The organism is Streptomyces sp. CMB-StM0423, assembly GCF_002847285.1.
In the GTDB taxonomy this organism is placed as follows: Bacteria; Actinomycetota; Actinomycetes; order Streptomycetales; family Streptomycetaceae; genus Streptomyces.
The window spans coordinates 1,977,337-2,034,097 of record NZ_CP025407.1 but is presented as its reverse complement, the minus strand read 5'-3'; the positions used below and the strand labels follow the sequence as shown (position 1 = coordinate 2,034,097).

Below are 56,761 nucleotides of genomic sequence, written 5' to 3'. Positions count from 1 at the left end.
GCCACCGACCGGTGGCGGGCGCGGGGCTTTGCGCGCCGGTGCGTTGGCATGCCGACGGGCGACAACTCACCGCAGATGACACAATCGGCGCATGGATCCCGACGGCCAACTCGCGCTCTACGAGGCCGTCGCCGCCGGGCTGAAGGAGGCCCACCGCCAGGTGCGCGAGGTGGCCGCGACGGACGCCGAACGGGCAGAGCTGACAAGGCGCCTGCTCGCCATCACGGGTGCCGCGAAGCACGATCTGGCCGGAGCCGCAAGGCGGCTGGAGCGGCTGCGGCGGGAGCTGGACGCGCGCTCGTAGCGGTAGTCCGTTGCGACACAAGGGTGATGAGAGACGTTTTGCCTTTGATTTGCGGTATATATCTGCCTAACGTGCGAAAAAGCTTGAACATTTCGTTCCGGCAATCAATGCCTCAGAAGGGGAAGACGTGAACAAGGCCCAGCTCGTTGAAGCTATTACCGACAAGATGGGTGGCCGCCAGCAGGCCTCCGACGCCGTGGACGCCGTCCTCGACGCGATCATTCGTGCGGTCGTCTCCGGCGAGCGCGTATCGGTCACGGGCTTCGGCTCTTTCGAGAAGGTGGAGCGTCCGGCGCGCTACGCCCGCAACCCGCAGACCGGCGAGCGCGTCCGGGTCAAGAAGACCTCCGTGCCCCGGTTCCGGGCGGGCCAGGGCTTCAAGGACCTCGTCTCGGGCACCAAGCGGCTGCCGAAGAACGACACGGCCGTGAAGAAGGCCCCGAAGGGCAGCCTGTCCGGCGGCACCAAGACCACCGCCAAGGCCGCTGCCAAGAAGGCCGTGAAGAAGGCCACCGCGAAGAAGGCCACCGCGAAGAAGACCACGGCCAAGAAGGCGCCGGCGAAGAGGACCACCGCCAAGAAGTCCTCGGCGAAGAAGACGACGGCCAAGAAGTCGTCGGCGAAGAAGGCCACCGCGAAGAAGACGGCCGCCAAGAAGTCGGCCAAGAAGGCCCCGGCGAAGAAGGCGACCGCCAAGAAGGCGCCGGCCCGCAAGGCCGCCGGCCGGCGGACCACCGCGAAGAAGACCACTGCCAGGAAGCGGTGACGGACCCGGCGCAGGGTCCGCAAGCGGGGCCGGCTCCCCTCGGGGAGACCGGCCCGCGGCATGTCCTGGCCCGGCCGCGCCCCGCCGTACGGGCCGGAGCCCGGGCCCCGGCCCCCGCCCCGGTCCGAAACCGGGTCCCCGGGCCGTTCCCCAGCCCGTTTCGCGGCCCGCCCCGCAGTCCGGGCCGCCGCCTCAGAAAGTCTGCAGCGTCACCAGGACGATCCTGCGCGCCTCGCCCGCGCCCTCCGTCTCGATCCGCACCCGCTGTCCCGGCCTGAGCAGCCGCAGGCCGCCCGCCGCGAATGCGGCGCCGTCGAAGGGCAGCGGCGTGCCGTCGTCGAGGAGCACGCTGCCGCTGCGGGTCTGCGGGTCGTACGTGAACGCTGTGGCCTGCATGCGCCGCAGGCTACCGGCCGGCGCTCAGCCGCACACGCCGTCGGACGCCGCCCGGGTACCCGGGGCGTGCCCCGGGAACGGGCACCGGGCCGCCTCGCCGTCCCGGTCGCCGGCCTTCCGCCCGCACGCCGCCAGGCGGTCCAGCGCCGCCGCCGTGTGCCGCCCCACCCCCAGCGCCAGCGCCGCCCGCAGGTCGGCGCCCGTATCGACGTCCTGCCGCACCGAGTCCACCCCGCGCAGCCCGATCTCCCGCGCCCCCGACGCCAGATGCCGGGCCCGCGACGCGACCCCGAACCCCGGCGCCAGCGCCGCTCCCGCAGCCGCCGCCAGCAGCGTCGTGCCCACCCCCGGGGCGTCGGCCAGGAACGACCGGCCGCGGCCGCCCGCCGCCGCGAGCACCCGGGCCAGCTCCGCGGGGCGCAGCGCCGGCAGATCCGCGTTCAGCGCCGCGACGGCGGCGCCGGGCTCAGCCGTCCGTACCCAGTGCTCCCCGTGCGCCAGCGCGGCGTTCAGGCCCGCCCGCGGGGCGTCCGGTACGACCCGTGCCCCCGCCGCCGCCAGTTGCCCCGCCGCCTCGGCGTCGTCGGTGACGACCGTGACGGAGGCCACGGCCGGGCAGTCGAGCGCCGCGCCCACCGTGTCGAGCGCGAACGCCAGCGCCAGCCGGCCCCGTCCCGGCTCGCCCGCCGCCGGGCCCAGCCGGGACTTCGCCAGCGCCAGCGGCTTCAGCGGTACGACGACATGCCACAGCCGCCGGTCCGGTCGGCCGGGGAGTTCCGTCTGCGCTGGTGCCGTGCGTTTCGTCATCGTCGTTACGCCCCATTGTCACCTGACCGTGCCGCGCGCGGCGGGGCGGGCCGGTCACATGGGCGTACGGTGTTCTCGACAGACGTGAGACCCGGGGCGAGACCGTTTCGCCCACGAAACGCGCACCGAGGAAAATCCGGGAAGGTGAAAAGGACCGTGTCACGGCGGAGGATCGGCTTCTGGTACCGGCTGGTCGCGGCCATCTGCAAGCCGCCGCTGCGGCTGCTCGTCAAGCGGGACTGGCGTGGCGCGGAGCACATACCGGCCGACGGCGGATTCATCACCGCCGTCAACCACAACTCGTATCTCGACCCGTTCTTCTATGCCCACTTCCAGTACAACACCGGCCGTGTGCCGCGGTTCCTGGCGAAGGACGCACTGTTCAAGAAGGGCGTCGTCGGCACCGTGATGCGCGGCACCGGGCAGATTCCCGTCTACCGCGAGTCGACCGACGCCTCCAAAGCATTCCGGGCCGCGGTCAAAGCCGTCGAGGACGGCGAGTGCGTCGCGTTCTACCCCGAGGGGACGCTCACCCGCGACCCCGCCCAGTGGCCGATGAAGGGCAAGACAGGCGCCGCCCGGGTCGCGCTCGTCACCAGGGCGCCCGTCATCCCCGTCGCCCACTGGGGCGCCAACGAGCTGCTGCCGCCGTACGGCAAGCCCCGGCCCTTCCCGCGCAAGACCTTCCACCTCCTCGCCGGCCCGCCGGTGGACCTGTCGGAGTTCTACGGCAAGGAGCCCACCCCGCAGGTGCTCGCGGAGGTCACCGAGGTCATCATGGACGCCGTCACCCGCCTGCTGGAGGAGCTGCGCGGCGAGCAGGCGCCCGCGGAGCGCTTCGATCCGAAGACCGTACGCGCCGAACAGCGCCGCCGCTCCGCGGACCGTAAGGAGAACTCGTGACGCGCTGCGCCGTCTTCGGCACCGGGTCGTGGGGCACGGCCTTCTCGATGGTGCTGGCCGACGCCGGCTGCCGGGTGACGATGTGGGGCCGCAGAGCCGCGCTCGTCGACACCCTCAACGCCACCCGCGAGAACCCCGACTACCTCCCGGGCGTGCGCCTCCCCGACACGGTCACCGCGACCGCGGACCCCGCCGAGGCCGCCGGGGGCGCCGAGTTCACCGTGCTCGCCGTGCCGTCGCAGACCCTCCGGGGCAACCTGGAGCGCTGGGCGCCGCTGCTCGACCGGGGCACCGTGCTCGTCAGCCTGATGAAGGGCGTCGAGCTGGGCACCGCCAAGCGCATGAGCGAGGTCATCGAGGAGGTCGTCGCCAAGGAGGGCGCAGGCGCGGGCCCCGCGGGCGGTCCCGACGGCGTCCGCGGCCGGGTCGCCGTGCTCACGGGACCGAACCTCGCCCGCGAGATCGCCGCCCGGCAGCCCGCCGCCGCCGTCGTCGCCTGCGCCGACGAGGAGGTGGCCCGCCGGCTGCAGACCGCCTGCCACACCCCGTACTTCCGCCCGTACACCAACACCGACGTCGTCGGCTGCGAACTCGGCGGCGCCGTCAAGAACGTCATCGGGCTGGCCGTCGGCATCGCCGACGGCATGGGCCTCGGCGACAACGCCAAGGCGTCGCTCATCACCCGCGGCCTCGCCGAGACCGCCCGCCTGGGCAGCGTGCTCGGCGCCGACCCGCGCACCTTCGCGGGCCTGGCCGGCATGGGCGACCTGGTCGCCACCTGCTCCTCGCCGCTCTCCCGCAACCACACCTTCGGCACCAACCTCGGCCGCGGCATGACGCTCGCCGAGACCATCGCCGCCACCAAGCAGACCGCCGAGGGCGTCAAGTCCTGTGAGTCGGTGCTCGATCTGGCCCGCAGACACGCCGTCGACATGCCCATCACGGAGACCGTGGTGAGCATCGTGCACGACGGGAAGCCGCCGCTCGTGGCGCTGAAGGAGCTGATGTCGCGCAGCGCCAAGGCGGAGGGACACTGACGTCGCCCGACGCAGCGGGTAGTGTGCGAGCGATGAGCAGCGAGCACTCCTACGAAAGCCAGGGCCGCAAGCCGCGCGTCGCCGTCGTTTTCGGCGGGCGCAGCTCCGAGCACGGCATCTCCGTCGTCACCGCGGGCGCCGTCATGGCCGCCATCGACCGGAACATGTACGAGGTGCTGCCCATCGGCATCACCGCCGACGGCCGCTGGGCCCTCACCGCGGACGACCCCGCGCGGATGGCCATCGCCGACCGCCAGGTGCCGAGCGTGGAGGAACTGGTCGACGAGGAGGCCGAGGACGGCGCCGTCGTGCTCTCCGCCGACCCCGGCAGCCGCGAGGTCGTCTACGCCGAGCCGGGGCAGGTGCCCAAGGCGCTCGGCGAGGTGGACGTCGTCTTCCCGATGCTGCACGGCCCGTACGGCGAGGACGGCACGCTGCAGGGCATGCTCGACCTGTCCGGCGTGCCGTATGTGGGCTCCGGCGTGCTGGCCTCCGCGGTCGGCATGGACAAGGAGTACATGAAGCGGGTCTTCGTCTCGTACGGGCTGCCGGTCGGCCCGTACGTCGTGATCCGGCCGCGCGAGTGGGACCAGGGCGCCCCCGGGCAGGAGGGCGCGGCGGCCCGCAAGAAGATCGTGGACTTCGCCGCCGACCACGGCTGGCCGGTGTTCGTGAAGCCCGCGCGGGCCGGTTCTTCCATCGGCATCACGAAGGTCGGCGAACTCGGCGCGCTGGAGGACGCGATCGCCGAGGCGCGCCGGCACGACCCGAAGATCATCGTGGAGGCGGCGGTCGACGGGCGCGAGATCGAGTGCGGCGTGCTGGAGTTCGAGGACGGGCCGCGGGCCAGCGTGCCCGCCGAGATCCCGCCGACCACCAGCCACGACTTCTACGACTTCGAGGCCAAGTACATCGACTCCGCCGCCGGGATCGTGCCGGCGCCGCTGACCGCGGAGGAGACCGCCGAGGTGCAGCGGCTGGCGGTGGCCGCGTTCGAGGCGTGCTCCTGCGAGGGGCTGGTGCGGGCGGACTTCTTCCGCACCGACGACGGCGGGTTCGTGATCAACGAGATCAACACGATGCCCGGCTTCACGCCCATCTCGATGTACCCGCGGATGTGGCAGGAGTCCGGCGTGAGTTACCCGGAGCTGGTCGACCGGCTCATCCAGGCGGCGCTGCGCCGCTCGACGGGGCTGCGCTAGCGGCCCCCCGCGGCCCGCGGTCCGTTGCCTGCGACCGGTCCCGGGCCCGCGCGGGCGTCAGAGCGTGCCGGGCACGGCCTTGTCGACCGCTTCCGCCAGGTCCGTCAGCGCGTTCACCTCGGGCGCGTACGCGCCGGGCACGGTGACCTCCACGAACGCCCTGCGCCGGGTGGTGGTGAAGCGGGCCCCGTCGTCCAGTTCCTCGTACAGCCAGTCGACGCCGTTCACGCTCACCGCGTCGCTGGTGGGGTTGTAGTGTTCACTCCCGGGCGTGAGCACCTCCGGCCTGGGCACGCCGCAGCGCAGCTCGACGGCCGGGTCACCCCACCCGGCGGTCAGCGCCGAGACCGGATCGGTCTCGCGGCGCTTCTGGCCGTCGACGGTGCCGGGCAGCCGGTCGGCGAGCGCGCGGCAGTGGTCCACGGCCTTCCCCTGCGGGGTCGGCACGGCCACCTGCGGCGCGCCGCCGCCGCCACCGGAACAGGCGAGCGGGGCGGCGAGCAGCAGCAGTGCGGCGGGCAGGCGGAGAGCGGAGCGGTATGGCCGGGTGGGGCGGAAATGCAGGGTGGGGCGTTCGCTCCGTGCGCTGCGGTGCGTGGCGCCGGGGCGCCGGGGGGTGCGGGGCGGCCGGGACGGTGTGCTCATCACCGGCCGAGCATACGGGGGGCCTAGAGATGGACGACCGGGCAGGTCAGGGTCCGGGTGATCCCCGACACCTGCTGGACTCTGGCGACCACGAGCCGGCCCAGTTCGTCGACGGTGTCCGCCTGTGCGCGCACGATCACGTCGTAAGGACCGGTCACGTCCTCGGCCTGGATCACTCCGGGGATCTCGGCGATGACTTCGGCTACGGCCGACGCCTTGCCGACCTCGGTCTGGATCAGGATGTAAGCCTGTACCACGGAACCTCCAGGGGCGGCTTCGAGGATCATGGGGGGAGAGACGCAACCGTATCGCGTAGTCCGGCCGGCGCGGGAGGGTCGGGAGCGGCCGTGACGGGCGAGACCGCGGGCGCCGGGTTGACGGAAGGAGCGATCCGATGAGGGGCCACGGGCAGGGCCAGGGCACCGTGGGGGAGCTGGGCGAGTTCGGGCTCATCCGGGAGCTGACCTCCCGGCTGACCACGACGCCCGCCGTACGGATCGGGCCCGGGGACGACGCCGCGGTCGTCAGCGCCCCCGACCGCCGGGTCGTGGCCAGCACGGACGTGCTCATCGAGGGCCGGCACTTCCGCCGCGATTGGTCGACGGCGTACGACGTGGGCCGCAAGTCGGCCGCCCAGAACCTCGCCGACATTGCCGCCATGGGTGCCGTTCCCACCGCCCTCCTCCTCGGCCTCGTCGTCCCCGCCGACCTGCTCGTCACCTGGCCCGCGGAGCTGATGGACGGGCTGCGCGACGAGTGCCAGGTCGCCGGCGCCGCCGTTGTCGGCGGCGATGTCGTACGGGGCGACGCCATCACCCTCGCGATCACCGCGCTCGGCGACATGCAGGGCCACGAGCCGGTCACCCGCGCCGGCGCCCGCCCCGGCGACGTGGTGGCGGTGACCGGCTGGCTCGGCTGGTCCGCCGCCGGCCACGCCGTGCTGGCCCGCGGCTTCCGCTCGCCCCGCGCCTTCGTCGAGGCCCACCGCCGCCCGGAACCGCCCTACCAGGCGGGCCCGGCGGCGGCCGCGCTCGGCGCCACGTCGATGACGGACGTCAGTGACGGGCTGCTGGCCGACCTCGGGCACGTCGCGGCGGCGGGGAAGGTCCGTATCGACATCCGCACGGCGGCCCTCGACGTGCCGGGACAGATGGCGGACATCGGCAAGGCGGTGGGCGTGGACCCGCTGCAGTGGGTGCTGACGGGCGGCGAGGACCACGCGATCGTGGCGACGTTCCCGCCGCAGGTGAAGCTGCCCGCGCGGTGGCGGGTCGTGGGCGAGGTGCAGGCGCCGTCCGCGGTGGCGCAGGTGACGGTGGACGGCAAGGCGTGGCGGGGCGCGGCCGGCTGGGACCACTTCGGTGGCTGAGCCGGCGGGCGCCGGGGGCGGCGCGAGCGCGCCGCCGCGGGTGCTGACCGTCGCCGGCTCCGACTCCGGCGGCGGCGCGGGCATCCAGGCCGACCTGAAGACGATGCTCGCGCTCGGCGTGCACGGCATGAGTGTCGTCACCGCCGTGACCGCGCAGAACTCGCTCGGGGTGCAGGACAGTTGGACGCTGCCCGTTGCCGCGGTGCGCGGCCAGTTCCGCAGCGTCGTCGACGACATCGGGGTCCAGGCCGTCAAGACCGGCATGCTCGCGGGCGCCGAGACGGTGGCGGCGGTCGCGGAGCTGCTGGCGGGGACGCCCGCGCCGGTGGTGGTCGACCCCGTGGGGGTCTCGACCCACGGCGACCGGCTGCTGGCGGCCGAGGCGCTGGACACGGTACGGACGCGGCTGCTGCCCGTCGCGACCGTCGTCACCCCGAACCTGGCCGAGGTGGCGTGGCTGACCGGGATCCGGGTGGCCGGCAAGGCGGACATTCGGCGGGCGGCGGCGGCGCTGCTCGCGTACGGGCCGCGCTGGGCGCTGGTCAAGGGCGGCCATCTGCCGGCGGACGAGGGCGCCGTGGACCTGCTGACGGACGGCACCGAGGAGCACTGGCTGCGCGCGCCCCGGATTCCCGTGCGGCACACCCACGGCACGGGCTGCACGCTCGCGAGCGCCGCCGCCGCGTATCTGGCGCGGGGGCGGGCGGTGCCGGAGGCGGTGGCAGCGGCGAAGGAGTACGTCACGGGGGCGATCGCCGCGGGGTTCCCGCTGGGGGAGGGGACGGGTCCCGTGGACCACGGGTGGCGGTGGCGCGGGGCGTAGGACTTCTTTGCGTACGGGGCCGGGGGCGTGCCGCGTACGGGCGGGAACTCCCTTCTCCGTACGGCCCGATGGACCCCGCGCCCGCCCCGCGCACACGAGAGAGCCGGCCCACCCTGCGGTGGACCGGCTCGCTGTGCGTGGGCGGCTGCGCTACGTCAGCGCGAGACCTTGCCCGCCTTGATGCACGAGGTGCAGGCGTTGAGGCGCTTCGGCGTCCCCCCGACCACGGCGCGCACCCGCTGGATGTTGGGGTTCCAGCGGCGGCGGGTGCGGCGGTGCGAGTGGGAGATGTTGTTGCCGAAGCCCGGCCCCTTGCCACAGACGTCGCAGTTGGCAGCCACGGGTCACTCCAAGCTTCTGATGCACGTACGGTCGGATCCCGGCAGCGCGCCCTTCTCCTGGGAAGGAGCAGGTCGGCCGTGCCGGGGGAGGAAGGCCCGGTACGGGACCGGGCAACCTGTGCAGCATACTACGGCGCTTCCCGGCGGAGGAAATCGCCGGTCCAGCGGCTACGCTGCCGCTACACCGTACCCGGCCGTGCCGTCGTCCGTTCCGAGGGGGTTGTGCAGATGCTCGACGCCTCTTCCGTGCGGGCCTGGTGCGCCCTGGCCCTGGAGGCACTGGGGCGCGGCCGGGAGGAGATCGACGCGGTCAACGTCTTCCCCGTCGCCGACGGCGACACCGGGACGAACCTGTACCTGACGGTGGAGTCGGCGGCGCAGGCGGTGGACGCGGTGTACGGCGCGTTCGCGGCGGACGGAGCGGGCAGCGGCGCGGTCGTGGAGCCGGCGGTGGCGGACGTGCTGCGGGCGATGGCGCACGGGGCGCTGATCGGGGCGCGGGGCAACTCGGGGACGATCCTGGCGGAGCTGCTGCGGGGGCTGACGGGCGCGGTGGTGGCGGATCCGGCCTCCGGCGCCGGGGAACTGCTGGCCATTGCGCTGCGGCGGGGAGCGGACGCGGCGCGGGCAGCGGTGGAGCACCCGGTCGAGGGCACCATGCTGACGGTCGCCGACGCCGCCGCGGCCGCGGCCGGGCGGTCCGGTGCGGGCGACGCGGCGCGGGTGGCGAGGGCCGCGTACGACGGCGCCCGGGAGGCGCTGGCCGCGACGACCGGGCAGTTGGACGTGCTGCGCCGGGCGGGCGTCGTGGACGCCGGGGGTCTTGGCCTGGTGGCGGTGCTGGGCACGCTGGCCGACGCGCTGAGCGGCGCGGCGCGCCCCACCGAGCTGCGGCTCGAAGGCCCGGCGGGCCGCGGTACGGGCGCCCGCAGGACGGCCGCCCGCCACGACGACGGCGGCGACGTCGCCTGTCCGGTGCCGGGCGGGGGCGGGCCCGCGTACGAGGTGATCTACCTGCTGGAGGCCGGCGACGACGCCGTCACCCGGCTCCGGCCGCGGCTCGACGCGCTCGGCGACTCCCTCGTCGTCGTCGGCGGCGACGGGCTGTGGCGGGTGCACGTGCACGTCGACGACGCCGGTGCCGCCGTCGAGGCGGGCGTCGAGGCCGGCCGCCCGTACCGCATCCAGATCACCCACCTCCCGGCCGGCGACGCCGCCGCGGCCCCGCGCGGCGACTCCGGCGGCGGGCCCGAGGGCCGGGCCGTCGTCGCCGTCGTGCCGGGCGACGGGCTGGCGGCGCTGTGCGCGGAGGCGGGTGCGGGCGTGGTGACCGTACGGGAGGGGGAGCCGCCCGCGAGCGGGGAACTGGCGGAGGCGATGCGGCGGACGGGCGCGCGGGAGGTCGTACTGCTGCCGAACGACGCGGAGTTGCGGCACACCGCGGCCGTGGCGGTGGAGGAGGCGCGGGCGTCCGGCGTGCGCGCGGCGCTCATCCCCACGCGCGCGGCGGTCCAGGGCCTGGCGGCGCTCGCGGTGCACGACCCGGGGCGGCGGTTCGACGAGGACGTGGTCTCGATGACGGCCGCCGCGGGTGCCACGCGGCACGCGGAGCTGGCGGTCGCGGAGCAGGACGCGTGGACGACGGCGGGCATCTGCCGCCCCGGCGACGTGCTCGGGGTGGTGGAGGGCGACGTGGCGGTGGTCGGCACCGACCTCGCGGAGACCGCGGAGGCGGTGCTCGACCGGATGCTGGCGGGCGGCGGCGAGCTGGTGACGCTGGTGCTGGGCCCGGACCTGCCCCCCGGCTTCGGCGCCCGCTTGGAGGCGCACGTACGCAGCGGGCACCTGGCGGTGGACACGGTGGTGTACGAGGGCGGCAGCCAGTCGGCACCGCTGCTGATCGGGGTGGAGTAGCGGGAGCGCCGGGCGCTGCGCGGCCGGCGGGGCGCCGCAGCGCCCGGCCGCACGCGCCGGGTGGCGGCGGTGCGGCGCGCGGGGTGCCGCGGCGATCAGGACCCGGCGGCCTCGGTCCCGGCGTAGTTCAGCAGCGCCTGGGCCTCGTCGCGGCGGGACTCCGAGGTCTCGGTGGCCGTGTCGTCGTCGGCGTACGCGGCGAGCACCGCGCGGGCGCGCCGCGCCGCCGCCCCGGGGCGGCCGAGGTCGGCCTCCAGCCAGGCGGCGAGCAGTTGGGCCCCGGTGTACTCGTCGCGGCAGTCGGGGCCCAGCTCGGCGAAGCCGGTCACGGCGCGTACGACGTGGGCCAGGCCCTCCTCGTACGCGGTACGGGCGGCCCCGGCCGCGGACTCGTCCGGGTCGTGCGGCGTGCTGCCGACGGCGGCGGTGATCAGGTCGCCGGTCTGCCGGTGCGTGGCGGCGAGTTCGGCGAGCAGGACGTCGCGGCGCCCCCCGCGGACCTGGGTGCCGCCGGGCTCGGCCGTGTCCTGGCCGCCGGATCCCGCCGTCGTCGCCAGGGCCGCGGTCAGCTCCCGTTCCGCCTCCGCCATCAGCGCCCGGCCCGCCGCCGTGCCCGCCTGCTCCGGCCGGAGCGCCAGCCAGGCGCGCGCCCGGAGCGTGCGGATCACTGCCGGGACGTCGCCCAGGTCCCGCCACAGCGCGCCGGCGCGCTCGTACGCGCGGGCCGCCTGGGTGTCGAGTTCCCCCGCGCTCAGCGACTGCGCGGCCAGCGTCGCCAGCATCGCGTGGTCGCGGGCGCCGTCGCGGGGCCAGTGCGCGGCGATCCCCGCGGCCAGCACGTACTGCTCGGCCGCCTGCTTGTGCTCCCCGAGCCGCCCCAGGGCGTCGCCCAGCCACCAGCGCGTCTGCACCACGGCGCCTTCGCCGTGCTGGTCCGCGCTCAGGTCCGCGAGCGCGTCCTCCAGCACCGCCGCCGCCTCCGCCGCGCGGCCGAGGCGGAGCAGGGCGCCGCCGAGGTGGTGGCGGGCCCAGGCGCCGGTGTCGGCGGAGTCGCCGGCCTCGTCGGCCCAGAGGGCGGCTTCGAGCAGGTGCTCGGCGCCCTCGCCGTCGCGGCCGGTGTTGCAGAGGACGTCGGCCAGTTGCAGGTGCAGGCCCGCCTGTCCGGCGGGCTGGGCGTGCACGGCACTGTGCTCCAGCGCTCCGCGCACGGCGCGCTCCGCGGTCCCGCGGTCGCCGAGCCGGGACGCGATGCCGCCCAGCGCGGACTGGGCCCGTACCGCGTACCAGGGCACGCCCGCGGCGGCGTAGCCGTCGACCGCCTGCTCGTAGAGTGCCGCGGCGGCTTCCCTCTCGCCGCGGCGGGCGGCGAGTTCCGCCTGGAGCTCGTACGCCTCGGCGATCCGGCCGGCGACGCGCGGATCGTCCGCGTACGGCGCGGCGAAGTCCGCCACCGCCGCCACCGCCTCGGCGGAGTCCGCCGTGCCGGAAGCGCCGTCGCCGCGCATCGTGTGGATACGGGCCCGGCAGATCAGCGCCGTCGCCGCCTCGGCCGCCGTGGCGCGGCCCTCCGCATGCAGCGCCAGCGCCCGCGCGCAGGGCTCCGCGACCGCCGCCAGGGCGTCGTCCGTACGGCCCTCGCGGGCGAGGGCGAACGCCGCGCGGGCGCGCGCCACCTCGGCCTGGCCCGGGTCGCCCGCCGTCTCGAACAGCCCGGCCGCCGTACCGAAGAGGGCCGCGACCTCGCCGTCCGCCGTGTCCGGGTGCATCGCGCGGTGGGCGGCGACCTCGGCGCGGTCACGTACGGGCAGCTCGGTGCCCGCCTGTACCGCCGCGCGCGCCGCGTCCGCCCAGGCCCGTACCGCGTCGGGGCGGCGGGCCTCCGTCAGCTCCCTGGCCGACGCCAGCAGCTCCGCCACCCCGGGCCGTGCCGCCGGCGCCCCCGCGGCGGGCGGCGCCGCGGCGCCGGCCGCGGGAGCCGCAGGAGGCGCGGACCGCCGCACCGGCCGGCCCACGCGCAGCCCCAGCGGCAGCCGCTCCGCCAGCGGCTCCCGCGCCATCCGCTCGCGTACGCCCGCGGAGACCGCCGCCGTGCCGTTGCGCGCGTCGAAGCGGCCCGCGAGCGCCAGTGCCTCGCGCTCCGCGTACGCCCCCAGCTCCGCGACCGTCCACTCCCGGCCCGCACCGCCGGCCTCCGGCGGGCCCACCACCGGCTCCGCGCCCAGGCCGAGGCCCGCCAGCCGCCGCGTCAGCAGCGCCGTCACCGCGAGGTACGCCATGAGGCTCGACGGCTCGCCCCGGTCCGCCAGATACGCGGGCCGCTCCGCCAGCAGCTCCAGACCCCGCGCCTCGTTGCCCGTCAGCGCGCAGAACTCCACGTGCCGCGCGAACGCGAACCGCATGCTCTCCATCCGCCGCACCATCCGGTGCCCGCGCAGATGGTTGGACCGCGCCTCGTCGACGCGGCCCAGCCGCAGCAGCGGCAGCAGCGACTCCGCGAGCGTGGCGTGCGGCTCGTGCGCGCAGGTGTGCACGCCGCCGAGCACCGGTGCCCACAGCTCCAGCGCGGCGTCGTCGTCCCCGTGCCCCGCCTCCCAACTGCCCTGGCCGCGCAGCTCGCAGGCGTGGCAGTCGCTCGTGGCGTCGCGCTCAGCGGCGCGCCAGGCGGCGTAGGCGCGGGCGGCGCGCGCGTCGTCGCCGACGTGCTCGGCGATGTGGTACTCCGCCTGCCGCACGGCGCGTTCGCTGTGGCCCGCGAGGCGGTAGCGGCGCTCCATCTCGCCGAGCCACTTCTCCATCGCCGCCAGCGGGATGTGCGGCTGGTCGGTCATCCCGGAGGAGACCCACTTGAACATCCAGAACAGGCGGTGGGTGTCCTCCTCGTCGAAGTCCTCCGGACGCTCGTCCCACATGCGCAGCAGCCGCGCGAAGGGGACGAACATCTTGTCCTGCTCGGAGCTGAAGTTGTACGTCTGCAGCAGGTGGATCAGGCCCTCGACGACGAACGCGGCCTCGCCCGACCGCTCCGCCTCGGCGAGCAGCCGCTCCGCGCCCGCGTTGCGGCCGGGGCCCTCCGGCTCCTGCGCGTTGTCGTGCATCGCCTGGCGGAAGGCGAAGATGTCGGCGGGCGGCCCGGCGGGGGAGGGGGCGGGAGCATCCGTGCTCATCGGCCGTCCTCCTCGCCGGCGCCGGGGGCGCCGGCCGCGGGGTCCGCGGCCCCCTGCGGGTGCGTCGCCCACTCCAGCAGGCCGGCGAACGCCCGGTTCAGCAGCGCCGAGTCGGCGGGCCGCAGCGGGCGCTGCGCCATCAGCAGCGCCTGCCCGTACAGCGCCTCGACCGCGCTGCCGACCAGCTCGGAGGCGCCCAGCGTGCTGATCCGGCGCACCAGCGGGCTGCGGTGGTTGAGGACGAGCCGGGCGCGCGGGGCGCCGCCGCGCAGGCTGCCGAGGATGTCCGCCCACAGCTCGTCGGCCTGCTCCTCCTCGTCCGCGCGGGCCCGTTCGTGCCGGGCGGCGCGGTCGTCGAGGTGGAGCGCGGGCACGGTCAGCGGGTGGAAGGCGCGGAGCACGACGTCGCAGGCGAGCGGGTCGAGGCGGGCGCGGGCGACGCCGAGGAAGCCGGACAGGGCCAGCTCCTCGGCCGGCTCGACGCCGTCCAGGTGGGCGGTCACGGTGTCCGGGTCCAGCTCGGCGACCGCGGTCCCGGGGCGTACCCGCGGCAGCAGCTCGACCAGCTCCGCGTCGTAGGTGTAACCGCCGTTGACGACGCCGATGCCCTGCGCGGAGGCGATCGGCGCGACCTGCCGGAACTCCTCGACGCTGCGGGTGAAGTGCACCACCGGGTGGCGCTGCGCGAACTCCGCCAGCGACACCTGCCCGTCGGTCGTCTCGAACGGCAGCCACGGCAGCATCGTGCGCAGCATCTCCTCGTCGTGCCGGGCCAGCGACTTCACGCCCAGGTGGTGCACGGAGAGGAACTGCGTGAGCCGCTCCGGGTCGCCGGTGGCCAGCGAGGTCAGCCAGTCGCGCACGGCGCCGCCGAGCGCCTCCCGTACGGCCAGGAGCGTCTCGTCCTCGTACAGCGCCTCCCGCGAGGCGGTCGGGCGCAGGCTGTCGGTGTCGACGACGCAGCGGACGAAGAACGCCCAGTCGGGCAGCAGCCCTTCGGCGCGCGCGGTGAGCAGCATCCCCTTCAGATGCACCCGGTGCCCGGCGCGCTGGGCGGGGCTGACGGCGGACGGCAGCACGTACGCGACCCCGCGCACGCCCGCGAGCGGCACGTCCAGCTCGACGGCGTCGAGCGGGGTGAAGCCGAAGAGGTCCCGGCAGTGCGCCGCGAGTGCCACCCGGCGGGCGGCCGGGCTCGGGTACGGGCGGTCCCAGACCGCGGGCAGCTCGGTGACCGGCAGCTCGCCGACGCGCACGTCGTACGGCAGCAGCGAGCCGAAGTCGCGGGCGAGTTCGGCGACGCGGGCCGGCCCGAACCACTCGGCGCAGCCGGGCCGCGGCGTCAGGTGCACGGTGGTGCCGGGCTCGGGGCGGGCGGCCGGGGGGAGGGTCCGTACCGTGTACGAACCGTCGTCGGCGGCCGTCCACTCCACCGGCGGCGCCCCGGGCTCCCGCGCCGACCTGCTGACCACCCGGATCCGCTCCGCGACCAGGAAGCAGGCCAGCAGCCCGATGCCGAACCGGCCCAGGAACCCGGCCCGCACGGACTCCAGGCCCCCGGCGCGCTTGGAGCTGCGGCCGATGGTGGCGAGCAGCTCGTGCACCTCCGCCTCGGTGAGTCCCACCCCGCTGTCCTCGACCCGGAGCCCGGCGCCGTCGCCGCCGCCGGGCTCCGGGTACAGCCGGATGCGGTCCGGCGCGCCGGGGTCGTCCGCGCGCCGGGCGGTGACCGCGTCGACGGCGTTCTGCAGCAGTTCGCGCAGATAGACCCGCGGGCTGGAGTAGAGGTGGTGGGAGAGCAGGTCCACCAGACCGCGCAGGTCGACCTGGAAGGTGTGGGAAGAGGCGGGCGCAGCGTTCTCAGATGTCATCACGGGAGCGCCGGCGGGGGGTGGAGGTGGCGGCGCGGGTCGGGCGATCCCGATCGGCGTCGGTGATCGCGAAGGGGAGTTCGAGGCGGACCATCGTAGGACCGCGCGGGCCCGGGTTACCAGGGGTTTCCACGCTCTGTCGGCCCGATGGTGTGCAATGGACGCGTGTCCGTGCTGGAAGAGCCCCTGAAGACGTCCGTCGGCGACCGGACCGCCAAGGCCATGGCGGAGCACCTGGATCTGCACACGGTCGGAGACCTGCTGCACCACTACCCCCGGCGGTACGCCGAGCGCGGCGAGCTGACGCGGCTGGCCGACCTGGAGACCGACGAGCACGTCACGGTCGTCGCGCAGGTGGAGAAGGCCGCCATGCTCGGTACGGGCCGGGGGCGCCGGCTCGAAGTGGTCATCACCGACGGCAGCGGCCGGCTCACCCTCGTCTTCTTCGGGCGCGGCGCGTACCACCCGCAGAAGGAGCTGCTGCCCGGCCGGCGCGCCCTCTTCGCCGGCAAGGTCACCGTCTTCAACCGCAAGCGCCAGCTCGCCCACCCCGACTACAAGCCGCTGTCCGGCAAGGACGGCGCGGGCGCCGACGCCCAGGCCGACGAGTGGGCGGGCAAGCTCCTCCCGCTCTACCCTGCGTGCCGGCAGCTCGCCTCCTGGCAGCTCCAGCAGGCCGTCGACACGGTGCTGGACGGGCTGGAGGCCACGGAATGGGAGGGCGTCGCCGACCCGCTGCCTACGGCGCTGCGGGACGAGCGCGGGCTCGTACCGCTGCGCGAGGCGCTGCTGAAGGTGCACCGGCCGAAGACCAAGGCCGACCTGTGGACGGCGCGGGACCGGCTGAAGTGGGACGAGGCGTTCGTCCTCCAGGTCGCCCTGGCCCGGCGGCGGCACGCCGACGGGCAGTTGCCCGCGGTGCCGCGGGTGGCGCCCGCCGAAGGGCTGCTCGCGGACTTCGACGCCCGGCTGCCGTTCACCCTCACCGAGGGCCAGCAGCGGGTCTCCGCCGACATCTTCGCCGACCTGGCCACCGACCACCCCATGCACCGGCTGCTCCAGGGCGAGGTGGGCTCCGGCAAGACGCTGGTGGCCCTGCGCGCGATGCTCGCCGTGGTGGACGCGGGCGGACAGGCCGCGATGCTCGCGCCGACCGAGGTGCTGGCGCAGCAGCACCACCGGTCGATCACCGAGATGATGGGCGAGCTGGCCGAGGCCGGCCTCCTCGGCGGCGCCGAGCACGGTACGAAGGTCGAACTGCTCACCGGCTCCTCCGGCGCCGCGGCCCGCCGCAAGGCGCTGCTCGACCTGGCCACCGGCGAGGCCGGGATCGTCGTCGGGACGCACGCGCTGATCGAGGACAAGGTGCAGTTCCACGACCTGGGCCTGGTCGTGGTCGACGAGCAGCACCGCTTCGGCGTCGAGCAGCGGGACGCGCTGCGCGCGAAGGGCAACCGCGGGGACGACAAGCGCACGCCGCACCTGCTGGTCATGACCGCCACGCCCATCCCGCGCACGGTCGCCATGACGGTCTTCGGCGACCTGGAGACCTCCGTGCTCGACCAGCTCCCGGCCGGCCGCTCGCCGATCGCCAGCCACGTCGTGCCGGCGGCCGACAAGCCGCACTTCCTCGCGCGCGCGTGGGAGCGGGTGCGCGAGGAGGCCGAGGGCGGCCACCAGGCGTACGTCGTCTGCCCCCGCATCGGCGACTCCGCGGAGGAGGCGGAGCCCAAGGGTGCCGGCAAGGGGGCCAAGGGCGGGAAGGGCGCCAAGGAGGCGCCGTCGCCGGAGGACGAGGCGGAGAGGCGGCCGCCGCTGGCGGTCCTCGACGTCGCCACCCAGCTCTCCGCCGCCCCCGGGGCGCCGCTGGCCGGGCTGAAGGTCGAGGTACTGCACGGGCGGATGCAGCCGGACGCCAAGGACGACGTGATGCGCCGGTTCGCCGCCGGCGAGGTGGACGTGCTGGTCGCCACGACCGTCATCGAGGTCGGCGTCAACGTCCCGAACGCCACCGTCATGGTCATCATGGACTCCGACCGCTTCGGCGTCTCCCAGTTGCACCAGTTGCGCGGCCGGGTCGGCCGCGGCTCGGCCGCCGGGCTCTGCCTGCTGGTCACCGAGATGCCGGAGGGCACGCTGGCCAGGACCCGGCTGGACGCGGTCGCCGCCACGCAGGACGGCTTCCGGCTCTCCCGTATCGACCTGGAGCAGCGCCGCGAGGGCGACGTCCTGGGGCAGGCGCAGTCCGGGGCCCGCTCCAGCCTCAGGATGCTCACGGTCATCGACGACGAGGACGTCATCGCCGAGGCCCGGGACGCCGCCGCGGCGATCGTGGCCGAGGACCCCGAGCTGGCCGCGTACCCGGAGCTGCGCGGCGCGCTGGCGAGCCTGCTGGACGACGAGCGGGAGCAGTTCCTCGACAAGGGCTGAGCGGGGGCTGAGCGGGGCCCGCGGCGGGACGCATGGGTGCCCCGCCGCCCCCGCGCCACCGGGCGGCACCGCGCCCGTCACCCCGGAGGCATATCGTGGGACGGACCGCGCCCGTGAGGACAAGGACACCCAGCAGCCATGACCCGCGTGATCGCCGGCACCGCCGGCGGGCGGCGCCTGGCCGTGCCGCCCGGCACCGGCACCCGGCCCACGTCCGACCGCGCCCGCGAGGGTCTCTTCTCCACCTGGCAGACCCTCCTCGGCCCGCTCGACGGACTGCGCGTCCTCGACCTGTACGGCGGCTCCGGAGCCGTCGGCCTGGAGGCGCTCTCCCGCGGCGCGGCGCACGCGCTGCTCGTGGAGGCCGACGCCCGCGCCGCCCGCGTCATCCGGCAGAACGTCCGCGCCCTCGGCCTGCCCGGCGCCGAGGTGCGCGCCGCCCGCGCCGAACAGGTCGTCGCCGGGCCGCCGCCCCCCGACCCGTACGACGTGGTCTTCCTCGACCCGCCGTACGAGGTGGGGGACGCGGCCGTGGGCGAGATACTCGTCACACTCCGTGCCCACGACTGGCTGTCCCCGGGCGCGCTCGCCACCGTGGAGCGCAGCACCCGAGGCGGCGAATTCCCCTGGCCCGACGGGTTCGAGGGGCTGCGGGCCAGGCGCTACGGCGAAGGCACGCTCTGGTACGGTCGCGCCGCCTCACCGGCCCCATGACCGCCCGTCCCGTCCGTCCCGTCCCCCGACCCTCACCGAAACCCTGATGACCCTCACGACCGGAACCGAGAGCGAGGAACCTCCGTTGCGCCGCGCCGTCTGTCCGGGGTCCTTCGACCCCATCACCAACGGGCATCTCGACATCATCGCCCGGGCCTCGAAGCTCTACGACGTCGTGCACGTCGCCGTGATGATCAACAAGTCGAAGAAAGGCATGTTCACCGTCGACGAGCGGATGGACCTCATCCGCGAGTGCACGACGGAGTACGGCAACGTGGAGGTCGAGAGCTTCCACGGCCTCCTCGTGGACTACTGCAAGGAGCGCGACATCCCCGCCATCGTCAAGGGGCTGCGCGCCGTCAGCGACTTCGACTACGAGCTGCAGATGGCCCAGATGAACAACGGCCTGTCGGGCGTGGAGACCCTCTTCGTCCCCACCAACCCGACCTACAGCTTCCTCTCCTCCAGCCTGGTCAAAGAGGTGGCCACCTGGGGCGGCGACGTATCCCACCTCGTACCCCCCGTTGTCAACCGGGCACTTGACGAACGCCTCACCCATTCCTAGCCGGGCGCCGTAGAGTCTTTTCCCATGGACGTGCAGAGAAAGCTCGACGAGATCGCGGAGGCCCTCCAGGGCGCGCGGTCCATGCCCATGTCGGCGTCGTGCGTGGTCAACCGCGCCGAGCTGCTCGGCATGCTGAACGAGGTGCGCGAGGCCCTGCCCGGGTCTCTCGCCCAGGCGCAGCAGTTGCTCGGCGGGCGCGAGCAACTGGTCGAGGAGGCGCGCCGCGAGGCCGAGCAGATCCTCGACGAGGCGCAGAACCGGCGCACCGCGCTGATCTCCGGCACCGAGGTCGCCCGGCACGCCCAGGCCCAGGCCGACCGGATCCTGGGCGAGGCCCGCCAGGAGGCCGAGCAGATCAGCGCCGAGGCCGACGACTACGTCGACAGCAAGCTCGCCAACTTCGAGGTCGTCCTCACCAAGACCATCGGCTCAGTCGACCGCGGCCGGGACAAGCTGCTGGGCCGCGCCCCCGGGTACGACGACCCGCAGGGCTTCGACGCCGGCCAGGACCCGGCGGGCGAGGCGCCCGAGCGCAGCGCCGACCCGCAGGAGCAGCGCAGGCGCGCGGACACGTACGTCGAGGCCCAGTTCCAGGCGTTCCAGTCGGTGCTGACCAAGACCCTGGAGGCGGTCGGCCGCGGCCGCCAGAAGCTCCAGGGCGCGCGGCCCACGGACCAGCTCGGCGAGACCTTCGGGCAGCCGGGCATGGGGCACACGGGCACGACGGACGAGAACTACCTCGCGGAGCTGGCCGAGCTGGCCGACCCGCCCACGGGCCCGGCGCACGCCCCCGGCGCCCCCCAGGACCCCGCGATTCCGCCGCCGCCCGCGCAGCAGCCCCCGCACGCCGTCCCGCAGCCGGCCGCCGCGTACTACGACGCCACCGCCGCGCAGGGCTACGGCCAGGCCGGCTACCCGCAGCCGGAGCAGCCGGACTACCCGCAGGGCTACGGCCAGGGCTACCAGCAGGGCTACGAGCAGCCGGAGCCCGGCTACGGCTGGGCGCAGCAGGCCGGGCAGCAGGAGCAGGCCGCGGCCGGCGCGTACCAGGACGCCGGGCAGCAGATGGCGTACGGCCAGAGCGACGCGCACCTGCCGCAGCAGGGCGGCTACACCCCGGCGCCCGCCGCGCTGGACGAGACGAGCCTCTTCGACACCAGCATGATCGACCTGGAGCAGCTCAGGCAGTACGACGACCGCGGCCGCTGAACCGCCGGGGAGCACCCGGGGGGCCCGGCCGCGGACGGACGCCCGGATTGGGTCTTGGGCCGGGTCTCAAGTATTCTGGACCCTCGCCGTATCGCGCCGCGCCCGTCCCTGCCCGTCATGCGCAGGGTGCACGAAAGCAGGAAAGCCCTGAAAGCCCATCCGGACCACCGCGCCCCTCTCGTGTTCGACACACGGGACCTGGGCCGCCGTCCCGGTACGCTCAAGCGGCTCTCCCGCACCGTGCCGGCGCCCAAGGACCTCGGCAACGAGGTGGTGGGCGTACCGGAGGGCGACCCCGTCGAGCTGGAGCTGCGGCTCGAGTCGGTGATGGAGGGCGTGCTCGTCACGGGCACCGCCCGGGCACGGGCGACGGGCGAGTGCGTAAGGTGTCTGGAGCCGCTCGGGCAGGAGCTCCGAGTGGACATCCAGGAGTTGTACTCCTACCCGGAGACCGACGCCAGGGGCCGAGTGGCCCGCGGTGGCGGCTCCGGCGCGGACGCCGAGGAGGCGGACGCGGAGGAGGGGACGCTGTACCTCGAGGACGACATGTTCGACCTCGAACCGGAGCTGCGCGACGCGGTGGTGCTGGCACTGCCGCTGCAGCCCGTGTGCCGGGAGGACTGCCCGGGCCTGTGCCCCGATTGCGGGGCACGGCTCGCGGACGACCCGGACCACCGGCACGACGTCGTCGACGCCCGGTGGGCGGCGTTGCAGGGACTCGCCGAGACCGTCTCGGACGGCGAGAAGAACGATACGAGCGGCGCTGACGACGGCGCCGGCGAGAAGCAGGAGAAGTAGCCGTGGCCGTTCCGAAGCGGAAGATGTCGCGCAGCAACACGCGCCACCGCCGGTCGCAGTGGAAGGCTGCGGTCCCGCACCTGGTGGCATGTGAGCGCTGCCACGAGCCGAAGCAGCAGCACATCGCATGCCCGAACTGCGGCACGTACAACCGCCGCCAGGTCCTCGAGGTCTGAGCGACGGGGAGAAGGCTCATGTCAGATGCCACTACGCCGCGGAAGGCGCCGGCCGACACAGCCTCGTCCCCCAAGATCCTGGAAGGGCGGCTCGAGTACGAACTCGAGCCCGCCCTTCTGGTGCGCGCCCTCACCCACCGCTCGTTCGCGTACGAGAACGGCGGTCTGCCCACCAATGAGCGGCTCGAGTTCCTCGGGGACTCGGTGCTCGGCCTGGTGGTCACCGACACGCTGTTCCGGGGCCACCCCGACCTGCCAGAGGGCCAGTTGGCCAAGCTGCGGGCCGCGGTGGTCAACTCGCGTGCGCTCGCCGAGGTCAGCCGCGGGCTGGACCTGGGCGCGTTCATCCGGCTCGGCCGGGGCGAGGAGGGCACGGGCGGCCGGGACAAGGCGTCGATCCTCGCGGACACGCTGGAGGCCGTGATCGGCGCGGTCTACCTGGACAAGGGACTGGAGGCGGCGTCGGAGCTGGTGCACCGGCTGTTCGACCCGCTGATCGAGAAGTCCTCGAACCTCGGGGCGGGGCTGGACTGGAAGACGTCGCTGCAGGAGCTGACGGCCGCCAGGGGACTGGGCGTGCCGGAGTACCTGGTCAGCGAGACCGGCCCGGATCACGAGAAGACCTTCACGGCTGCCGCCCGCGTCGGTGGTGTCACGTACGGCACCGGCACCGGCCGCAGCAAGAAGGAAGCGGAGCAGCAGGCGGCGGACACCGCCTGGCGCGCGATCAGCGCGGCCGGGACGGATGGCGGGGCGGGCAGGGGCGCGGCGGGGAGCAACGGCTCCGCGGCCGCGGCACCGGAGCCCGCGCCGGCCGGCGGGGCCCCCGGTGGTCAGCCCGCGTCCGACGGCGCGTCCGCGTCCTCCGGTACGCCCGCGGACGTACCGGAGGCGGCGGACGGTGACGCCGCCGCGGGATCCGCCGGGGCGGCGCAGGCCGCCGACCGGTAGCGCGGCGATGCCGGAGCTGCCGGAGGTCGAGGTGGTGCGCCGCGGCCTGGCGAAGTGGGTCGCGGGCCGCACGGTCGGCTCCGTCGAGGTGCTGCACCCCAGGTCCGTGCGCCGGCACCCCGCGGGCGCCGCCGACTTCGCCGCCCGGCTGACGGGGCACCCGCTCGGGGAGCCGCGGCGGCGCGGCAAGTACCTGTGGCTGCCGCTGGCCGACGGCCCCGAGTCGGTGCTCGCGCACCTGGGCATGAGCGGCCAGTTGCTGGTCCAGCCGGAGGCGGCACCGGACGAGAAGCACCTGCGGATCCGGGTCCGCTTCGCGGACGAGACGGACACGGAGCTGCGCTTCGTCGACCAGCGCACGTTCGGCGGCCTTTCGCTGCACCCGAACGCGGCCGGGGGGCTGCCCGACGTCATCGCGCACATCGCCAGGGACCCGCTGGACCCGGAGTTCGACGACGCGGCGTTCCACGCGGCGCTGCGCCGCAGCCGGACCACGATCAAGCGGGCGCTGCTGAACCAGTCGCTGATCAGCGGCGTCGGCAACATCTACGCGGACGAGGCCCTGTGGCGCGCCCGCCTCCACTACGAGCGCCCCACCGCCGGCCTCACCCGCCCCCGTACCGCGGAACTCCTCGGGCACGTCCGCGCGGTGCTGAACGCCGCGCTCGACGTCGGCGGCACGAGCTTCGACAGCCTGTACGTCAACGTCAACGGCGAGTCCGGCTACTTCGCCCGCTCGCTCGACGCGTACGGCCGCGAGGACGAGCCCTGCCGCCGCTGCGGCACCCCGATCCGCCGCCGCCCGTGGATGAACCGCTCCAGCTACTTCTGCCCGCGCTGCCAGCGCCCGCCGCGCCTCTGACGCGGCAGGACCGCCCGAAAGCCGCGTCTCAGAAGCCGAAGTTCTGCGTCCACCAGGGACCGCCGTCGCCGAAGTGCGCGCCGACGCCCAGGGTGCGGAAGTCGCAGTTCAGTATGTTCGCGCGGTGGCCTTCGCTGTTCATCCAGGCGTCCATCACCGACTGCGCGTTGGCCTGGCCGCGGGCTATGTTCTCGCCGCCGAGGTCGGCTATGCCGTAGTCCTGCGCGCGCTCCCACGGGTCGTTGCCGTCGGGGTCGGTGTGGTCGAAGAAGCCGCGCGCCGCCATGTCCTGGCTGTAGTCGCCGGCCAGCTTCGCCAGCTCCGGGTCGCTCGTGAGCGGGCGGCAGCCCGCCTGCGCGCGCTCCTGGTTGACCAGCCGCAGCACCTCCGCCTCCGCGGCGGTGGTGGCGTCGGCGGTGGCGGTCGGCTTCGCGGAGCGGGTGGGCTCGGAGGTCTCCGTCTTCGTGGGGGAGGGGGACTTCGACTCCGTACGGGACGGGCTCGGGGACTTCGACGACGGGTCCGCGGACCCCGGCTTCTCGCGCTCGGGCGCCGAGGTCGACGGCGAAGCGCTCTTCGACTCCTTGCCGTCCCGGGAGTCCTTGCCGCCGGTCTTCTCCGTCTCCGGGGTCTTGCTCTCCGGCCGCTCCGAGCCGTCGCTCGCGGACGGCGATGCCTCCAGCGTCGGCAGGTCGGAGGAGCCCTGGGTGCTGGGCGCCGGCGGGTCGCCCGCCTGGACGTGCCCGGCGGGACCGCCGCCGCCGCCGCCGCGGTCGAGGTCGAAGCCGTTGCCGAGGACTCCGGAGGCCATCGCCACCGCGCCCACGGCCAGCGCCGCCGACGTACCGAGCATCCCGGCCCTGGCCGGGCTCTGCTTGCGGTGCTGTCCCCGCGACCGGCCGGCGGCATGCGCCTCGCGGTCGCCGTAGGAGTCGTACGAGCCGTACGTGGCGGGCGTGTTCCCGCGGTGGCCTGGCGGGGGCTGCGGCTCCGAGCGTCTGTGGCGGCCCATCAGGCTGACCCCTCACGTCCGACGACAACTTCTCCTGCACACACGCCACTCGCACACACGAGTGATATTGCTGTCGGCAGACTGTACGCCATGCGCCCCCCGGACCGGACGTGCCCGCAGCCACATCGTCCGGATAACGTGCGTCACATGAGTACAGACGTCCGCATGACGGCATGGGTGCGCGGCGTGGTCCAGGGCGTCGGCTTCCGCTGGTTCACCCGCGCCCGCGCGCTGGAGATCGGCGGCCTCAGCGGCTTCGCCGCCAACCTCGCGGACGGCCGGGTCCAGATCGTCGCCGAGGGTCCGCGAGCGCAGTGTCAGGAGTTGCTGGAGTGGCTGCGGTCCGCCGACACGCCGGGCCGCGTCTCCGGTGTGACGGAGATCTGGGACGAGCCGCGCGGCGGATATCACTCATTTGCCATCCGCTGAGCACGCTCCGCCATAAGGGCTGGTCCGACAGGGATGACCAGCGGGTTGCCAATGGTTGCCGGGCGTGCAAAGCTCTCACACCAGACGGGTCCTGCCACCCCCCGCGGCATGCAATTGCACGCGCTGCGCCCGATACGGGGTGTGATCGTGTTGACCGTCAAACTATTTGGTGAGACGCTTGAAGCCCCGCGCACCCTTGCTGTTTGTGCCATGGGCAGACATCGCGGGTGCGAATCCCTCACGACCCACACCGCTCGGTCGGTCACTCAGTGTGGAGGACCTGCAATCATGGCAAAGGCGCTTCTCGGTTACGTCGGCGGTACAGACCCGCGACTCCTCGCCGAGATGCGACGGCTGCAGCAGCGTGTCCAGGATCTGGAGTCGGAGCTCGTCCGCGTCCAGGCCGAGAACGACATGCTCGCCGCCGCCGCTGCTCACAACAGCGAGTCACTGCTCGACGTATCCCAGGCGGAGCCTGCGCTTACCTGACAATCATGCGAGAACCGTCAGGTCTGCACCTCAACCGCTTGAGATAACTGTCAAGGGACGCTTAACCGCGTCCCTTCGTCGTTTCTCCGTCTCTCTTACGGATCCCCCGGCAGGGAACCCACCCCCGGAGCCGGCACCCCCCGGGGGGTGATGCTCCGTATTTGATGTGCCCCGGCGGTTACCCAGTGAAACCGGCTTGCGCGATAGAGTCTCCGGCACATGTTTCGTCGCCGGAGGAGAGCTCGCCAGTGCACTTGAAGGGCCTCACGCTCCGGGGGTTCAAATCCTTCGCCTCCGCCACCACCCTCCGCTTCGGGCCGGGTATCACCTGTGTCGTCGGCCCGAACGGCTCGGGAAAGTCCAACGTGGTGGACGCGCTGTCCTGGGTGATGGGGGAGCAGGGGGCGAAGTCCCTCAGGGGCGGCAAGATGGAGGACGTCATCTTCGCCGGGACCACCGGCCGGCCGCCCCTCGGCCGCGCCGAGGTGTCGCTGACGATCGACAACTCCGACGGCGCGCTGCCCATCGACTACTCCGAAGTGACCATCACCCGGACGATGTTCCGCAGCGGCGGCAGCGAATACCAGCTCAACGGCGACACCTGCCGCCTTCTCGACATCCAGGAACTGCTGTCGGACTCCGGCATCGGCCGCGAGATGCACGTCATCGTCGGCCAGGGCCGGCTCGACTCCGTCCTGCACGCCGATCCCTCGGGCCGCCGCGCCTTCATCGAGGAGGCCGCCGGCGTACTCAAGCACCGCAAGCGCAAGGAGAAGGCGCTGCGCAAGCTGGACGCGATGCAGGCCAACCTCGCCCGCGTCCAGGACCTCAGCGACGAACTGCGCCGCCAGCTCAAGCCGCTGGGCCGGCAGGCCGCCGTCGCCCGCCGGGCCGCCGTCATCCAGGCCGACCTGCGCGACGCCCGGCTCCGGCTGCTCGCCGACGACCTCGTCACCCTGCGCGCGGCCCTCTCCGCCGAGATCGCCGACGAAGCGGCGCTGAAGGAACGCAAGGAAGCCACCGAGGCCGAGCTGACCGCCGCCCGCGCGCGCGAATCGGCCCTGGAGGAGCAGGTACGGGCCCTCACCCCGCGGCTCACCGAGGCGCAGGGCGCCTGGCACGAACTCGGTCAGCTCGCCGAGCGGGTCCGCGGCACCGTCAGCCTCGCCGACGCCCGCGCCAAGCACGCCACCGCCGCCCCCGAGGAGGAGCGCCGCGGCCGTGACCCCGAGGACCTGGAGCGCGAGGCGCAGCGCATCCGCCAGCAGGAGGCCGAGCTCGAAGCCGCCCTGGACGCCGCCGAGCGCGCGCTGGAGGACACCGTCGCCCACCGCGCCGAGCTGGAGCGCGAACTCGCCGCGGAGGAGCGGCGGCTGAAGGACGCCGCCCGCGCCGTCGCCGACCGACGCGAACGGCTCGCCCGGCTCAGCGGCAAGGTCACCGCAGCCCGCGGCCGCGCCGCCTCCGCGCAGGCCGAGATCGACCGGCTGGCCACCGCGCGCGACGAGGCACAGGAGCGCGCCGCGGCCGCGCAGGAGGCGTACGAGACGCTGAAGGCCGAGGTCGACGGGCTGGCCGGGGACGACAGCGAACTGGCCGCGGAGCAGGAGGCGGCGAAGAGCGCCCTCAAGGCCGCCGAGGCCGGGCTGACCGCCGCCCGCGACGAGACCGCCGAGGCCGAGCGCGCCCGCGCCGCCACCACCGCCCGCCGCGACGCGCTCGCCCTCGGCCTGCGCCGCAAGGACGGCACCGGCACCCTGCTCCAGGCCCGTGACAAGCTGACCGGCGTACTCGGCCCGGCCGCGGAACTGCTCACCGTCGCCCCCGGGTACGAGGTCGCCGTCGCCGCCGCGCTCGGCGCCGCCGCCGACGCCCTCGCCGTCTCGGGACCGGCCGCCGCGGCCGACGCGCTGCGGCTGCTGCGCAAGCACGACGCCGGGCGCGCCGCACTGCTCGTCGGCGACGCCCCGTACGAGCCGCGGCCCGACGGCGAACTCCCGCCCGGCGCCCGCCACCTCGCCGCCCTGGTCGCGGGCCCCGACCAACTGCTGCCCGCCGTGCGCCGGCTGCTGGCCCGTACCGTGTACGTCGCCACGCTGGAGGACGCGGAGGACCTCGTCTCCGTCCGGCCCGAGCTGACCGCCGTCACCGCGGAAGGCGACGTCTTCGGCGGCCACTTCGCCCACGGCGGCTCCGCCGGCGCCCCCAGCCTGCTGGAGGTGCAGGCGTCCGTCGACGAGGCGGCGGCCGAGCTGACCGAGCTGGACGCCCGCTGTCTGGTGCTCCGCGACCGGCAGGAGGCCGCCGTCGCCCGGCGCGCCGAGTGCGCCGCGCTCGTCGAGGAACTGGGCGGCCGGCGCAGCGCGGCGGACCGGGAGAGGTCCCGCGTCGCCGGCGAGCTGGGCCGGCTCGGCGGGCAGGCCCGCGCCGCCGCCGGGGAGGCCGAGCGCAGCGCCGCCGCGGCCACCCGCGCCGAGGAGGCCCTGGCCCGTGCGGGGGCGGAGGCGGAGGAGCTGGCGGCGCAGTTGGAGACCGCCGAGGAGGAGGCTGGCGCCGCCGAGGACGGCGACGACGGCTCCGACACCTCCGTACGCGACCGGCTCGCCGCCGACGGCGCCAACGCCCGGCAGACCGAGATGGAGGCCAGGCTCCAGGTCCGTACCCACGAGGAGCGCGTCAAGGGCCTCGCGGGCCGCGCCGACGGGCTCGACCGCGCCGCCCGCGCCGAGCGCGAGGCCCGCACCCGCGCCGAGCGCCGCCGCGCCCGGCTGCGGCATGAGGCGGCAGTCGCCACCGCGGTCGCCGCCGGGGCCCGGCAGCTCCTCGCGCACGTCGAGGTCTCCCTCGCCCGCGCCGAGGAGGAGCGCGCCGCCGCCGAGCGGGCCCGCGCGGAGCGCGAGCAGGAGCTGGGCCGGCAGCGCCGCCTCTCCCGCGAGCTGGCGGGAGAGCTGGACAAGCTGACGGACTCCGTCCACCGCGGCGAGGTGCTGGGCGCCGAGAAGCGGCTGCGCATCGAGCAGTTGGAGGGCCGGGCGCTGGAGGAGCTGGGCGTCGAGCCCACCGACCTCGTGGCGGAGTACGGCCCCGACCAGCTCGTGCCGCCGTCGCTCCCCGCCGAGGGCGAGGAGCTGCCCGAGGACCCGGAGCACCCGCGCAACCGGCCTCGGCCGTACGCGCGCGCCGAGCAGGAGAAGCGGCTGAAGGCCGCGGAGCGCGCCTACACCAGGCTCGGCAAGGTCAACCCGCTGGCGCTGGAGGAGTTCGCGGCGCTGGAGGAGCGGCACAAGTTCCTCACCGAGCAGCTCGACGACCTCAAGCGCACCCGCGCCGACCTGCTCCAGGTGGTCAAGGAGGTCGACGAGCGCGTCGAGCAGGTCTTCACCGACGCCTTCCACGACACCGCCCGCGAGTTCGAGGGCGTCTTCTCCCGCCTCTTCCCCGGCGGCGAGGGCCGGCTGATCCTCACCGACCCTGACGACATGCTGAACACCGGCGTCGAGGTGGAGGCGCGGCCGCCGGGCAAGAAGGTCAAGCGGCTGTCGCTGCTCTCCGGCGGCGAGCGGTCGCTGACGGCGGTCGCGATGCTGGTCGCGATCTTCATGGCCAGGCCGAGCCCGTTCTACGTGATGGACGAGGTCGAGGCCGCTCTGGACGACACCAACCTGCAGCGGCTGGTGCGGCTGATGCAGGAGCTGCAGCACACCTCGCAGCTCATCGTGATCACGCACCAGAAGCGCACGATGGAGGTCGCCGACGTCCTCTACGGCGTCTCGATGCAGGGCGACGGTGTCTCCAAGGTGATCAGCCAGCGGCTCAACTGAGCCGTCCGCCGGTGCGCCCCGTGGGCCGGAAGTGGGCGGGGTGCCGCGAACGCCTCCCGGGAGGGCGATACTGGTGGGCGTTATGGACATCATCCTCATCGTCATCGCCATTGCCGTCGTCGCAGTCCTCGTCGCGGGCGGCCTGGTCGTCGGCTCCCGCCGCCGGAAGCAGGTACCCCCGCCGCCGCCGTCGCCCGGCGCCAGGACCCCCGCCGAGCCGCAGGTCGGCGAGGAGGCGGGGGAGCCCGGCGGGGAGCAGCGCAGGACCATCGAGGAGGTGGACCTGCCCGGCGGGGCCACCGGCACCGTCGTCGCGGAGCCGCCGGCGCCCGCGTCGGAGCTGGAGGTCCCCGAACCGTCGGCGGGCCGTCTCGTCCGGCTGCGCGCCCGGCTCGCCCGCTCGCAGAACTCCCTCGGCAAGGGCCTCCTCGGCCTCCTCTCCCGCGAACACCTCGACGAGGACACCTGGGAGGAGATCGAGGACACGCTGCTGACCGCCGACGTCGGCGTGCAGCCGACGCAGGAGCTGGTGGAGCGGCTGCGCGAGCGCGTCAGGGTCCTCGGTACGCGCACGCCCGAGGAGCTGCGCGCGCTGCTGCGCGAGGAGCTGCTGGCGCTCGTCGGCACGGAGGCCGACCGGTCGCTGAACACCGCCGAGTCCGTCGGCCCCGAGGGCGGCGAGGTGCCGGGCGTCGTGCTGGTCGTCGGCGTGAACGGCACCGGCAAGACCACGACGACCGGCAAGCTCGCCCGGGTGCTGGTCGCCGACGGCAAGTCCGTGGTGCTGGGCGCCGCGGACACCTTCAGGGCCGCCGCCGCGGACCAGCTCCAGACGTGGGGCGAGCGGGTCGGCGCCCGTACCGTACGCGGTCCTGAGGGCGGCGATCCGGCGTCCGTCGCCTTCGACGCGGTGAAGGAGGCCATCGACGAGGGCGCCGACGTGGCGCTCATCGACACCGCGGGGCGGCTGCACACCAAGACCGGGCTCATGGACGAGCTGGGCAAGGTCAAGCGGGTGGTGGAGAAGCACGGGCCGGTCGGCGAGGTGCTGCTCGTGCTGGACGCCACGACCGGGCAGAACGGGCTAGTGCAGGCGCGGGTCTTCGCGGAGGTCGTGGACATCACCGGGCTGGTGCTGACGAAGCTGGACGGCACGGCCAAGGGCGGCATCGTGATCGCCGTGCAGCGGGAGCTGGGTGTGCCGGTCAAGCTGGTGGGCCTGGGGGAGGGCGCGGACGACCTGGCGCCGTTCGAGCCCGGGGCGTTCGTGGACGCGCTGATCGGCGACTGAGCCGCCTGACCGGCACCCGGCCCGCCCGGTCGGCCCGCCGTTCGGGGCGGCCGGTCGCGCCCTACGCCACCGGCGTCCGCCCGTACGCGGGCGTATCCGCCCGTACGCGGGCGCCGGCGTCAGCCCGCGCGCAGCCAGGCGCTCTGCGCGTATGCCAGCGTGCCCAGCAGCAGCCTGGCCGGCGGCGGGCCGCCCGCCGTGTCCAGCGTCGGCGGGCGCAGCCAGCGCACCGGGCCGAGGCCGCGCAGATCGCAGGGCGGGGCGAGCAGATGGTCGCCGCGGCCGAGGCAGCGCAGGTCGAGCCGGGTGCCGTCCCAGCCCATCCGGTACAGCAGCCGGGGCAGCTCGGCGGCGGCGCCGGGGGCGACGAAGAAGTGCGCCCGCCCGTCCGGGGTCGCGCAGACCGGGCCGAGCGGCAGCCCCAGGCGCTCCAGCCGGGGCAGCGCGCGCCGCCCGGCGACGGCGCTGACCTCCAGGGCGTCGAACGACGGGCCCACAGGCAGCAGCACCGCGGCCCCGGGCGTGCCCGCCCAGGCGTCCGTCACCTCGTCCAGCGGGGTGCCCGCGGGGACGGGGCGGGCGTCCGGCAGCGGGTGCTCGCCGGGGGCGGGGCAGGCGGCGCCCCGCGCGCACGAGCAGACGCGCCCGCCGCCGGGGCCGCGCACCAGCGGCGCGCCCGGCAGCACATCCCAGCCCCACAGCCCGGTGTACTCCGCCACCGCCGTCGCCGCGTGTCCGGCGGACGTACGGGCGCGCCGGACGGATCCGATGTCGCGTCGGCCGCGGATGCCGCCGATCGGGAAACCCATGCCCCCTCCAACTGCTCGCCGGTGCGGTCGGTCACTCCGCACGCCTCACTCACAGCAGTTTGCTGGTAACACTGTGTTGTCGGGGAGGTGTATCCGGGGTGTGATGGCGCGCCAGGGGGTAGCGTGGCCCGCGGCGCGCGCCCTGCCGGGCGTCACCTCGCCCGCTGCGGTGCCGTCCCTCGTCAAGTCAACCGCGTGTCAGCGCCGCCGTGTTCACTCGTAGGGGTGGCGAATGGTGGCGTTTCCGGGATCGCACTCGCGAAACGGTGATCGTAGGATTACTTTCGGTGCCAGCGGCGGCGGCATGCGACAGGTGGATATGCCAACGGCAGGAATTCCCACCGGGCTTCGGGGGCTTCGGTTCCGGGGATAATCCGGGGCGTACCACGACGGCCGAGGCGGGATGGGGGCGTTGGAGTTGGACGGCACGGGCGGCAGCCGGACCGGTGCCACCGGCGCGGGCAAGAGCCCCAACAAGGAACTCACTTCGTGGTTCCTGCGCAGCGGGTGGTCCAAGGGCGAGCTGGCCAGGCAGGTCAACCGCAGGGCCCGCCAGCTCGGCGCACACCACATCAGCACCGACACCTCCCGGGTCCGCCGCTGGCTCGACGGCGAGCAGCCGCGCGAGCCGATCCCGCGGATCCTCTCCGACCTGTTCTCCGAGCGCTTCGGCTGCGTCGTCGGCGTCGACCAGCTCGGACTGCACGCCGCGCGCCCCCGCCCCGCCGTCTCCGGCGTCGACCTGCCGTGGAATGCCGCGGAGACCGTCGAGCACATCAGCGAGTTCTCGCGCAGCGACCTCATGCTCGCCCGCCGCGGCTTCCTCGGCGCCTCGCTGAACATCGCCGCCGGCCCCGTCCTCGTCGAGCCCATGCAGCGCTGGCTGGCGCAGCCCCCCGCCCCCGGCGGCCCCCCGGCCCCGGGGCCCGCCCCGGCCGCCGCCTCCGCCCCCGCCACGCCCGCCGGCGCCCCGTCCTACGCCCTCTCCGGCCCCGAGCTGGCGCTGCTGGAGACCACCACCGCCAAGTTCCGCCAGTGGGACGCCCAGTGCGGCGGCGGGCTGCGCCGCAAGGCCGTCGTCGGGCAGTTGCACGAGATCACCGACCTGCTGCAGGAGCCGCATCCGCCCGCGGTCGCCGAGCGGCTGTTCCGTATCACCGCCGAACTCTCCCAGCTCGCCGGCTGGATGAGCTACGACGTGGGCCTCCAGCCCACCGCGCAGAAGTACTTCGTCCTCGCCCTGCACGCCGCCAGGGAGGCCGGCGACCGGCCGCTCGGCGCGTACGCGCTGTCCAGCATGGCCCGCCAGATGATCCACCTCGGCCGCGCCGACGACGCCCTGGAGCTGATCCACCTCGCCCAGTACGGCAGCCGCGACAGCGCCACGTCCCGTACCCAGTCGATGCTGTATGCGATGGAGGCGCGCGCGTACGCCAACCTCGGCCGCCCGGACCGCTGCCACCGGGCCGTCCGCATGGCCGAGGACTGCTTCGAGGAGATCGACCCCGGCGGCTCCGAGCCCGACTGGATCCGCTTCTTCTCCGAGGCCGAACTCAACAGCGAGAACGCCCACTCCTACCGCGACCTCGCTTATGTCGCGGGCCGCAGCCCCACCTACGCCGCCCTCGCCCGGCCCGTCATGGCGCGCGCCGTCGAGCTGTTCGCCGCCGACGCCGAGCGGCGCCGCTCGTACGCGCTGAACCTCGTCGGCCTCGCCACCGTCCACCTGCTGGAGGAGGATCCCCGGCAGTGCGCCCTGTCCGCGGGCGAGGCGCTGACCGTCGCCCGGCAGGTGCGCTCCGAGCGGGTCAACACCCGGCTGCGCAAGACCGTCGACAGCGCCCTGCGCCGGTACGGCGCCGTGGGCGAGGTCGCCGACCTCGCCGACCGGCTCGCCCGCGAACTGCCGGAGACCGTGGAAGCCGCCGGCTGACTCGAACCCGCGGCTCCCCGGCACCCGGCCACCCTGGCCCGTCCCCCGGACGGGCCGCCCCCGTGGTGCGTGCGAGAGTAACCCCGCCCGCCCGCGCGCGCGGGAAGTTCATCGCCCCGTAACACCTCCGTGGCCTTCGTCACGCTCCCGAAACACCGGGGGGCGGTGGCGGAAACCCCGCTGCGCCAGCCTCGTGCGCATTCCGGCCCGACCACTTCTGCCCGCCCGGGCCGCACGAGGAGGAGACGCGACGTTGAATGGCGCCGATACCGCATTCGTACTGATCAGCGCGGCGCTGGTCATGTTGATGACGCCCGGTCTTGCCTTCTTCTACGGGGGCATGGTGCGGGTCAAAAGCACCTTGAACATGCTGATGATGAGCTTCATCTCGCTCGGCATCGTCAGCATTCTGTGGGTGCTCTACGGCTACAGCCTCACCTTCGGCGACGACATCGGCGGCGGCGTCCTCGGCGACCTCGACCACGTCGGCATGGCGGGGATCACCCCCGAGACGCTGACGGGAGGCGACGAGGGCATCCCGGTGCTGGCGTTCGCCGCCTTCCAACTGATGTTCGCCATCATCACCCCGGCGCTCATCAGCGGCGCCCTCGCGGACCGGGTGAAGTTCACCGCCTGGGCGCTGTTCATCGCCCTGTGGGTCACGGTCGTCTACTTCCCCGTCGCGCACTGGGTCTGGGGCCCGGACGGCTTCATCGGCCTGAACGGCGACATCAAGGCCATCGACTTCGCGGGCGGCACGGCCGTGCACATCAACGCCGGCATCGCGGCGCTGGCCGCCGTGCTCGTCGTAGGGAAGCGCATCGGCTTCAAGAAGGACCCGATGCGGCCGCACAACCTCCCCTTCGTGCTGCTGGGCGCCGCGCTGCTGTGGTTCGGCTGGTTCGGCTTCAACGCCGGCTCGGAGCTGGCCGCCGACGGCGTCGCCGCGACGATGCTCCTCAACACCCAGGTCGCCACCGGCGCCGCCGTCGTCGGCTGGCTGATCTACGAGAAGTGGCGGCACGGCTCGGTCACGATGCTCGGCGCCGCGTCCGGCGCCATCGCGGGACTGGTGGCGATCACCCCGTCCGGCGCGTCGGTGAACGCGATGGGCGCGCTGGCGGTGGGGATCATCGCCGGGCCCGTCTGCGCCTGGGCCGTGGGTCTGAAGTACAAGCTGGGCTACGACGACTCGCTCGACGTCGTCGGCGTCCACCTGGTCGGCGGGATCGTCGGCACGCTGGCGATCGGCTTCTTCGCCATCGACGACATCGGCCTGTTCTACGGCGGCGGTCTTGAGCAGCTCGGCCGGCAGGCGGCGGGCGCGGGCGTGGTGCTCGTGTACACGTTCGTCGTCACCTGGCTGCTTGCCAAGGGCATCGACCGGCTGGTGGGCTTCCGGGTCGGCGAGGACGAGGAACTCGCGGGCGTGGACCGGTCGCAGCACGCGGAGAGCGCGTACGACTTCAGCGGCGTGGGCTCGGCGGCGGTGGCCGCGGCGCCGACGGCGGCGTCCGTGGGCGGTCAGGCGCCGGGCACGGACAGGGCGACGGCGGCCGCGGCCGCGGACAAGAAGGTGGACGCGTGAAGCTCATCACGGCAGTGATCAAGCCGCACCGGCTGGACGAGGTGAAGGAGGCGCTGCAGGCGTTCGGCGTGCAGGGCCTGACGGTCACGGAGGCCAGCGGCTACGGCAGGCAGCGCGGCCACACCGAGGTGTACCGGGGCGCGGAGTACACGGTGGACCTCGTGCCGAAGGTGCGCATCGAGGTGCTGGTGGAGGACGACGACGCCGAGCAGTTGGTGGAGGTCGTGGTGAAGGCGGCACGGACGGGCAAGATCGGCGACGGCAAGGTGTGGAGCGTGCCGGTGGACACGGCGGTACGGGTCCGCACCGGCGAGCGCGGCCCCGACGCGCTCTGACCTGGCGGTCGGCGACCCCCGCCCACGGCCGGGCCCGCAACGGTGCGGGCCGGCCGTGGGCGGACCAACTGGCGGGAGTACGTGGGTGACGGAGACCGGACGGCAGCAGTCGGGGGGATACACGGGCGGGGAGTCAGGAGAGGCCGGGGCCCCGGGTGCCGGGGGACCCCCGCGGGGGACGGCACCGGGGGGCGGCGGCCTTTTGGCCTCCGCAGCCGGGGCCGCCACCGGGGCGCCGGGGGAGCGGGCGTACGCCGACGGCGCACCCGCACCCGCACCCGCGTCCGCGGCGGTGGCCGGCCCGCCGGCCGGGGAGAAGGACCCGCCACCGGCGCGGGGCGCCGCTGACTTCGTACCGGCAACCGGTGGCCCCGACGCCCCGCTGGCCGAGGAGGCGTACGCCGCGGCCCGCGTGCGGCTGCTCGACGCCGAGGGCGGCGCGCCGCGGCGGGCCGCGCTGGCGCGGGCCACGGACCGCTGGCTCGCGGGCCTGCTCCACGGGGCGACCGGCGGCGCCGTACCCGGATCCGGCGGCCGCGGAGGCGACCGCGGGGCGCAGCGGGTACACGAGGGGCAGCGCGGCGACGTCCGCGGCACCCCCGGCGACCGCTCGCCCCGCGGGCTCCGCGGTGTCTCCCTCGTCGCCGTCGGGGGCTACGGGCGCGGGGAGTTGTCACCCCGCAGCGATCTCGATCTGCTCCTCCTCCACGACGGCTCCCTGCGGCCCGCCGGACTCGCAGCCCTCGCCGACCGGCTCTGGTACCCCGTCTGGGACATGGGCCTGGCCCTCGACCACTCCGTACGCACCCCCGCCGAAGCGCTCAAGACCGCCGCCGACGACCTCAAGGTCACCCTCGGCCTGCTCGACGCCCGCCACGTCGCCGGCGACGCCGCGCTCACCTCCGCGCTGCGCACCGCCGTCTTCGCCGACTGGCGCAACCGCGCCGCCCGCCGCCTCCCCGAACTGCGCGAGCTGGGCCGGGAGCGGGCCGAGCGCCACGGGGAGCTGCAGTTCCTGCTGGAGCCCGACCTCAAAGAGGCCCGGGGCGGCCTCCGCGACGCCACCGCCATGCGTGCCGTTGCCGCCTCCTGGCTCGCCGACGCCCCCCGCGAAGGACTCGACCGGGCCCGCGCGCGCCTCCTCGACACCCGCGACGCGCTGCACCTGACCACAGGACGCGCCACCGACCGACTCGCGCTCCAGGAGCAGGACCAGGTCGCGGCGGCCCTCGGCCTGCTCGACGCCGACACCCTGCTGCGCGAGGTCTACGAGGCCGCCCGCACCCTCGCGTACGCCACCGACGTCACCTGGCGCGAGGTCGACCGCGTCCTGCGCGCCCGCGGCGGCCGGCGCGGCGCCGCCCGGCTGCGGAACCTCATCGGCTCCGGCCAGCGCGGCTCCGCCGAGCGCACCCCCCTCGCCGACGGCGTCGTCGAGCAGGACGGCGAGGTCGTCCTCGCCCGTACCGCCCGCCCCGTCCGCGACCCCGTGCTGCCGCTGCGCGCCGCTGCCGCCGCCGCGCAGGCGGGGCTGCCGCTGTCGCTGCACGCCGTACGGCTGCTGGCCGCGCAGGCGCCGCCGTTGCCCGTGCCGTGGCCGGACGAGGCGCGCGAGCAACTGGTGACGCTGCTCGGCGCCGGCGAGGCCACGGTGCAGGTGTGGGAGAGCCTGGAGGCGGAGGGGTTCCTCACCCGGCTGCTGCCCGACTGGGAGCGGGTACGCTGCCGCCCCCAGCGCAACGCCGTGCACCGCTGGACCGTCGACCGCCACCTCGTGGAGACCGCGGTACGGGCCGCGGCGCTCACCCGCCGCGTCGGCCGTCCCGACCTGCTGCTGGTCGCCGCGCTGCTGCACGACATCGGCAAGGGCTGGCCCGACGGCCCGGGCGGGCACAGCGCCACCGGCGAGACCATCGCCCGCGACATGGCCCGGCGCATCGGCTTCCCGCCCGCCGACGTCGCCGTCGTGGCCGCGCTCGTACGCCACCATCTGCTGCTCGTCGAGACTGCCACCCGGCGCGACCTGGACGATCCCGCGACCGTACGCCTCGTGGCCGACGCGGTCGGCACGCGCGGCACGCTGGAGCTGCTGCACGCGCTCACCGAGGCGGACGCGCTGGCCACCGGGCCCGCGGCGTGGAGCGCCTGGCGCGCCTCGCTCGTCGCCGACCTGGCGGGGCGGGTCGGCGCCGCGCTGGCCGGCGAGCCCGCCGGGGCGGCGGCGGAGCGGGCCGAGCGGGCGCCGGGGGCGGCCGAGGAGCGGCTCGCGGTGGAGGCGTGGCGTACCCGCGCACCGGCGCTGATGCTGCGCGCCAGGACCGAGGAGCCGCCGCCCGCGGAAGCGGAGCTGGAAGGCGCGGCCGGTACGGAGCGGGGCGGCGCCCTGCCGCTGGGCGTGGAGCTGCTGGTGGCCCTGCCCGACCGCCCCGACGCCCTGGCCGCGCTCGCGGGCGTACTGGCGCTGCACCGGCTGACCGTACGCACCGCGGAGCTGCGCCCCCTGCGGCTGCCCCCGGGCGTGGCCGGCGACCTCGGGCCCGCCCCGGAACTGGAAAGGCCCCGGCCCCCCGCCGCAACCGCGTCGGCACCCGCAGACACCCCCGACGACCCCGACGACCCGCACGTCCTCCTCCTCAACTGGCGCGTCGCCGCCGAGTTCGGCTCCCTCCCCGCCGCCGACCGCCTCCGCGCCGACCTCCTGCGCGTCCTCGACGGCACCCTCGACGTGCCCGCCCGTCTCACCGAGCGGGAGAAGGCGTACCGCCCCCGCCGCCGCGGCACCCCCGGCCCGCCGCCCCGCGTGACCGTCGCCCCCGGCAGCTCCCAGCACGCGACGGTCATCGAGGTCCGCGCCCAGGACGCCCCCGGCCTGCTGCACCGCATCGGCCGGGCGCTGGAGGCGGCCGGGGTGCGGGTGCGCGGCGCGTACGTCAGCACCCTCGGCGCCAACGCCGTCGACGCCTTCTACGTCACCGACCCCGCCGGCCGCCCCCTCGCAGACCGCGAAGCCGACGAGCTGGCCGGGAGGCTCCAGGCGGCGCTCGTCTGATCCGGTCCGCCGCGCACCGCCGGTCCGCGCGCGCCGCCGGGCGGATACCCTGGAGAGCCGACACCCGCCTGACCACCCGAGCCAAGGAATCGCGAACGCCGTGTTCGATACGCTCTCCGACCGCCTAGCAGCGACCTTCAAGACCCTCCGGGGGAAAGGCCGGCTGTCCGAGGCGGACATCGACGCCACCGCGCGGGAGATCCGCGTCGCCCTCCTGGAGGCGGATGTCGCGCTGCCCGTCGTACGGGCCTTCATCAAGCAGGTCAAGGAGCGCGCGCTCGGCGCGGAGGTCTCCCAGGCGCTCAACCCCGCCCAGCAGGTCATCAAGATCGTCAACGAGGAGCTCGTCGGCATCCTCGGCGGCGAGACCCGCAGGCTGCGGTTCGCCAAGACCCCGCCGACCGTGATCATGCTCGCGGGCCTTCAGGGCGCGGGCAAGACGACCCTCGCGGGCAAGCTCGGCAAGTGGCTGGCGGGCCAGGGGCACACGCCCATGCTCGTCGCCGCCGACCTCCAGCGCCCCAACGCCGTCAACCAGTTGCAGGTCGTCGGCGAGCGTGCGTCGGTCGCCGTCTTCGCCCCCGAGCCGGGCAACGGCGTCGGCGACCCGGTGCGGGTCGCCAAGGACTCGATCACCCACGCCCGCGACAAGCAGTACGACGTGGTGATCGTCGACACCGCCGGCCGCCTCGGCGTCGACGCCGAGATGATGCAGCAGGCCGCCGACATCCGGGACGCGGTCGGCCCCGACGAGATCCTCTTCGTCGTCGACGCGATGATCGGCCAGGACGCCGTCGTCACGGCCGAGTCGTTCCGCGACGGCGTGGGCTTCGACGGCGTGGTGCTCTCCAAGCTCGACGGCGACGCCCGCGGCGGCGCCGCGCTGTCGATCGCGCAGGTCACCGGCAAGCAGATCATGTTCGCCTCCAACGGCGAGAAGCTGGACGACTTCGACGCGTTCCACCCGGACCGCATGGCGTCCCGCATCCTCGGCATGGGCGACATGCTGTCGCTGATCGAGAAGGCGGAGCAGACCTTCAGCCAGCAAGAGGCCGAGCAGATGGCGGCCAAGCTGGCGAAGGGGCCGAAGGAGTTCACGCTCGACGACTTCCTGGCGCAGATGGAGCAGGTCCGCAAGATGGGCTCCATCTCCAAGCTGCTCGGCATGATGCCGGGCATGGGCCAGATGAAGGAGCAGATCAACAACCTCGACGAGCGGGACGTGGACCGTACCGCGGCGATCATCAAGTCGATGACGCCGGGGGAGCGGCACGACCCGTTGATCATCAACGGCTCCCGCCGGGCCCGGATCGCGCGCGGCTCCGGCGTCGAGGTCAGCGCCGTGAAGAACCTGGTGGAGCGGTTCTTCGAGGCTCGCAAGATGATGTCGAAGATGGCCCAGGGCGGCGGCATGCCGGGGATGCCGGGCATGCCCGGGATGCCCGGCGCGGGCGGCGGCAAGCGCAAGGGCAGGCAGCAGAAGAAGGCCAAGGGGCGCCAGCGCAGCGGCAATCCGATGAAGCGCAAGGCAGACGAGCAGGCCGCGGCCGAGCGCCGGGCCGCCGCGGGCAGTCCGTTCGGCGGCGGCGCGGAGCAGCCGCCGCAGGACTTCGAGCTGCCGGAGGAGTTCAAGAAGCTGCTGTGACGGCGGCGGCCGGCGGGCCGGCGGCGTCCTCGTAAACGAGTATCCGCGGCCGGCGGCCGGCCCCTACGATCTCCGCCATGGCAAAGGCACCCGTGCTCACACCCCAGGCGGACGACTTCCCGCGCTGGTACCAGGACGTCATCACCAAGGCCGAGCTGGCCGACAACGGCCCGGTGCGCGGCACGATGGTCATCCGACCGTACGGGTACGGGCTGTGGGAGCGTACGCAGCGGGAGATGGACGACCGGATCAAGGCCGCGGGCGCGCAGAACGCGTACTTCCCGCTCTTCATCCCGGAGTCCTACCTGGCCAGGGAGGCCGACCACGTCGAGGGCTTCGCGCCCGAACTGGCCGTCGTCACCCACGGCGGCGGCAAGGAACTGGAGGAGCCGGTTGTCGTCCGGCCCACCTCGGAGACGATCGTCAACGACTACTTCGCCAAGTGGGTGCAGAGCTACCGCGACCTGCCGCTGCTGATCAACCAGTGGGCCAACGTGGTGCGCTGGGAGCTGCGGCCGCGGATGTTCCTGCGGACGACGGAGTTCCTGTGGCAGGAGGGGCACACCGCGCACGCCACGTACGAGGAGGCGCGGGAGTACGCGGCCCGCATCCAGCGCGACGTGTACGCCGACTTCATGGTGAACGTGCTCGCGATCGACGTGCTCGCGGGCCGCAAGACCGCCGCCGAGCGGTTCGCCGGCGCCCTCAACACCCTGACGCTCGAAGCGATGATGCGCGATGGCAAAGCGCTGCAGATGGGCACCAGTCACGAACTGGGCCAGAACTTCGCGAAGGCGTTCGGCACCCGGTACCTGGCCGCGGACGGCACCCGCGAGCACGTGTGGCAGACCTCCTGGGGCTCCACGACCCGCATGGTCGGCGGCATGATCATGGTGCACGGCGACGACGACGGGCTGCGCGTCCCGCCGCGGCTGGCGTCCGTACAGGCCGTGGTGCTGGCCGTGAAGGGCGACGAGGCGGTGCTCGCCAAGGTGCGCGAGGCCGGCGACCGGCTGGCCGCCACCGGGGTACGGGTCCGGGTAGACGACCGCGTCGACGTCCCCTTCGGGCGGCGGGCCGTGGACTGGGAGCTGAAGGGGGTGCCCGTACGGGTCGAGATCGGCCCGCGCGACCTGGCCGCCGGCACGGCGACGCTCGTCCGGCGCGTACCCGGTACCAAGGAGCCGGTGGCCCTCGACGCGCTGCTGGACGACCGGGCCGGGATGCTGCCGAAGATTCTCGAAGACGATCAGGAACGGTTGCTGGCCGAGTCACGTCGAATGCGTGAGGAGCGGACGGCGGACGTACGGACGGTCGCGGAGGCGGCCGAGGCGGCGGCGGCCGGCGGCTGGGCCCGTATCCCGTGGGCGGACCTCGGCCCCGCGGGCGAGGCCGGGCTGGCGGAGCAGGCCGTGTCGGTGCGCTGCCTGATCGCGGCGGACGGGTCGGTGCCGGGAGCGGACGACGAGCCCGGTACGCTCGCCGTCGTCGCCCGGGCGTACTGATCGTCCGGAGCGGCGGCCTCCGGCGGGACGCGGCGGGGACGCACGGTGCGAAGGGCGCATGACGGTGCACAAGCGGTCACGTACGGCTTTGTTGTGACCCGATCATTTAAGCGGCAGACCTCCACAGATCAGCACAGGCGCCCCGTCCCAACCGCATCATCGCGAACTGACGGGTAGATGCAAATTATTTGGGATGCCGGGAATCGGAACACCGAAGGCACCCCGCTCGTTAGTCCCGACGTGAGCACGACACCACTTGTACTTGCCGCGGAGCTGGCAGCCGCGTGGGCCGAGATTCAGCGGCACCACCCGGAGTTGCCGGACCTCGCCGCGCCGGAATCACTGATCGGGGAGTCCTCGTCCGCCTGCGGGGCGGAGCTTTCCTTCGAGCGACTCCTGCACGAAGCCGTTCACGGCATTGCCGCGGCCCGCGGGGTGCGGGACACCTCCCGGGCCGGCCGCTACCACAACAGACGTTTCCTCGCGATCGCCGAGGAGCTGGGCCTCGACCACCCCGACGAGCCGCACCCCAGCAGCGGGTTCTCCCTGGTCACCCTCACCCCGGCGGCCAAGAAGCGCTATCGCGGGGCCGGCGAGCGCCTGCGCAAGGCGCTGCGGGCTCATGACGCGGCCACCGCCGCCGACAGCCCGCGCAGCTTCCGCGGTCCCGCGGCCCGGCACGGGTCTTCGGGCGGCGGTGTGCGGGTGAAGGCCGTGTGCGACTGCGGGCGGAACGTCCGCGTCGTGCCCTCGGTCCTGGCCCAGGCCCCGATCGTCTGCGGCGGCTGCGGCAAGCCGTTCCGCATCCCGGAGCCCGCCGCAGCGGCCTGACCCCCGCCGCCGGACTCCCGACCCCCCGATCCCGCCCGAGCCCCGGCCGACCGCCGGACCGCCGGCCCGATCGCGGAGGCGGCCGCCTGACGCGGCGTGAGCCGCCCCATACGGGTACGTCGCCCAGCCGCCCGACCGGCACGCCCTCGCGGGCACCGGCGGGCGGTATCAGGCGTGCGACCGCGCCGGCGGGGGCGGGCAGGGGCTGGCAGGGGCGTCGGGACCGTGTGGCACAATGGTGAGCTGAACTCGACAGCCGCACAGGAACCCTCTCTCCTCCGGCTGACGCGTCCATCGGGCGCCAGGGCACTGCAACCCCACGCAGCACCACGGCCGGCCCAATCACGTCAACTCCAGGAGACACCACTCCCGTGGCAGTCAAGATCAAGCTGAAGCGCCTGGGCAAGATCCGGTCGCCGCACTACCGCATCGTCGTCGCCGACTCGCGTACCCGCCGTGACGGCCGGGCCATCGAGGAGATCGGGCTGTACCACCCGGTCCAGAACCCCTCGCGCATCGAGGTCGACTCCGAGCGGGCGCAGTACTGGCTGGGTGTCGGCGCGCAGCCGACCGAGCCCGTCCTCGCCATCCTCAAGGTCACCGGCGACTGGCAGAAGTTCAAGGGCCTGCCGGCGCCCGAGCCGATGAAGGTCCCCGAGCCGAAGGCCGACAAGCGCGCCCTCTTCGAGGCCGCCGCCAAGGACGCCGCCGACGAGCCCAAGGGCGACGCGGTGACCCCCAAGGCGAAGAAGGCTGAGAAGGCCGACAAGGGCGAGAAGTCCGACAAGGCCGAGAAGGCTGAGAAGAAGGCCGACGCCGAGGCCGGCGAGGCCCCGGCCGAGGCCGCCGGGGCCTGACGATGCTCGAAGAAGCCCTTGAGCACCTGGTGAAGGGCATCGTCGACAACCCCGACGAGGTCGAGGTCAGTTCGCGCAACATGCGCCGCGGGCGGGTGCTGGAGGTCCGGGTGCACCCCGAGGACCTCGGCAAGGTCATCGGCCGCAACGGCCGTACGGCCCGCTCGCTGCGCACCGTCGTCGGCGCGCTCGGCGGCCGCGGCATCCGCGTCGACCTCGTCGACGTGGACCAGGTCCGCTGACCGACCGCCGCGCGGACGGACGGAGCAGTCGTCACCGGCACGGGCCGGGGAGGCCGGCAGGCGCCCCGGCCCGTCGCCGTACGCGGGCGGCGGTCCGTCCCGTACGCCCTCAAGGGCCCGGCGCGCACCGGGTGACGGCCGACGACGTACGAAGAGGAAGGCACCCGTGCAACTCGTAGTCGCGCGGATCGGCCGCGCCCACGGGATCAAGGGCGAGGTCACCGTCGAGGTACGCACCGACGAGCCCGAGCGGCGGCTCGCCCCCGGCGCCGTCCTCACCACCGACCCGGCCGCCGCAGGACCGCTGACCATCGCCACCGGGCGGGTGCACAGCGGCCGGCTGCTGCTGCGCTTCGAGGGCGTCGCCGACCGCACCGCCGCCGAGGCGCTGCGCAACACCCTCCTCGTCGCCGACGTCGACCCCGAGGCGACGCCGGAGGACCCCGAGGAGTACTACGACCACCAGCTCGCCGACCTCGACGTCGTCCTGCGCGACGGCACCCCCGTGGGGCGCGTCGCGGAGGTCGCGCACCTGCCGTACCAGGACCTGCTGGTCGTCGCCCGCCCGGACGGCGGCGAGGCGCTGATCCCCTTCGTCAGCGAGATCGTGCCCGAGATCGACCTCGACGCCCAGCGCGTCGTCGTGGAGCCGCCGCCGGGGCTGCTGGACGTGGCCGTCAGCGGCGACCGGGACGGCGACCGGGACGGCAGGCGCGGGGGAGAGGACCCGGCGTGAGGATCGACGTCGTCTCGATCTTCCCCGCCTACCTGGAGCCGCTGCGGCTCTCGCTCCTCGGCAAGGCCATCGAGCGCGGCGTGCTCGACGTCCGCGTCCACGACCTGCGGGAGTGGGCGTCCGACCGGCACAACACCGTCGACGACACCCCCTACGGCGGCGGCCCCGGCATGGTCATGAAGCCCGAGCCGTGGGGCGCGGCCCTCGACGCCGTCGCCGGCTCCGGATCCGGCGACCCCGTGCTCGTCGTCCCCACCCCCAGCGGCCGGCCCTTCACCCAGGAACTGGCCGTGGAACTGGCCGCCGAGCCCTGGCTGGTCTTCGCCCCCGCCCGCTACGAGGGCATCGACCGCCGCCTGATCGAGGAGTACGCCGGCCGCTACCGGCTGCACGAGGTGTCCATCGGCGACTACGTCCTCGCCGGCGGCGAGGCCCCCGTCCTCGTCATCGCCGAAGCCGTCGTACGCCTCCTGCCCGGCGTCCTCGGCAACGCCGCCTCCCACCAGGACGACTCCTTCGCCCCCGGCGCCATGGCCGACCTCCTCGAAGGCCCCGCCTACACCAAGCCCCCCGACTGGCGCGGCAGGACCGTACCCGGCATCCTGCTCAGCGGTGACCACGGCCGCATCGCCCGCTGGCGCCGTGACCAGGCGCTGCGCCGCACCGCAGAGGTCCGCCCCGACCTGATCGCGCGGGCCGCGCCCGGCGCGTACGACAAGCACGACAGGGCGCTGCTCACCGAACTCGGCTGGGCCGAGGGGCCCGACGGACGATTTTGGCGTACGGGCGCCGACGTGGAAGAATAGGCCGCTGCTGCCTGCCGTCCGACGCGGCGCCCCTGCCACAGGGGGACACGACGCCCGTACGACGCTGCAGCATCCCTCGTCCCACTTCGGACTCTTGTCGATGACCTGTGGCATCGGCGAAGAAAGCAGACGGTCATGAACCTTCTCGAAAGCGTCGACGCAGCCTCCCTGCGGGACGACATCCCGCCCTTCCGGCCCGGTGACACGGTCAACGTGCACGTGCGCGTCATCGAGGGCAACCGCTCCCGTGTCCAGCAGTTCAAGGGTGTCGTCATCCGCCGGCAGGGCGCCGGGGTCCGCGAGTCCTTCACGGTCCGCAAGGTCAGCTTCGGCGTCGGCGTCGAGCGCACCTTCCCCGTGCACACCCCGGTCGTCGAGAAGATCGAGCTGGTGACCCGCGGCCAGGTCCGCCGCGCCAAGCTGTACTACCTGCGCGACCTCCGCGGCAAGGCCGCGAAGATCAAGGAGAAGCGCGAGAGCTGACGCGGCCGGTCCACGCGGGCGAACGGCCATATTAGGCTTCGCTGCGATGGACACTGAGCTGCGGCCCGAGGAGCGCGACGACTCCTCCTCCCCGGAGTCCGGGCGGGAGGCGTCCTCGCGCTCCTCTTTTGTCCGTCTGCTGCGCTGGGCCGTCGCGCTCGCGGCCACCTTCACCGTCCTCGGGCTGCTCGTCAGCGCCTTCGTCGTGCAGCCGTTCCTGGTGCCGAGCAGTTCCATGGAGCCGGTTCTCCAGCCCGGCGACCGGGTATTGGTCAACAAGCTCGCTTACGCGTTCGGGGACGAACCGAAGCGCGGGGACGTTGTCGTCTTCGACGGCTCCGGGACCTTCGCCGCCGCCGGTGACGGCGGGGGTGCGGTGCCGGGCCTGCTGCGCAAGGCCGGCGCGGCCACCGGGCTTGCGGAGCCCGAAGGCACCGACTACGTCAAGCGCGTCATCGGTGTCGGCGGGGACCGGGTGATCTGCTGCGACGCACGGGGGAGGGTGAAGGTGAACGGAAAGCCGCTCGACGAGCGGGAGTACCTGTATCCGGGCGACGCCCCGTCGCTGGTCGAGTTCGACGTCATCGTGCCGCCCGGCCGGCTGTGGGTCATGGGCGACCACCGCAGCGACTCCCGCGACTCCCGCGACCACCTCGGGTCGCCGGGGGGCGGCACCATCTCGGTGGACAAGGTGATCGGCAGGGCGGACTGGCGGGGGTGGCCGCCGGACCGGGCCGGCTCGCTGGGGCGGCCGGGATATGGGGGGTAGCCACGCGCGTCACGCGGGCGGCGGCGGCCAGGAGGACCGGCGCGGTGCGCGGGGCGGCGGTGGCGGGTACGGGGGCGGGGATCCGTACGGGCGCGGGGGCGGCGGGGATCCGTACGGCCCGAGTGGCGGGCACGGCGACGGCCCGTACGGCGCGGGCGGCGGGCACCGCGAGGACCCGTACGGACAGGACGGCGGGCAGAGTGACGGCCCGTACGGCTCGGGCGGCGACGATCCGTACGAGCCGGAGAGCGGCGCGCGCAGGCGCGGCGGCGAGACGGGGCCGCGCCTCGGCGGGCGCGCCGAGCGCCGCAAGGCGGCCCAGCGGGCGCGGCGGCGCAGGACCCGCTCGCGGATAAAGGAGATCCCGCTCATCATCGGCGCGGCCATGCTCATCGCGCTGGGCGTCAAGACCTTCCTGCTGCAGGCGTTCGTCATCCCCTCCGGATCCATGGAGCAGACGATCCGGATCGGCGACCGGGTCGTCGTGGACAAGCTCACGCCCTGGTTCGGCGCGAAGCCGGAGCGCGGCGACATCGTCGTCTTCAAGGACCCCGGCGGCTGGCTCAGCAACCGGGAGGAGGACCGGCTCGACGACCCGGTGGGCGTCGCGCAGGTCAAGGACGTGCTGACGTTCATCGGGCTGCTGCCCTCGGAGCACGAGCAGGATCTGATCAAGCGGGTCGTGGCGGTCGGCGGCGACCGGGTGGTCTGCTGCGACGACGGCGGGCGGGTCACGGTCAACGGCACCGCGCTGGTGGAGTCGTACCTGCACCCCGGGGACAAGCCGTCGCAGCGGACCTTCGACGTCACCGTGCCGGACGGCCGGATCTTCGTCATGGGCGACCACCGCTCCAACTCCGCCGACTCGCGCTACCACCTGGACGGTCCGTACCAGGGGACGATCTCGGAAGAGGACGTCGTCGGCAGGGCCATGGCCATCGCCTGGCCGCTCGGCCACTGGGACAAATTCGACTCACCGGACACCTATGCCTCGGTTCCGGAGTCGGACGCGCGGGCGAATAGGGTGTCCTCGAAAGAAGTGGGCCGAATGGAGCCCCTCCCGACTCCTGCGGAACTCTCGCTCGTTATGGGAGTGGTGGGCCTGCACCTGACCAGGGGCAGGCAGCGGCAAGGTGAGGAGTGGATGTGGGGGACGTGGCAGTCAGCGCCCGGTCCGGTCACGAGGGTCCGGAAGACCGGCCCGGTCAGGGCCGCGCGCAGCAGCCGGCTGCCGGCCCTCCTGGCGGCCCTCCGGAGCAGGCGGCCGACGGCCCGGCGGACACCTACCGGGACCGCGCCCCCCGACCCTCACTCGCCAAGGACGGTGTCCCGCAGGACGCCGGGCCCGACGCTCCCGGCGGCCCTGCGGCGACGGAAGCGGGAGCGATGAGCGACGGCGGGGACGGCAGTGGCGGCAGCAGCAGCGGGGGGGACGACGCAGACGGCGGCCGCGCGCCCGACGCGGGCGGGAAGAAGCAGCGTTCCTTCTGGAAGGAACTGCCGATCCTCATCCTCGTCGCGCTGGTGCTCGCGCTGATCATCAAGACCTTCCTGGTCCAGGCGTTCTCCATCCCCTCCAACTCCATGCAGAACACGCTGCAGGTCGGCGACCGCGTGCTGGTGGACAAGCTCACGCCGTGGTTCGGCGCCGAGCCGGAGCGCGGCGAGGTCGTCGTCTTCAACGACCCGGGCGGCTGGCTGAACGAGGCGCCGTCGTCGGACTCCGGGCCGGTGCTCGAAGGCATCCAGAAGGGGCTGAGCTTCATCGGCCTCATGCCCTCCGCGGAGGAGCAGGACCTCATCAAGCGCGTCATCGCGGTCGGCGGAGACACCGTGGAGTGCAAGGGCGTCGGCCCGGTGAAGGTCAACGGCAAGGCGCTGGACGAGACTTCGTACATCTTCCCCGGCGACACCCCCTGCGAGGACAACGACTTCGGGCCGTTGAAGGTGCCGGAGGGCAAGCTGTGGGTGATGGGCGACCACCGGCAGGACTCGCTGGACTCCCGTTACCACGAGAAGTCCCCTGACAAGGGCTTCGTCGACGAGGACCTGGTCGTCGGGCGGGCCATCGCGCGGGCCTGGCCGATCGACCGCTGGGGCACGCTGCCGGTGCCCGGAACCTTCGACCAGCCGGGGCTGAACGCCGCCGCGGGCGCCGCGCCGGCGGCGCTGGGGCTGGTGGGGGCGGTGCCGCTGGTGCTGTGGCGGCGGTGCCGGCTGATCCGCAAGGCGGACCTGAGCGACTGAGGCGGGACTGGGCCGGGTCCTGGCTTGGCTGCTTGGCCAGGGTGCGCGGGGGCACGGGGCCGTCCGGGTGACGTGATCGCCGGGGCGGCGGTGGCTTCGTAGCGTACGCGACCAGCCTGACCTGCGGTTTTACGGGCCCGGGCCGATGCCGTGGCGGGACCGGGCGTCGCTGATCACGGTGGTTCACCGAGCGGGCTGACTGCCTGCCGGACCTCTGGGTAGTGTGCGGCCATGAGCAGCAGCGGAGCCGGTCGCAGGGGAAACATGCTGTCGGGCCTGGCCGTGGCGGTCGGGTGCGTGCTGTTCCTCGGCGGCTTCGCCTGGAGCGCCGCGGTGTACGTGCCGTACACCGTGCCGACGTCCTCCATGGCGCCCGCCGTCGCCTCCGGCGACCGGGTGCTGGCCGAGCGGATCTCGGGCGACGAGGTGCGCCGTGGTGACGTCGTGGTCTTCGAGGACGCGGCGTGGGGCGACCTGCCGATGGTCAAGCGGGTCGTCGCGGTCGGCGGGGACACGGTCCGCTGCTGTGACGCGCAGGGGCGGCTGACGATCGGCGACGTGCCGGTCGCGGAGCCGTACGTCACGGAGAGTGAGCGGGCGGCTCAGGAGAGCTTCCCCGCGACCACCGTGCCGGAGGGAATGATCTTCCTGCTCGGCGACCACCGCGGCGACTCCGTCGACTCCCGCAGCCATCTGGCCGAATCGGGCGGCGGAGCCATACCCCGCGACGCCGTCAGGAGCCGGGTCGACGCGACGGCGTGGCCGCTGGGCAGCGCGGGCATGCTGGAGCGCCCGGACGGCTTCGCCGCGCTGCCCGGCGGGATCTCCGAGCCCGGGCCGCTGCGGCCGCTGCTGCTGGCGGTCGTCGCCGGGGCGGCGCTGATCATGGGCGGGGCCGTCTACGGGCCGGTTTCCGGCTATGCCCGGGCCCGTCGCGCCCGGGCGACGCACAATGGGGTCACGCACAGGCGGAAGGGGAACGTGCCATGAGCGCCGAGGACCTCGAGAAGTACGAGACCGAGATGGAGCTGAAGCTCTACCGGGAGTACCGCGACGTCGTCGGTCTGTTCAAATACGTGATCGAGACCGAGCGGCGTTTCTACCTCACCAACGACTACGAGATGCAGGTCCACTCGGTCCAGGGTGAGGTGTTCTTCGAGGTGTCCATGGCGGACGCCTGGGTCTGGGACATGTACCGGCCGGCCCGCTTCGTCAAGCAGGTGCGGGTGCTCACGTTCAAGGATGTGAACATCGAGGAGCTGAGCAAGTCCGACCTGGAGATGCCCTCCGACGACCTCGGCTGAGTTCCCCTCCTCCGTCACCCTCATGGGTGAGGGAGTTGTCCACAACCCGTCGGTTATCCACCAAGATCAACAACTTTTCCCGCGGCACGACACAGTCGGACGCGGGAGGTGGTGCCCGATGCCGAAGCAGCGGCAGGCGCTCGGACAGTACGGGGAACGGATCGCGGAGCGGCAGCTCGTCCAGGCGGGAATGACCGTCCTGGCGCGGAACTGGAGATGCAGCGACGGCGAGATCGACATCGTCGCGCTCGACGGCGAGGCGCTCGTCGTCTGCGAGGTCAAGACCAGACGGGAAGGCGGCTGGGAGCATCCGATGGCCGGCGTCCCGCCGGCCAAGGCGGACCGGCTGCGGCGGCTCGCCGAAGCCTGGGCCCTGCGGCACGGCGGCGCCCCGCCGGGCGGCATGCGGATCGACGTCGTCGGCGTGGTGCTGCCGGACCGCGGCGCCCCCGTCGTCGAGCACGTACGGGGGGCCGCCTGATGGCCTTCGCCCGTACGTGCTCGGTCGCCCTCGTCGGAGTCGAAGGCGTCGTCGTCGAGATCCAGGCCGACCTGGAGCCCGGCGTCGCCACGTTCACGCTGGTCGGGCTGCCCGACAAGAGCCTCACGGAAAGCCGCGACCGGGTGCGCGCCGCCGTCGTCAACTCCGGCGTCGACTGGCCGCAGAAGAAGCTCACCGTCGGCCTCAGCCCCGCCGCGGTACCCAAATCCGGCAGCGGATTCGACCTCGGCATCGCCTGCGCCACCCTCGGCGCCGCCGGGCGTATCGCGCCCGACGCCCTCACCGGGCTCGTCATGGTCGGCGAGCTGAGCCTCGACGGCCGCGTCCGGCCCGTCCCCGGCGTGCTGCCCGCCGTGCTCGCCGCCGCGGAGGCCGGCTGCCGCCAGGTCGTCGTCCCCGAAGCCGCCGCGGGCGAGGCCACCCTCGTCCCCGACGTCTCCGTCCTCGGCGTGCGCAGCCTGCGCCAGCTCATCGCCATCCTCAACGACGAACCGCCCCCCGACGAACCCGCCGACCCCGACAGCGCCCCCGCCGTACCGTCCGCCCGCCTCGCCGTGCCCGGAGCCGGCTGGTGCACCCCGGCGGCCCTCGGCCCCGGCGCGTACCGCCCCGACCTCGCCGACGTCGCAGGGCAGCACCGGGCCCGCTTCGCCCTCGAAGTCGCCGCCGCGGGCGGCCACCACCTGTACCTGAAAGGCCCCCCGGGAGCGGGCAAGACGATGCTCGCCGAGCGGCTGCCCGGGCTGCTGCCGCCCCTGACCGAGACCGAAGCGCTCGAAGTGACCGCCATCCAGTCGGTGGCCGGCACCCTGCCCGCGGGCCAGCCGCTCGTCGGCGAAGCCCCCTACGCCGCCCCGCACCACTCCGCGACCCTGCCCGCCCTCATCGGCGGCGGCAACGCGCTGCCCAAGCCGGGAGCAGTCTCCCTCGCGCACCGAGGAGTGCTCTTCCTGGATGAAGCGCCCGAATTCAGCGGCCGGATCCTCGACGCCCTCAGACAGCCACTGGAGTCCGGGCACGTCGTCGTGGCCCGGTCCGCGGGTGTCGTCCAGTTCCCCGCCCGCTTCCTCATGGTCCTCGCCGCCAACCCCTGCCCCTGCGGTCGCTTCGCCCGCCAGGAGGGCGGCTGCGAATGCCCGCCCACGGCCGTCCGGCGCTACCAGGGCCGGCTCACCGGCCCGCTCCTCGACCGCGTCGACCTCCGGGTCGCCGTCGACGCCGTCAGCCGCGCCGAGCTGTCGGCCGCCGGCGAACGCGCCGAGCCCACCGCCGACGCCGCCGCCCGGGTCCTGGCCGCCCGCGACCGCGCCGCCGCGCGCTACGCCGGCACCGCCTGGCGCACCAACGGCGAAGTCCCCGGCCACGAGCTGCGCCGCCGGTGGCACCCTGCCCCCGGCGTCCTCGCCCCGGCGGAACGCGACCTCGAACGCGGCCTGCTCACCGCCCGTGGCCTCGACCGCGTCCTCCGCGTCGCCTGGACCATCGCCGACCTCGCGGACCACGACCGCCCGGGGCCCGAGGACGTCGCGGCGGCCCTGGAACTCCGCACGGGGGTGCCCCGGGGCGCCCGTACCCAGGCAACGACGGAGCCCGTCGAATGAACACGACCGAGAAGCCCGCCTGGAAGCCGCGCAGCGGGCTGCCTGGCGGCCTGTCCGGCGGGCGGCAGAGCGGGGCGCGGAGCGGGGCGGCGAGCGCGCCGCAGACGGGCCCGTGGGCCGGGACGCCGGCCGGGCCATGGGCGGGGCCGGTGACCCATCCGGCGCCGGGCGGGGGATACCCGCCGCCTGCTGTGCCGGTGCCCCCGGCAGAGGGGCAGAGCCCGCCGGACAGGCCGTCCGGCCCGGTCGCGGGTCCTGCACTGGGCGCCATGCGCACCCCGGCCGCATGGCCCCGGCGCGGCAGCGACTCCGGCGCCCGGCCGGCGGCCCGCAGCCGCCAGGGGAGGTGGCCCGCGCCGGAGGCGGCTCGCGCCGAGCCCGCGGACCGTGACGCGGAGCGGTTGGCGCGGGTGGCGCTGACGCGGCTCGTCGAACCCGGAGACGAGGTCGCCGGAAGGTGGCTGCGTACGCACGGGGCCGTGGCGCTCATGCGCTGGGTCACCGGCGACGCCCCGCCGCCCTCACCGGAGGCCGAAACCCGGCTGGTCCGCTACCGGCGGCGGCTCGGCGGACCCGACGCCCGGCGGGACCTCGCCGCCGCCGAAGCCGTCGGGGCGCGGTTCGTCTGCCCCGGCGACCCCGAATGGCCCCGGCAGCTCGACGACCTCGCCGCCGCCCGGCCCGTCGGCCTCTGGGTCCGAGGCCGCGCCGACCTGCGGCTGTGGGCGCTCAAGTCCGTCGCCGTCGTCGGCGCCCGCGCCTGCACCGAGTACGGCGCCCACGTCGCCGCGACCCTCGCCGCCGGCCTCGCCCACGCCGGATGGACCGTCGTCTCCGGCTCCGCCTACGGCATCGACGCCGCCGCCCACCGCGGCGCGCTCGCCGCCACCGGAGCCACCGTCGGCGTACTGGCCTGCGGCGTCGACCGGGTCTACCCGCCCGGCCACAGCGAGCTCCTCGGCCGCGTCGCCGAGCAGGGTCTCATCGTCGCCGAACTCGCCCCCGGCGACCATCCCACCCGGTCGCGATTCCTCCTGCGCAACCGCGTCATGGCGGCCCTCACCCGCGGCACCGTCGTCGTCGAAGCCGAGCGCCGCAGCGGCTCCCTCGTCACCGCCCGCTGGGCCCAGCGCCTCGGCCGCCCGACGATGGGCGTACCCGGCCCGGTGACCTCCGGGCTCTCCTCAGGCGTGCACGAGCTGCTGCGCGGCGAGGCAGAACTCGTCACCGAGGCCGCCGAAGTCGTCGAGCTGGTCGGCTGCATCGGCGCCGACCTCGCCCCGGTCCGCCGCGGCCCCGTCGTACCACGCGATCTGCTCCCGCCCGCCACCGCACGAGTGCTCGAAGCCCTCCCCGGTCGGGGTACGGCACGGCTGGAACAGATCGCACAAGAGGCAGGCACAGAGCGCGACGAAGCCTTGGGCAGGCTTCATGAGCTGCAGTCACTCGGATTCGTCCGCCGCGACGGCACCGGCTGGCGGCTTGCCCCGCCCTCCAGTGAGCACCCCAAAAGGTGACGAGCCGTTCCTTGACCTGGGACGTTCGGGTGAAAGGGTGGGGGAGATGCAAACCGACCCCCACCCGGTGCCGCAGCGGCCGTCCCCCCGCTGTGACCTCCTGATAACCCGCAGGTGCGGTGCGCGGAACGAATCTGCGTACTCATGAAGAGCCGTCTGTCGCAGAATGCGACCGTACGGTCACGCTACGCTCGCGGAACGTTCCCGCGTTCCCCACCGCTTCACCCCCCCCCGCTCCGCACCCTCCCCACACCCGCTCGCTCCCCCCGCAGCCCCCACCGAACCCAGTCCCCCACCAGAACGGTTCAAGGCGACGACGCATGCCCCAGCACATCTCCGGGTCCGACCGTGCCGCATCACGCACAGCACCCTCGTCGGTCGACGAGCTGTGGCGGTCGTACAAGGAGACGCGCGACGGCCGGCTGCGCGAGCAGCTCATCCTGCACTACTCGCCCCTCGTGAAGTACGTCGCGGGACGCGTCAGCGTCGGCCTGCCGTCCAACGTGGAACAGGCCGACTTCGTCTCCTCCGGAGTCTTCGGGCTCATCGACGCCATCGAGAAGTTCGACCCCGAGCGCGCCATCAAGTTCGAGACGTACGCCATCACCCGCATCCGCGGCGCGATGATCGACGAACTCCGGGCGCTGGACTGGATCCCCCGCTCCGTACGGCAGAAGGCCCGCGCCGTCGAACGCGCCTACGCCACCCTCGAAGCCGCCCTCCGCCGCACCCCCTCGGAAGCCGAGGTCGCCGCCGAGATGGGCATCCAGCTCGAAGAACTGCACGGGGTTTTCAGCCAGCTTTCCCTCGCCAACGTCGTCGCCCTCGAAGAACTGCTGCACGTCAGCTCCGACAACGGCGACCGGCTCAGCCTCATGGACACCCTTGAGGACACCGCCGCCGACAACCCCGTCGAGGTCGCCGAGGACCGCGAGCTGCGCCGGCTGCTCGCCCGCGCCGTGAACACCCTGCCCGACCGGGAGAAGACCGTCGTCACCCTCTACTACTACGAGGGCCTCACGCTCGCCGAGATCGGCCAGGTGCTCGGCGTCACCGAGAGCAGAGTCAGCCAGATCCACACCAAGTCCGTCCTGCAGTTGCGCGCGAAGCTGGCCGACTCAAGCGGCTGAACGGCCTCCGCGGTCTAAAGTTGGACCGTGCCGAAGATTCGAGCGGCCTCCGTGGCCGAGCACCGGACCATGCAGCACGACGCGCTGCTCGACGCCGCGCGGGAACTCCTCGGCGAAGGCGGCACCGAAGCGCTGAACTTCGCCGCGCTCGCCGAGCGCACCGGCCTCGCCCGCTCGTCGGTGTACGAGTACTTCCGCAGCCGGGCCGCCGTGGTCGAGGAACTGTGCGCCGTCGACTTCCCGCGCTGGGCAGCCGAGGTGGAGGCGGCCATGGAGCACGCCGACACCCCGGAGGCGAAGGTCGAGGCGTACGTACGCACTCAGCTCGCGCTGGTCGGCGACCGCCGCCACCGGGCCGTCGTCGCCATCTCCGCAGGTGAACTCGACGCCGGGGCACGGGAGAAGATCCGCGCCGCGCACGGCGGGCTCGTCACCATGGTCGTCGCGGCCCTGGCGGACCTCGGCCACGACGAACCCCGCCTCGCCGCCACCCTGCTCCAGGGGGTCGTCGACGCGGCCGTCCGCCGCACCGAACTCGGCACCGACGCACCGGAGACCGTCGCCGACACGGCCGTCGCCGTAGCCCTGCACGGCGCCGCACGCTGACGTCGCCGCCACCGGCCCGGCGTCAGTCACCGCCGGACGGCGGCGGGATGCCGAACACCGGCAGCAGCCGGGCATGGCCCGCGGTGAGCAGGCGGGGCGGCAGCAGCGACAGCGGATCGAGATAGACCGGGCCGCGGCGCAGCCCCCAGTGCAGACAGGCCGTCGCGCAGTGGTAGCCGCCGCCCTGCAGGTGCCCGATGACCTGCCCTTTTCCGACCCGTTCGCCCTTGCGTACGGCGGCGACCACCGGCTCGTACGTCGTGCGCAGCGGCGGGCGGCCCATGCCCGGATGGTCGACGGTCACCACCCCGCGCCCCGCCACCCGCCCCGCGAACGACACCCTCCCCGCCGCCGCGGCCCGCACCGGCTGCCCCGCCGCGGCCCGCAGATCGACACCGCGATGGCCCGGGCCGTACGGCGAACGCGGCGCCTCGAACGCCCGCTCCACCACCGGCCGCCCCCGCGGCCCCGCGTCAACCGGCCACACCGCGTCCACCCCGGGGGGTGTCGACGGATTCGGCGCCGCCGACGGCACCGCCGGCCCCGGACCGGGGGACCGCCCGCCGGGCGCAGTCGCATCCCGTATCCCCCGTTCCCCCCGCCCCGCCCCCTCCCCACCCGCCTCCTCCACCGTGTTGGTCGCCGTGAACGGGGGCGCGGGCCAGGCGCCCGCCGTCAGGGCCACGGCGAGCCCGACGGCGAGCGGCCACCGCGGCACGCGCCCCCGCCGGCGCTGGGGGGCGCCGGCGGGCCGCCCCGAGGCGCACGTCGCCGCGGGTGCCGGCCGCCACGCCGCGGGCGCCTGCTGCCCCGCCGCGCAGGTCGGCCACCCCGCCGCGGGTGCCGGCCGTCCCTCCCCGCCCCTCGGGCGCCCCGTTGCGGGCGTCGGCCTCGCCGCCTTGCGCGCCCGCGCCCCCGTCACCGTCCGCACGCCCGGCCGCGCCGTACCGGCCGCGTCTCCCGTCGCGCCTCCTCTCGCGTCCGCCCTCCGGCGCGTGACGGCAGCCGCCCCGTTCCGTTCGCAGGCCGCGCGGCGTTCGCGTCGTCCGTTCATGGGGGGAGTCTGGCCGAGGGCCGGGGCGCTCGGGGATCATGGACGGATTCTGTGGATAACCGGCCGGTTGTGGACAACCCGGGGCCGGGGACGGCCCGGAGACCCGCCCGGGGGACCGGGCTCCGTGGCGCAGGCGGGTGATGCCGTCCCGTACACTTCTGGTGGCGACCCGGCTATCCGGGTCGACTTCGCACGCCCCGCCACCTGCCTGAAGGTGGCCGCGTCACTCGGTCTTCCGGCTCCCGCCGGAGGCGCGACGCGCAGGGGCGTCAGGAGCGGCGGCCGGCCGGCTGCCGCGCACAACCGAGACACACGAGGAGTACGGCTATGGCCGTCGTCACGATGCGGGAGCTGCTGGAAAGCGGCGTCCACTTCGGGCACCAGACCCGCCGTTGGAACCCGAAGATGAAGCGCTTCATCTTCACCGAGCGCAACGGCATCTACATCATCGACCTCCTGCAGTCGCTGTCGTACATCGACCGCGCCTACGAGTTCGTGAAGGAGACCGTCGCGCACGGCGGCACCATCATGTTCGTGGGCACGAAGAAGCAGGCCCAGGAAGCCATCGCCGAGCAGGCCACCCGGGTCGGCATGCCGTACGTGAACCAGCGCTGGCTGGGCGGCATGCTCACCAACTTCTCCACCGTCCACAAGCGGCTGCAGCGCCTCAAGGAGCTTGAGGCCATCGACTTCGAGGACGTGGCCGCCTCCGGCCTCACCAAGAAGGAACTGCTCGTCCTCTCCCGCGAGAAGGCCAAGCTGGAGAAGACCCTCGGCGGCATCCGCGACATGCAGAAGGTGCCGAGCGCCGTCTGGATCGTGGACACGAAGAAGGAGCACATCGCCGTCGGCGAGGCGCGCAAGCTGCGCATCCCGGTCGTCGCGATCCTCGACACCAACTGCGACCCCGACGAGGTCGACTA

General features: G+C 74.3%; 52 protein-coding genes and 1 pseudogene (1 of these 53 cut by a window edge). 43 read left to right on the top strand and 10 right to left on the bottom strand.

Going from position 1 to position 56,761, the window contains the following annotated elements:
• The first annotated feature begins 91 nt into the window (after nt 1–91).
• Together CXR04_RS08485 and CXR04_RS08480 are read left to right on the top strand one after the other, a co-directional pair.
• Nucleotides 92–304 carry a hypothetical protein gene (locus CXR04_RS08485; protein WP_047018302.1) on the top strand — a complete coding sequence of 71 codons (213 nt, stop codon included), beginning with the start codon at nt 92–94 and terminating at the stop codon, nt 302–304.
• A gap of 127 nt (nt 305–431) precedes the next feature.
• On the top strand, nt 432–1,070 hold the full coding sequence (locus CXR04_RS08480; RefSeq protein WP_101421247.1) for an HU family DNA-binding protein: 639 nt from the start codon (nt 432–434) through the stop codon (nt 1,068–1,070).
• A gap of 192 nt (nt 1,071–1,262) precedes the next feature.
• Here the strand turns inward: CXR04_RS08480 and CXR04_RS08475 are convergent, their stop codons facing one another.
• Both CXR04_RS08475 and cofC read right to left on the bottom strand, forming a co-directional pair.
• Complete coding sequence (locus CXR04_RS08475) at nt 1,263–1,466, bottom strand: hypothetical protein (protein WP_101421246.1); 204 nt, start codon at nt 1,464–1,466, stop codon at nt 1,263–1,265.
• Nucleotides 1,467–1,490: 24 nt separating this feature from the next.
• Nucleotides 1,491–2,273 carry a 2-phospho-L-lactate guanylyltransferase gene (cofC, locus tag CXR04_RS08470; protein WP_101421245.1) on the bottom strand — a complete coding sequence of 261 codons (783 nt, stop codon included), beginning with the start codon at nt 2,271–2,273 and terminating at the stop codon, nt 1,491–1,493.
• Between the two features lie 156 nt (nt 2,274–2,429).
• Here cofC and CXR04_RS08465 point away from each other — a divergent pair, with 156 nt between their 5' ends.
• From CXR04_RS08465 to CXR04_RS08455, 3 genes are read left to right on the top strand one after another with little or no spacing between them, the layout of a single operon-like run.
• Entirely contained in the window at nt 2,430–3,176 is a 747-nt protein-coding gene (locus tag CXR04_RS08465; RefSeq protein WP_101421244.1) for a lysophospholipid acyltransferase family protein, read from the top strand.
• Entirely contained in the window at nt 3,173–4,213 is a 1,041-nt protein-coding gene (locus CXR04_RS08460) for an NAD(P)H-dependent glycerol-3-phosphate dehydrogenase (RefSeq protein WP_101421243.1), read from the top strand. The genes CXR04_RS08465 and CXR04_RS08460 overlap by 4 nt, the downstream gene beginning before the upstream one ends.
• Nucleotides 4,214–4,245: 32 nt before the next feature.
• A complete protein-coding gene (locus CXR04_RS08455) occupies nt 4,246–5,415 on the top strand; it encodes a D-alanine--D-alanine ligase family protein (RefSeq protein WP_101421242.1) in 1,170 nt (389 codons plus the stop codon).
• A gap of 57 nt (nt 5,416–5,472) precedes the next feature.
• On the opposite strand, the gene CXR04_RS08450 is transcribed toward CXR04_RS08455, so the two are convergent.
• Both CXR04_RS08450 and CXR04_RS08445 read right to left on the bottom strand, forming a co-directional pair.
• Nucleotides 5,473–6,060 carry a DUF3515 domain-containing protein gene (locus CXR04_RS08450; protein ID WP_101421241.1) on the bottom strand — a complete coding sequence of 196 codons (588 nt, stop codon included), beginning with the start codon at nt 6,058–6,060 and terminating at the stop codon, nt 5,473–5,475.
• 23 nt (nt 6,061–6,083) lie between these two features.
• Nucleotides 6,084–6,317, bottom strand: a complete 234-nt coding sequence (locus tag CXR04_RS08445; RefSeq protein ID WP_101421240.1) for an Lrp/AsnC family transcriptional regulator — start codon at nt 6,315–6,317, stop codon at nt 6,084–6,086.
• Nucleotides 6,318–6,454: 137 nt separating this feature from the next.
• On the opposite strand from CXR04_RS08445, the gene CXR04_RS08440 reads away from it, so the two are divergent.
• Together CXR04_RS08440 and thiD are read left to right on the top strand one after the other, a co-directional pair.
• Nucleotides 6,455–7,429, top strand: a complete 975-nt coding sequence (locus CXR04_RS08440) for a thiamine-phosphate kinase (RefSeq protein ID WP_101421239.1) — start codon at nt 6,455–6,457, stop codon at nt 7,427–7,429.
• Nucleotides 7,422–8,252 (top strand): bifunctional hydroxymethylpyrimidine kinase/phosphomethylpyrimidine kinase, encoded by an 831-nt coding sequence (thiD, locus tag CXR04_RS08435; protein ID WP_101421238.1) that lies wholly within the window; start codon nt 7,422–7,424, stop codon nt 8,250–8,252. The genes CXR04_RS08440 and thiD overlap by 8 nt, the downstream gene beginning before the upstream one ends.
• A gap of 155 nt (nt 8,253–8,407) precedes the next feature.
• Here thiD and rpmB read toward each other — a convergent pair whose 3' ends face one another.
• Complete coding sequence (gene rpmB, locus CXR04_RS08430; RefSeq protein ID WP_018839653.1) at nt 8,408–8,593, bottom strand: 50S ribosomal protein L28; 186 nt, start codon at nt 8,591–8,593, stop codon at nt 8,408–8,410.
• A 228-nt stretch (nt 8,594–8,821) separates the two neighbouring features.
• Between rpmB and CXR04_RS08425 the strand changes: the two genes are divergently transcribed.
• On the top strand, nt 8,822–10,507 hold the full coding sequence (locus CXR04_RS08425; protein ID WP_234380117.1) for a DAK2 domain-containing protein: 1,686 nt from the start codon (nt 8,822–8,824) through the stop codon (nt 10,505–10,507).
• A gap of 95 nt (nt 10,508–10,602) precedes the next feature.
• On the opposite strand, the gene CXR04_RS08420 is transcribed toward CXR04_RS08425, so the two are convergent.
• Both CXR04_RS08420 and CXR04_RS08415 read right to left on the bottom strand, forming a co-directional pair.
• The gene (locus tag CXR04_RS08420) at nt 10,603–13,671 is read right to left on the bottom strand and encodes a tetratricopeptide repeat-containing protein (protein ID WP_101421236.1); all 3,069 of its coding nucleotides are present in this window, start codon (nt 13,669–13,671) and stop codon (nt 10,603–10,605) included.
• Nucleotides 13,668–15,542 carry an HSP90 family protein gene (locus CXR04_RS08415; protein WP_101421235.1) on the bottom strand — a complete coding sequence of 625 codons (1,875 nt, stop codon included), beginning with the start codon at nt 15,540–15,542 and terminating at the stop codon, nt 13,668–13,670. Before CXR04_RS08415 ends, CXR04_RS08420 begins: the two co-directional genes overlap by 4 nt.
• Nucleotides 15,543–15,707: 165 nt before the next feature.
• On the opposite strand from CXR04_RS08415, the gene recG reads away from it, so the two are divergent.
• From recG to mutM, 8 genes are all read left to right on the top strand, one after another.
• The gene (gene recG, locus CXR04_RS08410) at nt 15,708–17,972 is read left to right on the top strand and encodes an ATP-dependent DNA helicase RecG (RefSeq protein ID WP_101421234.1); all 2,265 of its coding nucleotides are present in this window, start codon (nt 15,708–15,710) and stop codon (nt 17,970–17,972) included.
• Nucleotides 17,973–18,110: 138 nt separating this feature from the next.
• A complete protein-coding gene (rsmD, locus tag CXR04_RS08405; protein WP_101421233.1) occupies nt 18,111–18,686 on the top strand; it encodes a 16S rRNA (guanine(966)-N(2))-methyltransferase RsmD in 576 nt (191 codons plus the stop codon).
• A gap of 85 nt (nt 18,687–18,771) precedes the next feature.
• A complete protein-coding gene (gene coaD, locus CXR04_RS08400) occupies nt 18,772–19,251 on the top strand; it encodes a pantetheine-phosphate adenylyltransferase (RefSeq protein WP_101426261.1) in 480 nt (159 codons plus the stop codon).
• Between the two features lie 24 nt (nt 19,252–19,275).
• Nucleotides 19,276–20,460 carry an ATP synthase F0 subunit B gene (locus CXR04_RS08395; RefSeq protein WP_101421232.1) on the top strand — a complete coding sequence of 395 codons (1,185 nt, stop codon included), beginning with the start codon at nt 19,276–19,278 and terminating at the stop codon, nt 20,458–20,460.
• Nucleotides 20,461–20,577: 117 nt separating this feature from the next.
• A complete protein-coding gene (locus CXR04_RS08390; RefSeq protein ID WP_199850418.1) occupies nt 20,578–21,258 on the top strand; it encodes a YceD family protein in 681 nt (226 codons plus the stop codon).
• 2 nt (nt 21,259–21,260) lie between these two features.
• On the top strand, nt 21,261–21,434 hold the full coding sequence (gene rpmF, locus CXR04_RS08385) for a 50S ribosomal protein L32 (RefSeq protein ID WP_018844671.1): 174 nt from the start codon (nt 21,261–21,263) through the stop codon (nt 21,432–21,434).
• Nucleotides 21,435–21,452: 18 nt separating this feature from the next.
• On the top strand, nt 21,453–22,385 hold the full coding sequence (gene rnc, locus CXR04_RS08380) for a ribonuclease III (protein WP_101421230.1): 933 nt from the start codon (nt 21,453–21,455) through the stop codon (nt 22,383–22,385).
• A 7-nt stretch (nt 22,386–22,392) separates the two neighbouring features.
• Nucleotides 22,393–23,247, top strand: coding sequence for a bifunctional DNA-formamidopyrimidine glycosylase/DNA-(apurinic or apyrimidinic site) lyase (gene mutM / locus CXR04_RS08375; protein ID WP_101426260.1), 855 nt, complete (start codon nt 22,393–22,395; stop codon nt 23,245–23,247).
• Between the two features lie 28 nt (nt 23,248–23,275).
• On the opposite strand, the gene CXR04_RS08370 is transcribed toward mutM, so the two are convergent.
• Entirely contained in the window at nt 23,276–24,259 is a 984-nt protein-coding gene (locus CXR04_RS08370) for a CAP domain-containing protein (protein ID WP_101421229.1), read from the bottom strand.
• A gap of 147 nt (nt 24,260–24,406) precedes the next feature.
• Here CXR04_RS08370 and CXR04_RS08365 point away from each other — a divergent pair, with 147 nt between their 5' ends.
• The 4 genes from CXR04_RS08365 (at nt 24,407) to ftsY (ending at nt 30,289) form a co-directional block, all read left to right on the top strand.
• Nucleotides 24,407–24,688 carry an acylphosphatase gene (locus CXR04_RS08365; RefSeq protein ID WP_047018320.1) on the top strand — a complete coding sequence of 94 codons (282 nt, stop codon included), beginning with the start codon at nt 24,407–24,409 and terminating at the stop codon, nt 24,686–24,688.
• A gap of 288 nt (nt 24,689–24,976) precedes the next feature.
• Nucleotides 24,977–25,177 carry a hypothetical protein gene (locus tag CXR04_RS08360; protein ID WP_018839639.1) on the top strand — a complete coding sequence of 67 codons (201 nt, stop codon included), beginning with the start codon at nt 24,977–24,979 and terminating at the stop codon, nt 25,175–25,177.
• Nucleotides 25,178–25,425: 248 nt separating this feature from the next.
• Nucleotides 25,426–28,998, top strand: coding sequence for a chromosome segregation protein SMC (gene smc / locus CXR04_RS08355; RefSeq protein WP_101421228.1), 3,573 nt, complete (start codon nt 25,426–25,428; stop codon nt 28,996–28,998).
• A gap of 82 nt (nt 28,999–29,080) precedes the next feature.
• Entirely contained in the window at nt 29,081–30,289 is a 1,209-nt protein-coding gene (gene ftsY / locus CXR04_RS08350; protein WP_101421227.1) for a signal recognition particle-docking protein FtsY, read from the top strand.
• Nucleotides 30,290–30,408: 119 nt separating this feature from the next.
• Here the strand turns inward: ftsY and CXR04_RS08345 are convergent, their stop codons facing one another.
• The gene (locus CXR04_RS08345) at nt 30,409–31,098 is read right to left on the bottom strand and encodes a bifunctional DNA primase/polymerase (protein ID WP_101421226.1); all 690 of its coding nucleotides are present in this window, start codon (nt 31,096–31,098) and stop codon (nt 30,409–30,411) included.
• A gap of 403 nt (nt 31,099–31,501) precedes the next feature.
• Between CXR04_RS08345 and nsdA the strand changes: the two genes are divergently transcribed.
• The 22 genes and pseudogenes from nsdA (at nt 31,502) to CXR04_RS08235 (ending at nt 54,784) form a co-directional block, all read left to right on the top strand.
• Nucleotides 31,502–33,031, top strand: coding sequence for a transcriptional repressor NsdA (nsdA, locus tag CXR04_RS08340; RefSeq protein ID WP_101421225.1), 1,530 nt, complete (start codon nt 31,502–31,504; stop codon nt 33,029–33,031).
• 253 nt (nt 33,032–33,284) lie between these two features.
• Entirely contained in the window at nt 33,285–34,619 is a 1,335-nt protein-coding gene (locus CXR04_RS08335; protein WP_101421224.1) for an ammonium transporter, read from the top strand.
• The gene (locus CXR04_RS08330; protein WP_027771544.1) at nt 34,616–34,954 is read left to right on the top strand and encodes a P-II family nitrogen regulator; all 339 of its coding nucleotides are present in this window, start codon (nt 34,616–34,618) and stop codon (nt 34,952–34,954) included. The genes CXR04_RS08335 and CXR04_RS08330 overlap by 4 nt, the downstream gene beginning before the upstream one ends.
• 382 nt (nt 34,955–35,336) lie before the next feature.
• On the top strand, nt 35,337–38,003 hold the full coding sequence (locus CXR04_RS08325; protein WP_101426259.1) for a [protein-PII] uridylyltransferase: 2,667 nt from the start codon (nt 35,337–35,339) through the stop codon (nt 38,001–38,003).
• A 100-nt stretch (nt 38,004–38,103) separates the two neighbouring features.
• A complete protein-coding gene (gene ffh, locus CXR04_RS08320) occupies nt 38,104–39,648 on the top strand; it encodes a signal recognition particle protein (protein ID WP_101421223.1) in 1,545 nt (514 codons plus the stop codon).
• 77 nt (nt 39,649–39,725) lie between these two features.
• Nucleotides 39,726–41,153 carry a proline--tRNA ligase gene (gene proS, locus CXR04_RS08315; RefSeq protein ID WP_101421222.1) on the top strand — a complete coding sequence of 476 codons (1,428 nt, stop codon included), beginning with the start codon at nt 39,726–39,728 and terminating at the stop codon, nt 41,151–41,153.
• 240 nt (nt 41,154–41,393) lie between these two features.
• Entirely contained in the window at nt 41,394–41,984 is a 591-nt protein-coding gene (locus CXR04_RS08310; protein ID WP_101421221.1) for a hypothetical protein, read from the top strand.
• 371 nt (nt 41,985–42,355) lie between these two features.
• The gene (gene rpsP, locus CXR04_RS08305; protein WP_101421220.1) at nt 42,356–42,841 is read left to right on the top strand and encodes a 30S ribosomal protein S16; all 486 of its coding nucleotides are present in this window, start codon (nt 42,356–42,358) and stop codon (nt 42,839–42,841) included.
• Nucleotides 42,842–42,843: 2 nt separating this feature from the next.
• Nucleotides 42,844–43,083, top strand: a complete 240-nt coding sequence (locus tag CXR04_RS08300) for an RNA-binding protein (RefSeq protein WP_101421219.1) — start codon at nt 42,844–42,846, stop codon at nt 43,081–43,083.
• A gap of 166 nt (nt 43,084–43,249) precedes the next feature.
• Nucleotides 43,250–43,819, top strand: coding sequence for a ribosome maturation factor RimM (gene rimM / locus CXR04_RS08295; RefSeq protein ID WP_101421218.1), 570 nt, complete (start codon nt 43,250–43,252; stop codon nt 43,817–43,819).
• Entirely contained in the window at nt 43,816–44,625 is an 810-nt protein-coding gene (gene trmD, locus CXR04_RS08290) for a tRNA (guanosine(37)-N1)-methyltransferase TrmD (protein WP_101421217.1), read from the top strand. The genes rimM and trmD overlap by 4 nt, the downstream gene beginning before the upstream one ends.
• A gap of 135 nt (nt 44,626–44,760) precedes the next feature.
• Nucleotides 44,761–45,108, top strand: a complete 348-nt coding sequence (gene rplS, locus CXR04_RS08285; RefSeq protein ID WP_047018333.1) for a 50S ribosomal protein L19 — start codon at nt 44,761–44,763, stop codon at nt 45,106–45,108.
• A 46-nt stretch (nt 45,109–45,154) separates the two neighbouring features.
• Nucleotides 45,155–45,877 (top strand): signal peptidase I, encoded by a 723-nt coding sequence (lepB, locus tag CXR04_RS08280; RefSeq protein ID WP_101421216.1) that lies wholly within the window; start codon nt 45,155–45,157, stop codon nt 45,875–45,877.
• Between the two features lie 247 nt (nt 45,878–46,124).
• Nucleotides 46,125–47,097: pseudogene (lepB, locus tag CXR04_RS35680) on the top strand (signal peptidase I); the annotation flags it as partial.
• The gene (lepB, locus tag CXR04_RS35675; RefSeq protein WP_442802364.1) at nt 47,024–48,124 is read left to right on the top strand and encodes a signal peptidase I; all 1,101 of its coding nucleotides are present in this window, start codon (nt 47,024–47,026) and stop codon (nt 48,122–48,124) included. The pseudogene lepB (CXR04_RS35680) and the gene lepB (CXR04_RS35675), both read left to right, overlap by 74 nt.
• Nucleotides 48,125–48,388: 264 nt before the next feature.
• On the top strand, nt 48,389–49,114 hold the full coding sequence (lepB, locus tag CXR04_RS08265; RefSeq protein WP_101421214.1) for a signal peptidase I: 726 nt from the start codon (nt 48,389–48,391) through the stop codon (nt 49,112–49,114).
• Complete coding sequence (locus tag CXR04_RS08260; RefSeq protein ID WP_101421213.1) at nt 49,111–49,428, top strand: DUF2469 domain-containing protein; 318 nt, start codon at nt 49,111–49,113, stop codon at nt 49,426–49,428. The genes lepB (CXR04_RS08265) and CXR04_RS08260 overlap by 4 nt, the downstream gene beginning before the upstream one ends.
• Before the next feature lie 118 nt (nt 49,429–49,546).
• Nucleotides 49,547–49,909 (top strand): YraN family protein, encoded by a 363-nt coding sequence (locus tag CXR04_RS08255; protein WP_101421212.1) that lies wholly within the window; start codon nt 49,547–49,549, stop codon nt 49,907–49,909.
• Entirely contained in the window at nt 49,909–51,531 is a 1,623-nt protein-coding gene (locus tag CXR04_RS08250) for a YifB family Mg chelatase-like AAA ATPase (protein WP_101421211.1), read from the top strand. Before CXR04_RS08255 ends, CXR04_RS08250 begins: the two co-directional genes overlap by 1 nt.
• Nucleotides 51,532–51,800: 269 nt before the next feature.
• Nucleotides 51,801–53,048 (top strand): DNA-processing protein DprA, encoded by a 1,248-nt coding sequence (dprA, locus tag CXR04_RS08245; RefSeq protein WP_234380115.1) that lies wholly within the window; start codon nt 51,801–51,803, stop codon nt 53,046–53,048.
• A gap of 320 nt (nt 53,049–53,368) precedes the next feature.
• Nucleotides 53,369–54,178, top strand: a complete 810-nt coding sequence (gene whiG, locus CXR04_RS08240) for an RNA polymerase sigma factor WhiG (protein ID WP_101421209.1) — start codon at nt 53,369–53,371, stop codon at nt 54,176–54,178.
• 51 nt (nt 54,179–54,229) lie between these two features.
• A complete protein-coding gene (locus CXR04_RS08235; protein ID WP_101421208.1) occupies nt 54,230–54,784 on the top strand; it encodes a TetR/AcrR family transcriptional regulator in 555 nt (184 codons plus the stop codon).
• 22 nt (nt 54,785–54,806) lie between these two features.
• On the opposite strand, the gene CXR04_RS08230 is transcribed toward CXR04_RS08235, so the two are convergent.
• Nucleotides 54,807–55,271 (bottom strand): murein hydrolase activator EnvC family protein, encoded by a 465-nt coding sequence (locus CXR04_RS08230; RefSeq protein ID WP_442802363.1) that lies wholly within the window; start codon nt 55,269–55,271, stop codon nt 54,807–54,809.
• A gap of 894 nt (nt 55,272–56,165) precedes the next feature.
• On the opposite strand from CXR04_RS08230, the gene rpsB reads away from it, so the two are divergent.
• A protein-coding gene (rpsB, locus tag CXR04_RS08225; RefSeq protein WP_101421206.1) for a 30S ribosomal protein S2 crosses the window boundary here: on the top strand, nt 56,166–56,761 show its 5' portion. Its footprint extends 460 nt past the window's final position; the window shows 596 of its 1,056 coding nt (coding positions 1–596); the start codon lies at nt 56,166–56,168; its stop codon lies off the right edge, out of view.

Excerpts from the sequence above, each read along its gene's own strand:
- CXR04_RS08485 (WP_047018302.1), top strand. The coding sequence starts at position 92 with ATGGATCCCGACGGCCAACTCGCGCTCTACGAGGCCGTCGCCGCCGGG.
- CXR04_RS08475 (WP_101421246.1), bottom strand. The coding sequence starts at position 1,466 with ATGCAGGCCACAGCGTTCACGTACGACCCGCAGACCCGCAGCGGCAGC.
- cofC (WP_101421245.1), bottom strand. The coding sequence starts at position 2,273 with ATGACGAAACGCACGGCACCAGCGCAGACGGAACTCCCCGGCCGACCG.
- CXR04_RS08455 (WP_101421242.1), top strand. The coding sequence starts at position 4,246 with ATGAGCAGCGAGCACTCCTACGAAAGCCAGGGCCGCAAGCCGCGCGTC.
- CXR04_RS08450 (WP_101421241.1), bottom strand. The coding sequence starts at position 6,060 with ATGAGCACACCGTCCCGGCCGCCCCGCACCCCCCGGCGCCCCGGCGCC.
- CXR04_RS08440 (WP_101421239.1), top strand. The coding sequence starts at position 6,455 with ATGAGGGGCCACGGGCAGGGCCAGGGCACCGTGGGGGAGCTGGGCGAG.
- CXR04_RS08425 (WP_234380117.1), top strand. The coding sequence starts at position 8,822 with ATGCTCGACGCCTCTTCCGTGCGGGCCTGGTGCGCCCTGGCCCTGGAG.
- CXR04_RS08420 (WP_101421236.1), bottom strand. The coding sequence starts at position 13,671 with ATGAGCACGGATGCTCCCGCCCCCTCCCCCGCCGGGCCGCCCGCCGAC.
- CXR04_RS08415 (WP_101421235.1), bottom strand. The coding sequence starts at position 15,542 with ATGACATCTGAGAACGCTGCGCCCGCCTCTTCCCACACCTTCCAGGTC.
- rsmD (WP_101421233.1), top strand. The coding sequence starts at position 18,111 with ATGACCCGCGTGATCGCCGGCACCGCCGGCGGGCGGCGCCTGGCCGTG.
- CXR04_RS08395 (WP_101421232.1), top strand. The coding sequence starts at position 19,276 with ATGGACGTGCAGAGAAAGCTCGACGAGATCGCGGAGGCCCTCCAGGGC.
- CXR04_RS08390 (WP_199850418.1), top strand. The coding sequence starts at position 20,578 with ATGCGCAGGGTGCACGAAAGCAGGAAAGCCCTGAAAGCCCATCCGGAC.
- rnc (WP_101421230.1), top strand. The coding sequence starts at position 21,453 with ATGTCAGATGCCACTACGCCGCGGAAGGCGCCGGCCGACACAGCCTCG.
- mutM (WP_101426260.1), top strand. The coding sequence starts at position 22,393 with ATGCCGGAGCTGCCGGAGGTCGAGGTGGTGCGCCGCGGCCTGGCGAAG.
- CXR04_RS08370 (WP_101421229.1), bottom strand. The coding sequence starts at position 24,259 with ATGGGCCGCCACAGACGCTCGGAGCCGCAGCCCCCGCCAGGCCACCGC.
- CXR04_RS08365 (WP_047018320.1), top strand. The coding sequence starts at position 24,407 with ATGAGTACAGACGTCCGCATGACGGCATGGGTGCGCGGCGTGGTCCAG.
- CXR04_RS08360 (WP_018839639.1), top strand. The coding sequence starts at position 24,977 with ATGGCAAAGGCGCTTCTCGGTTACGTCGGCGGTACAGACCCGCGACTC.
- ftsY (WP_101421227.1), top strand. The coding sequence starts at position 29,081 with ATGGACATCATCCTCATCGTCATCGCCATTGCCGTCGTCGCAGTCCTC.
- CXR04_RS08345 (WP_101421226.1), bottom strand. The coding sequence starts at position 31,098 with ATGGGTTTCCCGATCGGCGGCATCCGCGGCCGACGCGACATCGGATCC.
- nsdA (WP_101421225.1), top strand. The coding sequence starts at position 31,502 with ATGGGGGCGTTGGAGTTGGACGGCACGGGCGGCAGCCGGACCGGTGCC.
- proS (WP_101421222.1), top strand. The coding sequence starts at position 39,726 with ATGGCAAAGGCACCCGTGCTCACACCCCAGGCGGACGACTTCCCGCGC.
- CXR04_RS08300 (WP_101421219.1), top strand. The coding sequence starts at position 42,844 with ATGCTCGAAGAAGCCCTTGAGCACCTGGTGAAGGGCATCGTCGACAAC.
- rplS (WP_047018333.1), top strand. The coding sequence starts at position 44,761 with ATGAACCTTCTCGAAAGCGTCGACGCAGCCTCCCTGCGGGACGACATC.
- lepB (WP_101421216.1), top strand. The coding sequence starts at position 45,155 with ATGGACACTGAGCTGCGGCCCGAGGAGCGCGACGACTCCTCCTCCCCG.
- lepB (WP_101421214.1), top strand. The coding sequence starts at position 48,389 with ATGCTGTCGGGCCTGGCCGTGGCGGTCGGGTGCGTGCTGTTCCTCGGC.
- CXR04_RS08260 (WP_101421213.1), top strand. The coding sequence starts at position 49,111 with ATGAGCGCCGAGGACCTCGAGAAGTACGAGACCGAGATGGAGCTGAAG.
- CXR04_RS08255 (WP_101421212.1), top strand. The coding sequence starts at position 49,547 with ATGCCGAAGCAGCGGCAGGCGCTCGGACAGTACGGGGAACGGATCGCG.
- CXR04_RS08250 (WP_101421211.1), top strand. The coding sequence starts at position 49,909 with ATGGCCTTCGCCCGTACGTGCTCGGTCGCCCTCGTCGGAGTCGAAGGC.
- dprA (WP_234380115.1), top strand. The coding sequence starts at position 51,801 with ATGCGCACCCCGGCCGCATGGCCCCGGCGCGGCAGCGACTCCGGCGCC.
- whiG (WP_101421209.1), top strand. The coding sequence starts at position 53,369 with ATGCCCCAGCACATCTCCGGGTCCGACCGTGCCGCATCACGCACAGCA.